The 52,321-nt window shown below is 42.8% G+C and carries 45 protein-coding genes (1 of these 45 cut by a window edge); 33 read left to right on the forward strand and 12 right to left on the reverse strand.

Annotation, left to right across the window (positions count from 1 at the left end; genetic code table 11):
• The 3 genes from gorA to INT03_RS08535 all read right to left on the reverse strand — a co-directional run.
• Positions 1–465: the 5' end (the start) of a glutathione-disulfide reductase gene (gene gorA, locus INT03_RS08525; RefSeq protein ID WP_193008601.1), read on the reverse strand. 891 nt of this gene lie to the left of the window's left edge; the window shows 465 of its 1,356 coding nt (coding positions 1–465); its start codon is at positions 463–465; its stop codon lies off the left edge, out of view.
• Positions 466–706: 241 nt separating this feature from the next.
• Positions 707–1,159: a threonine/serine exporter family protein gene (locus INT03_RS08530; RefSeq protein WP_010201359.1), complete on the reverse strand. Its 453-nt coding sequence runs from the start codon at positions 1,157–1,159 to the stop codon at positions 707–709.
• Between the two features lies 1 nt (position 1,160).
• Positions 1,161–1,949 carry a threonine/serine ThrE exporter family protein gene (locus INT03_RS08535; protein WP_193008602.1) on the reverse strand — a complete coding sequence of 263 codons (789 nt, stop codon included), beginning with the start codon at positions 1,947–1,949 and terminating at the stop codon, positions 1,161–1,163.
• 124 nt (positions 1,950–2,073) lie between these two features.
• Here INT03_RS08535 and INT03_RS08540 point away from each other — a divergent pair, with 124 nt between their 5' ends.
• Positions 2,074–2,355, forward strand: coding sequence for a DUF503 domain-containing protein (locus INT03_RS08540; protein ID WP_193008603.1), 282 nt, complete (start codon positions 2,074–2,076; stop codon positions 2,353–2,355).
• Between the two features lie 234 nt (positions 2,356–2,589).
• Here the strand turns inward: INT03_RS08540 and INT03_RS08545 are convergent, their stop codons facing one another.
• Both INT03_RS08545 and uvrA read right to left on the reverse strand, forming a co-directional pair.
• Entirely contained in the window at positions 2,590–4,752 is a 2,163-nt protein-coding gene (locus tag INT03_RS08545) for an SEC-C metal-binding domain-containing protein (protein ID WP_193008604.1), read from the reverse strand.
• A 150-nt stretch (positions 4,753–4,902) separates the two neighbouring features.
• Positions 4,903–7,809 (reverse strand): excinuclease ABC subunit UvrA, encoded by a 2,907-nt coding sequence (uvrA, locus tag INT03_RS08550; protein WP_193008605.1) that lies wholly within the window; start codon positions 7,807–7,809, stop codon positions 4,903–4,905.
• Positions 7,810–8,484: 675 nt separating this feature from the next.
• On the opposite strand from uvrA, the gene INT03_RS08555 reads away from it, so the two are divergent.
• The 15 genes from INT03_RS08555 (at position 8,485) to INT03_RS08625 (ending at position 24,400) form a co-directional block, all read left to right on the forward strand.
• Complete coding sequence (locus INT03_RS08555; RefSeq protein ID WP_193008606.1) at positions 8,485–9,849, forward strand: MFS transporter; 1,365 nt, start codon at positions 8,485–8,487, stop codon at positions 9,847–9,849.
• 319 nt (positions 9,850–10,168) lie between these two features.
• Positions 10,169–10,627, forward strand: a complete 459-nt coding sequence (locus tag INT03_RS08560; RefSeq protein ID WP_193008607.1) for a hypothetical protein — start codon at positions 10,169–10,171, stop codon at positions 10,625–10,627.
• Between the two features lie 157 nt (positions 10,628–10,784).
• Complete coding sequence (locus INT03_RS08565) at positions 10,785–11,339, forward strand: DUF3833 domain-containing protein (protein ID WP_296293792.1); 555 nt, start codon at positions 10,785–10,787, stop codon at positions 11,337–11,339.
• A 264-nt stretch (positions 11,340–11,603) separates the two neighbouring features.
• A complete protein-coding gene (gene ssb, locus INT03_RS08570; protein ID WP_045453328.1) occupies positions 11,604–12,227 on the forward strand; it encodes a single-stranded DNA-binding protein in 624 nt (207 codons plus the stop codon).
• Positions 12,228–12,924: 697 nt separating this feature from the next.
• The gene (locus tag INT03_RS08575) at positions 12,925–13,536 is read left to right on the forward strand and encodes a hypothetical protein (RefSeq protein ID WP_193008608.1); all 612 of its coding nucleotides are present in this window, start codon (positions 12,925–12,927) and stop codon (positions 13,534–13,536) included.
• Between the two features lie 115 nt (positions 13,537–13,651).
• Complete coding sequence (locus INT03_RS08580) at positions 13,652–14,170, forward strand: BLUF domain-containing protein (RefSeq protein ID WP_296293791.1); 519 nt, start codon at positions 13,652–13,654, stop codon at positions 14,168–14,170.
• 62 nt (positions 14,171–14,232) lie between these two features.
• Positions 14,233–14,670, forward strand: coding sequence for a BLUF domain-containing protein (locus tag INT03_RS08585; protein ID WP_193008609.1), 438 nt, complete (start codon positions 14,233–14,235; stop codon positions 14,668–14,670).
• A gap of 430 nt (positions 14,671–15,100) precedes the next feature.
• Entirely contained in the window at positions 15,101–15,424 is a 324-nt protein-coding gene (locus INT03_RS08590; protein WP_045453321.1) for an H-NS family nucleoid-associated regulatory protein, read from the forward strand.
• A 329-nt stretch (positions 15,425–15,753) separates the two neighbouring features.
• Positions 15,754–16,581 (forward strand): type II secretion system protein N, encoded by an 828-nt coding sequence (gene gspN, locus INT03_RS08595; RefSeq protein WP_193008610.1) that lies wholly within the window; start codon positions 15,754–15,756, stop codon positions 16,579–16,581.
• Positions 16,582–17,478, forward strand: a complete 897-nt coding sequence (locus INT03_RS08600; RefSeq protein WP_193008611.1) for a type II secretion system protein N — start codon at positions 16,582–16,584, stop codon at positions 17,476–17,478.
• A gap of 201 nt (positions 17,479–17,679) precedes the next feature.
• Positions 17,680–19,926, forward strand: coding sequence for a type II secretion system secretin GspD (gene gspD / locus INT03_RS08605; protein ID WP_193008612.1), 2,247 nt, complete (start codon positions 17,680–17,682; stop codon positions 19,924–19,926).
• 237 nt (positions 19,927–20,163) lie between these two features.
• Entirely contained in the window at positions 20,164–20,364 is a 201-nt protein-coding gene (locus tag INT03_RS08610; protein ID WP_193008613.1) for a hypothetical protein, read from the forward strand.
• Positions 20,365–20,551: 187 nt separating this feature from the next.
• On the forward strand, positions 20,552–21,541 hold the full coding sequence (locus INT03_RS08615; protein ID WP_226950184.1) for a TatD family hydrolase: 990 nt from the start codon (positions 20,552–20,554) through the stop codon (positions 21,539–21,541).
• Between the two features lie 165 nt (positions 21,542–21,706).
• Positions 21,707–22,558 (forward strand): ThiF family adenylyltransferase, encoded by an 852-nt coding sequence (locus tag INT03_RS08620; protein WP_226950193.1) that lies wholly within the window; start codon positions 21,707–21,709, stop codon positions 22,556–22,558.
• A gap of 21 nt (positions 22,559–22,579) precedes the next feature.
• A complete protein-coding gene (locus tag INT03_RS08625; RefSeq protein ID WP_226950183.1) occupies positions 22,580–24,400 on the forward strand; it encodes a GAF domain-containing hybrid sensor histidine kinase/response regulator in 1,821 nt (606 codons plus the stop codon).
• 306 nt (positions 24,401–24,706) lie between these two features.
• Here INT03_RS08625 and efp read toward each other — a convergent pair whose 3' ends face one another.
• A complete protein-coding gene (gene efp / locus INT03_RS08630; RefSeq protein WP_045444336.1) occupies positions 24,707–25,282 on the reverse strand; it encodes an elongation factor P in 576 nt (191 codons plus the stop codon).
• Between the two features lie 167 nt (positions 25,283–25,449).
• On the opposite strand from efp, the gene epmB reads away from it, so the two are divergent.
• From epmB to INT03_RS08670, 8 genes are all read left to right on the forward strand, one after another.
• Positions 25,450–26,457 (forward strand): EF-P beta-lysylation protein EpmB, encoded by a 1,008-nt coding sequence (gene epmB / locus INT03_RS08635; RefSeq protein ID WP_193008616.1) that lies wholly within the window; start codon positions 25,450–25,452, stop codon positions 26,455–26,457.
• A gap of 220 nt (positions 26,458–26,677) precedes the next feature.
• Positions 26,678–28,453, forward strand: coding sequence for a hypothetical protein (locus INT03_RS08640; RefSeq protein WP_193008617.1), 1,776 nt, complete (start codon positions 26,678–26,680; stop codon positions 28,451–28,453).
• A gap of 354 nt (positions 28,454–28,807) precedes the next feature.
• A complete protein-coding gene (locus INT03_RS08645) occupies positions 28,808–30,895 on the forward strand; it encodes an EAL domain-containing protein (protein ID WP_193008618.1) in 2,088 nt (695 codons plus the stop codon).
• Positions 30,896–31,184: 289 nt separating this feature from the next.
• Positions 31,185–31,649, forward strand: a complete 465-nt coding sequence (locus tag INT03_RS08650) for a c-type cytochrome (RefSeq protein ID WP_193008619.1) — start codon at positions 31,185–31,187, stop codon at positions 31,647–31,649.
• A 218-nt stretch (positions 31,650–31,867) separates the two neighbouring features.
• Positions 31,868–32,896 (forward strand): AAA family ATPase, encoded by a 1,029-nt coding sequence (locus INT03_RS08655; RefSeq protein WP_055124649.1) that lies wholly within the window; start codon positions 31,868–31,870, stop codon positions 32,894–32,896.
• Positions 32,897–33,044: 148 nt separating this feature from the next.
• Positions 33,045–34,094, forward strand: coding sequence for a hypothetical protein (locus INT03_RS08660; protein ID WP_193008620.1), 1,050 nt, complete (start codon positions 33,045–33,047; stop codon positions 34,092–34,094).
• Positions 34,091–36,367 carry a transglutaminaseTgpA domain-containing protein gene (locus INT03_RS08665; RefSeq protein ID WP_193008621.1) on the forward strand — a complete coding sequence of 759 codons (2,277 nt, stop codon included), beginning with the start codon at positions 34,091–34,093 and terminating at the stop codon, positions 36,365–36,367. The genes INT03_RS08660 and INT03_RS08665 overlap by 4 nt, the downstream gene beginning before the upstream one ends.
• Positions 36,368–36,434: 67 nt before the next feature.
• Positions 36,435–36,722, forward strand: coding sequence for a DUF4031 domain-containing protein (locus INT03_RS08670; RefSeq protein WP_193008622.1), 288 nt, complete (start codon positions 36,435–36,437; stop codon positions 36,720–36,722).
• A 203-nt stretch (positions 36,723–36,925) separates the two neighbouring features.
• On the opposite strand, the gene INT03_RS08675 is transcribed toward INT03_RS08670, so the two are convergent.
• Positions 36,926–37,444, reverse strand: coding sequence for a DUF302 domain-containing protein (locus tag INT03_RS08675; protein ID WP_193008623.1), 519 nt, complete (start codon positions 37,442–37,444; stop codon positions 36,926–36,928).
• 173 nt (positions 37,445–37,617) lie between these two features.
• On the reverse strand, positions 37,618–38,511 hold the full coding sequence (locus INT03_RS08680; protein ID WP_193008624.1) for a LysR family transcriptional regulator: 894 nt from the start codon (positions 38,509–38,511) through the stop codon (positions 37,618–37,620).
• A gap of 191 nt (positions 38,512–38,702) precedes the next feature.
• Here INT03_RS08680 and INT03_RS08685 point away from each other — a divergent pair, with 191 nt between their 5' ends.
• Complete coding sequence (locus INT03_RS08685; RefSeq protein WP_055124643.1) at positions 38,703–39,827, forward strand: S-(hydroxymethyl)glutathione dehydrogenase/class III alcohol dehydrogenase; 1,125 nt, start codon at positions 38,703–38,705, stop codon at positions 39,825–39,827.
• A gap of 74 nt (positions 39,828–39,901) precedes the next feature.
• Here the strand turns inward: INT03_RS08685 and INT03_RS08690 are convergent, their stop codons facing one another.
• Both INT03_RS08690 and INT03_RS08695 read right to left on the reverse strand, forming a co-directional pair.
• Positions 39,902–40,630, reverse strand: coding sequence for a haloacid dehalogenase type II (locus INT03_RS08690; protein WP_193008625.1), 729 nt, complete (start codon positions 40,628–40,630; stop codon positions 39,902–39,904).
• Between the two features lie 229 nt (positions 40,631–40,859).
• Positions 40,860–41,528 carry a DsbA family oxidoreductase gene (locus tag INT03_RS08695; protein ID WP_193008626.1) on the reverse strand — a complete coding sequence of 223 codons (669 nt, stop codon included), beginning with the start codon at positions 41,526–41,528 and terminating at the stop codon, positions 40,860–40,862.
• 326 nt (positions 41,529–41,854) lie between these two features.
• Here INT03_RS08695 and nfsB point away from each other — a divergent pair, with 326 nt between their 5' ends.
• The 8 genes from nfsB to INT03_RS08735 all read left to right on the forward strand — a co-directional run bounded on the left by nfsB (position 41,855) and on the right by INT03_RS08735 (position 50,416).
• On the forward strand, positions 41,855–42,511 hold the full coding sequence (gene nfsB, locus INT03_RS08700) for an oxygen-insensitive NAD(P)H nitroreductase (protein WP_193008627.1): 657 nt from the start codon (positions 41,855–41,857) through the stop codon (positions 42,509–42,511).
• Positions 42,512–42,811: 300 nt separating this feature from the next.
• Positions 42,812–43,459 carry a 2Fe-2S iron-sulfur cluster-binding protein gene (locus INT03_RS08705; RefSeq protein ID WP_193008628.1) on the forward strand — a complete coding sequence of 216 codons (648 nt, stop codon included), beginning with the start codon at positions 42,812–42,814 and terminating at the stop codon, positions 43,457–43,459.
• Positions 43,456–44,448, forward strand: coding sequence for an FAD binding domain-containing protein (locus INT03_RS08710; RefSeq protein ID WP_193008629.1), 993 nt, complete (start codon positions 43,456–43,458; stop codon positions 44,446–44,448). Before INT03_RS08705 ends, INT03_RS08710 begins: the two co-directional genes overlap by 4 nt.
• Before the next feature lie 2 nt (positions 44,449–44,450).
• Positions 44,451–46,910 carry a xanthine dehydrogenase family protein molybdopterin-binding subunit gene (locus INT03_RS08715; RefSeq protein WP_193008630.1) on the forward strand — a complete coding sequence of 820 codons (2,460 nt, stop codon included), beginning with the start codon at positions 44,451–44,453 and terminating at the stop codon, positions 46,908–46,910.
• Between the two features lie 126 nt (positions 46,911–47,036).
• Complete coding sequence (locus INT03_RS08720) at positions 47,037–48,425, forward strand: XdhC family protein (protein WP_193008631.1); 1,389 nt, start codon at positions 47,037–47,039, stop codon at positions 48,423–48,425.
• A complete protein-coding gene (locus INT03_RS08725) occupies positions 48,422–49,162 on the forward strand; it encodes an NTP transferase domain-containing protein (protein ID WP_193008632.1) in 741 nt (246 codons plus the stop codon). The genes INT03_RS08720 and INT03_RS08725 overlap by 4 nt, the downstream gene beginning before the upstream one ends.
• A gap of 31 nt (positions 49,163–49,193) precedes the next feature.
• Positions 49,194–49,769 carry a GNAT family N-acetyltransferase gene (locus INT03_RS08730; protein WP_193008633.1) on the forward strand — a complete coding sequence of 192 codons (576 nt, stop codon included), beginning with the start codon at positions 49,194–49,196 and terminating at the stop codon, positions 49,767–49,769.
• A gap of 125 nt (positions 49,770–49,894) precedes the next feature.
• Entirely contained in the window at positions 49,895–50,416 is a 522-nt protein-coding gene (locus INT03_RS08735; protein WP_087814292.1) for an HdeD family acid-resistance protein, read from the forward strand.
• Between the two features lie 470 nt (positions 50,417–50,886).
• Here the strand turns inward: INT03_RS08735 and INT03_RS08740 are convergent, their stop codons facing one another.
• Both INT03_RS08740 and INT03_RS08745 read right to left on the reverse strand, forming a co-directional pair.
• A complete protein-coding gene (locus tag INT03_RS08740; protein ID WP_055124632.1) occupies positions 50,887–51,501 on the reverse strand; it encodes a hypothetical protein in 615 nt (204 codons plus the stop codon).
• Positions 51,502–51,542: 41 nt separating this feature from the next.
• Positions 51,543–52,160, reverse strand: coding sequence for a hypothetical protein (locus INT03_RS08745; RefSeq protein WP_060491697.1), 618 nt, complete (start codon positions 52,158–52,160; stop codon positions 51,543–51,545).
• Positions 52,161–52,321: the final 161 nt, after the last annotated feature.

Raw genomic sequence — 52,321 nt, forward strand, 5'->3', positions numbered from 1 at the left:
GATGCCGTATTCTGCGCCCTTGATATCTGGCTGAATCGGGTGACCGCCTGTGGCAATCAAAATATGGTCAGCGGTAATCAGTTCGCCATTCACTTCTACAGTATTGATATCGACAAATTTGGCAAAGCCTTTGATCACTTCAACGCCATTTTTGGCCAAATTATTATCATAAGAGCGATGAATGTTTTCGATATATTGTTGACGGCTCTGCACCAGTTTTTGAAAGTCAAAACCTTTAACATCCACATCAAAGCCATAGTCTGGCGCATATTTATGAATAGCCTCGGCAATTTGTGCGCCATACCACATTACTTTCTTAGGTACACAGCCCAAATTCACACAAGTGCCGCCCAACTGGTTAGCTTCGATAATGGCGCATTTTTTGCCATAGCTCGCCGCACGGTTGATTGAAGCAATGCCACCGCTACCGCCGCCAATGGCGATATAGTCATAATGTTTTGTCATGGTTAAGTCTCTTTATTCAGGACGTATTGATGCGTATTGGTGCAATTTTGCCGTCTATTATTTTTTAATTCTGTTGTTTTGAACTCTATTGTAATGGGTATCATTATTAATCTTACAAGGTTTTGCTTATGAGGATGTATCAGCTAGCATCAGAATATAAAAGCATTTAGGCAAAAATAGCCTGACATCTAATAATGCTATCTAAACCCATTTAAACCTAACTGGACTCATCTAAACTTACTTAAACAATGGCACGTCGTCTATAAAATAACAGTCCCGGAATGGATAAGCCAAGCACCAATCCTGAGGTGACAAACAACGCTTCAAACAAATACACCATCATTTGGCTAAATAACTCGTCTGAAAAACCAAAATAACCAATCTGTACCATACTGACCATCGCCTTATACGCGGCGATACCGGGCATCATACAAATGACACTAGGCGAGATAAGTGCTTTGGGTGGTAAGGTATATTTCTTAGAAAAATACACGCCCAAAAAGCTGGCAAGCATTGCCCCAAAAAAGCTGGCAACCACGAGATGTACATGCTGATAAACGAGAGCAGTCTTTAATCCGAAGCCAAAAGCAGTCATCAGCAAACAAGGCAAAATATAGCGTTTGGGTACGCTAAACATCAGCGTCCAACCAAGGGTAATAATACATGAAAGCACCACAGTCTCAATGAACCACATCTCAAAACCCCCAATGCTGTATGCGTAGTAAAACCAGCGCCATCACGATACCAACGCAAGCGGACAAGGTCAGCATATAGGTAAACACCGCACGCCCAACACCAATATTGACATAGCCTTTTAAGATATCTGAGAACGAATTAATCAAAGGAAAGCTAGGCACCAGTAGCAAGACGCTAGAGGCAACCGCAATATCGGCATTATTACCAATATCAAAATAATAGGTCGTCGCTCCAATTAAAGAAGCAATAAAAGCGGTCACAATGACGGTGATAAAGGGATTAAAGTGATGCTTGGACAGATAAATACGAGTCAGCATCGCCACCATACCTGCGATAAATGTCACGGCGGTAATAGACCAGCTGCCGCCATTCAGATACGCAAACGCTGCGCAAGACGCACCAACAAATATGCCCACCAGCCATGTTGGGTATACGGTCTTATCCAACTCATCAAAGGCAAGGGTAGTGCGGTCAATCAAATCGGTACTGTCTACGGTGGCTTCGGTTTTATTGATAATTTGCTGGATTTGTACCAATAAATTGACATTGATGCTTTGATTGATCGTGTCTCTGGTGGTGGTGATACAGCGCTCGTCACAGATGGTCGTCAGGGTGATGGCATTAAAGTTCAGCGAACATTCGACGCTGTTCATCCCCAAAGCAAGCCCCAAGCGTTTGGATAAGTCCACGACTACGGCAGACTCAGCGCCATACTGCATAAGGAGTAAGCCGCAGCGTACGCATAGTCGAGTGATGCGTTGCTGCTTGACGTAGCTGATAGAGGTCATGGGTGAGATACGCAAATTGGTTGGCGGTTGATACGCTATTATAAAGGGTATGCATGCTGACGCGCAGCCATTATTGAATATTATATTGGATGCTATTATAAACTTTTTTGGTAAGGAGCATAAAATGCACATCGCTATTTTGACACTGACGTTTTCATTGCCCGGATGCGGCTCATTAAAAGAAAAGCGCCAACGTATGGGCGGCTTGCACGCACGCTTTGGTGATACACCAAGCGTCGCGGTCTGTGAGAGTGGCGAGCGAGATCGGCATGACGCTAGCGAGTGGACGTTTGTGATGGTTGGGCTGTCTAAACGTGAAGTCGAGTCGCAGTGTAGCCAAATTGAGGAGAAGATAGAGAGTACGGTAGATGCACGGGTAATGAATGTTGAGAGGGAGTTTGTTTAATTAGAGCGCTTTTATTACTGGGAGCCAATCCCGCTTTTCGCTCATATCTGGTCGGCCACTAGAGCGGTGACTAATAGCCAGTAGCGTTCCTGTTGTCTCGATATTGCTCCTAGCTAAGTTACCGCAATCTAGTGGTTAACCAAGGATAACCGCTACAATTTGGGGGTAAAATACGTCTCAAGGTGACTAGGGTATAGACATGATGCAGGGAGCTGATGATCAAGGCTGAATCAATTACAAACAACACTTCTTATATTTTTTTCCACTACCGCAAGAGCACTTTTCGTTTCTCCCTGTTTTTTTAGGCATAATTTTCGTTTTAGGATTGAAAGTTGATAGAGGTTTTGCCATGTGGGAAGTGGCTCGCTCCATTTCTTGCGAATACTCCCAAGGGAAGTCGAGCTTCATACCAAATCTAATATTTTTAGTATCAGGGTCAATACAGATAGCATGCCATTTTTTAGACTTTGTATAATATTTTCTTCTTCTAGCGTGATCTTCTAATTTTTCTTTAGCAATATTATAGTCATTGTAGTTGCAGTGAATTGTTAATCCTTCACCATTGCCATGTTCAAATCCAATTGTAAAATCATGATTTTTACCATCTACTAAGCTTTTACTGCAAATTAATTCAATAACTTCATTGATCTGTTGAATTGATTGTTCATTGATTGTTAGTAGTAAGAATCCAAAGTCTACTGTACTTGGATTATTCATTCTTTCAACATCAGAAAGATATTTTCCAACTATAGTGCCCTGATGTTTTGTAAGTATTCCTTTTGGATTCTGTATAGAGTTCAGACCATCTCTTCTAGTTAGCATTGACATATCTAATTCAGCATTAAAATCGTCTCCTATATGCATGTAATCTATACCGTCAACCCATAAATTATGTATCAGATGGTATGCAAGAATGGTCATTTCATGCGTAGCCATAACGCTGTCTGTATAGTTTGTTCTTCTGTTCAGATAACTCAGAAAATATAAGGGCGTATGGAGCATTTCAGCAAAAACATCTAGAAAGAAAACATCCATAATAAAAGGAGCTTTAATGATGTCAGTTTTTCTAGATTTTAAGAATTGCTTAGCTTGAAAAAATAAAGCAGGGTAGTGGTCTGATACAATACATACTGGATATACTTCTTGAAATTCGATATTTGAAATATCTATGCTCTGACCATCTTTATCTTCAAGCTTATAGTTTTTACTTACTAAAAGTTCAGAGCATAAATAGGCTTGGTCATACGCATCTTGAACAGCTTTCTTAAAGTCGTTTTTTATAGCTGAGTCATTACCTTTTCTAGATTCTAGAGTAAGTTTCTTAGATTTAGCTTGCAGTACAATAGCTCTGTTTGCAAATAACACTAAAACATCTATTTCTCCAGCAATTACGCCTTTTTTTTCAAGAATATTGACACCTTGAAAAACTCTATTATTCCCAAAAACACTTTTTAACCTACTTACGGAAAAATCTTCCGTAAAGTTGCCTCGGTTCGTCATTGCAGTACTACGGTAAGACTTATCATCCCAGAACCAAAAGAAGGGAGACTCATATAATGCTTCTAATAAACTATAATTTTGAAAAAGAAGATATCCACTCTCATCTAGCTTTATTATTGGGAAAGCATTTTTTGGGTTGAAATCATCAAGCCTTTTGAATTCATAATTATCAATCGATACAAAAGACTCAATTACCTTTTTTATTAAAGGTTTAGATAAGGGTGTGGATAGCTCGGTTTCTATCTCATCTATTGTGAAAGTATATGCTTCTAAAACTGTCCATTCGTCAGGATTTTTTTGCAAAACCTTAGATAATATACTGTTAACCTTTTTAAGTTGTAAAGAGCTAATAGATTTAATAACAATGAATAATTCATCTAGTGAATAGCCTTTATTTCTTATTATCCAATCTTCATCATTTTTGTATTTTAACTTCGATAAATCTCTGTATTGGAAGTGATAGGCTGACTCGCCTCCATAAAATATAGGTTCTCTTAAGAAAGTACCTTTATTAAGGGGGTTATAGCTTTTATCTGGTTGTTTATCAGCGTCTAATTTAAACATATCTGAAACATCAGGCATCATTGAATGATGGAGTTCTAAAAGCAAAGCTTCTGTTTTCTCTATGTACTCCTGCATTTTAGCAGGAGTTGGTAATTCTACGTTTGACTTAATTGTACATGCAAGACCAATTAGTGTAGATATTTCAATGCGTAATAGTCTATCCATACCATACTGTTCTAAAAAGTCCTCCTTCTGTATTTCCTCGCCAGATCGTACAGTATTATCTCTAAAACAAAAGTATGCAATAGTATGTAAATATCCATCAGACTGGCACAATGATTCCAGATCGTTAAAAACCTCTGCTTCTATTCTCTTTCCTTCTTTACTAAACATTGCTATTCCTTACATTTATCGATTATTGCAAAGCTAACATAGTAGATTACTTCACCGCTACTACTTTTTGTCTAGAATTCTAAGTACTTTCTTCTAACCAAAAAAAAGCCACCCTATAAAGAGTGGCCTTTTATCAATCATTCACTTGTATTAGCTGACTTCTTTCATGCCTTGCTCTAGCATCGGCTTTAAGAATATACCCGTGTATGACTCTTTGACTTCGGCCACTTGTTCAGGCGTACCTTCTGCGATGATCATACCGCCACCTTTACCGCCTTCAGGGCCCAAATCAATTACCCAATCTGCGGTTTTGATGACATCTAAGTTATGTTCGATGACGACGATGGTATTACCTTTATCACGTAGGGTATGTAGGATATTGAGCAGCTTATCGATATCATGGAAATGCAAACCAGTGGTTGGCTCATCCAAGATATAGAGCGTCTGTCCGGTATCACGTTTGGCAAGCTCACGAGCCAGTTTAACACGCTGCGCCTCACCGCCTGATAACGTTGGCGCAGATTGACCCAAACGAATATAACTTAGGCCAACATCCATCAATGCTTGCAGACGACGATAAATCGCTGGAATGGCTGAGAAGAATTCAGTGGCATCTTCTACAGTCATATCTAGGACATCGGCAATATTTTTACCTTTATAGTGAATCTCTAAGGTCTCGCGGTTATAGCGCTTACCTTCACAGGTATCACACGGCACATACATATCAGGTAAGAAATGCATCTCAACTTTGATAAGGCCATCACCTTGGCACATCTCACAGCGTCCGCCTTTTACGTTGAAGCTAAAGCGACCCGGCTTATAACCACGAGCACGCGCTTCTTGTGTCTGGGCAAACATCTCACGCACAGGGGTAAACACACCGGTATAAGTCGCTGGGTTTGAGCGCGGAGTACGACCAATCGGGCTTTGATCGATATCGACCATTTTGTCCAAATGCTCAAGACCACTGATGCTGTCATGCTTATCCGCGATGAGCGTCGAGGCATTATTCAACTGAGTCGCTGCCAATGGCATTAAGGTACGGTTAATCAGGGTAGATTTACCAGAGCCAGAAACGCCCGTAATACAAGTCATAATACCGATTGGTATCGTCAAATCAACATCGTGTAAGTTATTGCCGGATGCACCTTTGAGCTCAATCGTCATCGGAACTTTTTGAGCTTTGGCCTTACCTGTGATTTCAACATCCATCGTCTTGGCTTTATGACGAATGCTTGGAATCTCGATTCTCTTCTTACCAGACATATATTGTCCAGTCAGCGATTCTTTGTTTGCCATGATGTCATCGACCGTACCTTGAGCGATAATATGACCGCCATGTACACCTGCACCGATACCGATATCGATGACGTGATCTGCTTGGCGAATGGCATCTTCATCATGTTCAACGACCAGCACAGTATTCCCTAAATCACGCAAGCGCGTTAGGGTTTTTAGCAGACGATCATTATCGCGCTGATGTAGACCAATCGATGGCTCATCAAGCACATACATCACGCCCATTAGTCCTGCGCCAATTTGGCTGGCAAGGCGAATACGCTGCGCTTCACCGCCTGATAGGGTTTCAGCAGAGCGGGCAAGCGATAGATAATCAAGCCCAACGCTGACGAGGAAGTTTAAGCGCTCATTAATCTCTTTAAAGATTTTTTCCGCGACTTCACCTTTATGACCGCTAATTTTAATAGTCTTATAATATTCAGCCGCATCACCGATAGACAACTTCACGATTTGAGCGATGGTTTGGTCATCAACGCGGACATTGCGTGAAATCTCATTGAGGCGTGCACCATCACAGACGTTACAAGTGGTATCCGCTAAATATTTAGCCAGCTCATCACGGACAAGGTTACTTTGAGTTTTGGCATAACGGCGCTCTAAATAAGGCAGCACCCCTTCAAATGGTACGGTTTTATTGGTTTTACGACCGCGCTCATCGGTAAAGTTAAAGGTCAGCTTCTCTTTACCAGAGCCTTGCATGATGAGGTCTTGCTGCACTTTGGTCAGATCTTGCCACGGCGCATCCATATCAATTTTGAAGTGATTGCAGACGGTAGAGAGCAAACCAAAGTAGTAGGCATGACGTTTATCCCAACCATTAATCGCCCCTTGATTGAGCGATTTTTCATGATGAGTAATCAGTTTTTCAGCCGCGAAGTATTGACGTTTACCAAGACCGTCACAGCTTGGGCATGCGCCGTATGGATTATTAAAACTGAACATACGCGGTTCAAGCTCAGGTACGGCACGATCACAGACAGGGCATGAGTGCTTGGCTGACATGACTTGATTGTCATCGCCGCCTTCTTTTGGATTGCCATCCATAAAGTGTAGCGTCACCAGCCCTTGACCCAAACGCAGAGCGGTTTCTAAGCTTTCAGCGACGCGATTGCCTAAGTCATCACGAACTTTAAAGCGGTCAACCACCACTTCGATGGTATGTTTTTTCTTTTTATCGAGTGTCGGTAGCTCATCGGTGTCGTAGACATCACCATCGACGCGCACACGTACAAAGCCTTGACCAATTAATTGCTCAAGCAACACCGTATGCTCACCTTTACGCTCACGAATCACTGGAGCTAAGATCATGATTTTGGTGTCATCTGGTAACGCCATAACCTGATCAACCATTTCGGTCACTGACTGCGCCACCATTGGTTCACCATGCTCTGGGCAAAAGGGCGTACCAATGCGCGCATAGAGCAGACGCAAATAGTCATAAATCTCAGTAATCGTCCCGACGGTAGAGCGCGGGTTATGGTTGGTTGATTTTTGCTCGATAGCAATCGCTGGCGACAAGCCTTCGATACTATCGACGTCAGGTTTCTCCATTTGTGAGAGGAATTGACGTGCATAGGCCGATAAGCTTTCGACATAACGACGTTGCCCTTCGGCATACAGCGTATCGAATGCCAATGACGATTTACCAGAGCCTGATAAACCCGTAATTACTACGAACTTGTCGCGTGGAATGTCTAAATCGATATTTTTTAGATTATGAGTGCGTGCGCCGCGAACCTTAATATACTCGTGTGCCATCGGTGTTAGGTTTCCTATTTGCTAAAAGGGGATTGAAAATATCTCAAATTAAAAGCTAAATACAGATCAATAGAATGGTTGGTTAAAAACGTGAATATTTCGTAAGTTTATAATATGGTTATAAATAATATTTTTATAAAGTGTTCATACGTTGATGAAGTGAGAGCTATAGATGCCTAATTTACTGTTTTAATTTTTATTGCTGAGCGGTATGCTACTTGGCGTTCATTTTGCTGTTTTCTTATTCTACAGCCTTTGAGGCGATTGGTTTTCGTATGACTAAGCAAATCTAAATCAAATCAATGTTAAGTAGTAGTCACCTTTTGTCATGGTTTTGACCAAAATGTCATTTTATAGAGGAGTTTGTCATCTAAGCGATCGCTCTAGCTGACGAGTAATAATGTTTATGACGCCTTACTTTATTGTCATGGCGGCTGCATTATTCAAGGTGTGATTGCGCATCCGATGTAGTTGGTAACAAAATAATCGCGTAATATGAATGGCTTGGGTTGAAGAGGTATGGGAGGCTGCACCAATAAGACAAAAGTCTCGGCACGCAAACGGCGAATGTCTTATACTAGTGGGCTTAATTTGTAGCTAAAGTCTTGATAGCATCACAATAGTATAAGCAGCGCAGTAGTGATAAATCAGCAATGACGAACCAGTGAGGCAAGTATGAATAGCGTAGAAAAACGGGCAATCCTCGGGGTCGGTGGTATATTTGCTTTGCGGATGATTGGTCTGTTTATGATTGTGCCTGTGTTTTCTGTATATGGTGACAATTATACGCACGCGACGCCGTTTTTGATTGGTTTGGCGGTCGGTATTTATGGACTGGGACAGGCGATTTTTCAGATACCCATGAGTCTTGCTGCGGACAAGTTCCCGCGTAAGCCGATTATCTTTTTAGGGCTGATCTTATTTGCTCTCGGCGGTATCATTGCGGCAAATGCGACTGATATTTACGAGGTCATTATTGGTCGAGCACTGGCAGGTAGTGGCGCGGTTTCTGCGGTATTGATGGCGTTATTGGCTGATGTAACGCGCGAAGAAATGCGTACCAAAGCGATGGCGACGATGGGCTTGACTATTGCGACTTCTATCATGCTCGCTTTTGCCTTTGGTCCGTTATTGGTTGGCTCGCTGGGTATCTCTGGTTTATTTTGGTTGACCTCAGGCTTTGCTGTTTTGGCGATGCTGTTATTATTGTTTGTGCCGACACCGCTACGCGTACTTAAACACAATTTAGACAATAAATCGATTGGTCAACAATTAGCGACCGTCCTCAAAATCGGCGATTTAAACCGCTTACATATTGGTATCTTTGCTCTGCATCTGACCATGACGGCGATATTTGTGATATTGCCGCATCAGCTTAATGAAGTGATGGGTTTATCGGTACGTCAGCAAGGCTTGGTTTATTTGCCGCTGTTATTTATTGGTTTTGCCGTCGCCATTCCTTTTATTATCATCGCTGAAAAGAAACGCAAAATGCGCCAAGTATTCTTAGGCGCGATTGCGTTGATGACCGCTGCTTTAGCGATATTGGCTATTGGCAGTCAGGTTGGCGTTGGTATTATATTAGGTCTGTTATTGTACTTTATGGGCTTTAACTTGCTTGAGGCAACGATTCCCTCATGGATATCTAAGCGCGCCCCAGTCGCCAATAAAGCCACTGCGATGGGGCTAAATTCATCCAGCCAGTTCTTTGGGGCGTTTGTCGGTGGAGCAATGGGCGGGTTGTTATTGAATCAACCTAACCTATTGGCGTGGGGAATTTTGGCCGTCATTATGGGCGTGGCGCTACTCATTATTATCCCCATTTCTCAGCCGCCTTATCTATCGAGTACTACTGTGACCATCCCTAAAAACATTAATATCCAAGACTGGTCACGGCAAATGCTGGCGGTAGATGGCGTGGATGAGCTGGTCGTGATGGCGAAAGAGCAAGTTGCCTATCTCAAGCTAGACAAGACACAATTGACAGATGACTCGCGGATGCAGCTATCGAGTTTGGCACAGAGTCCACTAGATATTTAACAGGTTTTACGTGCAACATTCATAGTCCTGTAGAGACAAAGAGACAGCTGATATGTTTACACTCGATAGGTTATCAGATGCTCAATTAGCACGTATTACGAGAAGTCCTCAATTTATCAAAGATTTTAGCAACCTGATATCATCTACAAGCCCTATTAATAAAGACATGAGTGCTTGGTCAGTTGAGTTTATTGATCGCATAAAATAAAGCCATGAACAATTTAATAAAAAAGACCAATAAGAGAATATTTAGTATATTAAATACTATTCTATCGGAATATAAACTCATCAATTTCATATGAATATAAGGCAATAAGATATGGCAATGGGTCTAGTTTTAGGTTTATTGGTTGCATTGATTGGTTTTATCTTATCAAAAAAGGAGCCTAGCGCTGATGATAAAACTTTAAAAACAATGATAGAGTGGTCATCTCTTGCTAATGTTGCTAATAGTACTAAAGCTGAAAAAATGTCTGATAGATTGCTTATCCAAGCCGAAGCTCTTTTACAGCAATCAGATATTTTACCTGCAGGCTCATTGAGAAATCTAATGATTTCAAAGCCAGGATTATCTAAATTACTTTTCATTGGGTTATTAAAGGAAGCTACATTTAGCTTTGGTCCGGAAGATCTCATTATTTTACATAAATCTTATGAAAGATCTGAGGCAAGAATACATATTGCGCAGTGTGTTGAATTACTCTTGAAGCATAGAGGCATGTCTGCTTTGGAAGAAATAGCACAAGAAGCCTGTTCCAAAAGACTGTCACTTTACTAACAAAATTAATGTAGGTTAGGGCTCTCTGCGAGAGCCCGCGAAGAGCGCAGTTATGAGGTAAGTGAACATTGAACATCCATCTCGGCTTAAAAGGAATTAATATGAGTAAGTTTACGATGTTGTCTGGTGGTGTCAGAAAAATATTGCGCCTCGAGCAGTGGCTAAATTTTCGATAGGTCTTGGTCTATCAGCCACGTTACTACTCTCAGGCTGTGCCACACAAAATATCCAAGCCTATCAGAACAGCACGCCCACGCTCGATATGCATGAGTTCTTCTCAGGTCAAATCGATGGTTGGGGCATGTTTCAAGGTCGCAATGGCGAGGTCAAAAAACGCTTTTACGTCGATATTGATGCTACTCACGAAGGCGATAATGTCATCGTTTTAGATGAGAAGTTCGCATGGGCAGATGGGTCAAAATCACAGCGTATATGGCGATTGACCAAACAAGCTGATGGTAGCTGGAAAGGCACAGCAGGCGATGTCATTGGCGAGGCAACAGGGGAAGTGGTTGGCAATACCTTGCATTGGAATTACTTGTTAGAGCTACCCGTTGAGGATAAAACCTACAAAGTGAATTTTGATGACTGGATGTATCTGGTTGATAAAAACGTCATGCTCAATCGCTCAGTCATGAAAAAATTTGGCGTAGAGCTGGGTAGCGTCACCTTGAGTATGCATCGCAATAACGAGAGCAATGATTCTAAATAAGTTTATAAAGGACAGAGTGAGTTGATAAGTCAGTAACTGGTAATAGTATTAATTCGCTTAATAAAATGGCAAAATAGCAATATCATGGTTTTTTAAACCCAAAAATTATAATATATATCTAGACGACATAGATTGTCGTCTTTAATAGATAGCTTGTAGATATTCCAATAAAAATTGATTACAGTAAAATCATTAATGAATGCGCTTAGCTGCACAGTCATTAAAGCGATTCATAAAATTATTCATAAGTAAAAGGACGGTATCATGCGCGGAGTTAATAAAGTTATCATCATCGGTAACCTTGGAGCAGACCCTGAGGCACGTCAATTTAATAACGGCGGTAGTGTGACCAATATCTCGGTTGCAACGTCAGAGCAGTGGACCGACAAGCAAAGCGGCGAAAAAAGAGAAGCGACGGAATGGCATCGTATTTCTCTATTTAATCGTTTGGGTGAAATTGCCGCGCAGTATTTGCGTAAAGGCAGTAAAGTTTATATCGAAGGCAGTTTGCGTACCCGTAAATATCAAGATCCCAATGGTCAAGACCGTTATATTACTGAGATTCGTGCTGAGCAAATGCAAATGCTAGATGGTGCGACTGGTGGTCAAAGTGATAATAGCTTTGGCGGTCAAAATCAGGGTCAAGGTGGTGGCTATGGCAATCAAGGTGGTCAAAGCAATCAAAACAACTTTGGTCAGCAAGCAAACAATCAGCCAGCACAGCAAGGCGGTTACAACCAGTCAGCTGCTCAAGGTGGTCAAAACAGCTTTAACAATCAAGGCGCACCTGCTCAGCAGAATCAATTCAATCAACCTGCGCAAAAGCCTGCACAGTCAAAGCCAACAGCAATGCCAGATGGCCCTGTCGATGATGATATTCCGTTTTAACTTATACCTTAGAGTTATCTGTTAAGAATAATCTATAGAAGACCCTGCAATTGCAGGGTTTTTTTATGGCTAGTGATAAATGACTTAAAAAAATAAATTTTCTATAGTGCGCATAAAGGTCGTATGAGAGTGAGCGCGTTTAGAAAGATAGACTTTTTCAATTGCGATATTATCTCGCTAAAAAAGTAAAACGTTTGTTGGTTTTTATAGTTGCGCCCTGATAGTTAGTCGAAAAAAAGAAAATTAATTATTGGTTTGTAAACGATTTAGTAAGAAGATAAAGCGGATAAACAGTAGCCTGCTTCATTGAGTTTATCGATTTTTTTATTCTCATTATCTTATCAAATTTTATATTGAAATTTATAAAAACTACCTTTCATATCCTATATAGACCGTCTGTTCTATTGGATTTAATTAGTGCTAACGGTTCATTAAATGGATTGATATAATTCACTCGAATCAATAATTCAAACAATATTAAATGTGGGGCTTTGATTTAAAGTAATTTTTATTAACCAATAAAAAGTCAAAATTTGACTGTTCAATAGTTGAAATAATAAAAATTCATCTGGTCGACCGCTTAGGACAGGGTTGGTTCAATGTAAAAGGTTAAAGCTGTCACGCTTTTATAATCAATTGACTATAAAAGTGCCCACCTTACTGCTAGTGATGAGTACAAAGAATGAAAGATGGTGATGTGTTTCAAAAAACTGATTTGGGCAGAGAAGAGATTAAATCTCAGAGTCTCGGCATATTGCCGCGTGAAGCAAGAACATTGCTCATTATGATCGATGGCAAACGCACGTATCAAAGCTATCTTGATACGCTTGACCGTAGCAAAATGTTTGCCGATTTTGGCGGTGTTGCACCACTATTTGAGTTGCTGTTAGGGCTTGAGTGTGTAGAGATAGTGGGCGCTGATAATGCTGCCTCTCAAATATCCACTGCGCCGCAAGCACCGACGGCTGATCAGTCTCAAGCATCGTTGTCTGAAAGAAATATTGAGACAGAGTTTGATCGCACCTTTAATGATAAAAGTCTCAATAAAATGGCAGCATTAGGCAAGAAATCAATCAGTAGTATTTTCAAGGCTAGGTTGTCTGGTGCGAGCTACGAAACGATAAAGTCAGAGTTGGCTAACTATATTGAAAAAAACGCACCACCAGTAGAAGCTTGGGGTTACTTGTTGAGTTTAGAACAATGCGCGGATAGCTCGCAATTATTGAGCTTGGTCAAAGAAATACAGAGCACCAGTAGCAGTAATTTATCACGCGGCATGAATGATTTTATCAAAAAAATTCAACGTTAATATATACACGACTTATGTTATAAAAAAAATGACTTATACCACAAATACTCGGTTATAAAAGACAGTAGCTGGGTGGTGATAGGTGAAAAATTTAGCAAACTAATTGGAGTGTTTTGTGGAATCAGCTGAGCTTTCAGAATTAAATCGCCTAAAAATGCATCATGGCGAGCATATTATTCTACGTTTAACTTATATTAGCCGTTATAACACCGACAATCCTAAAGGTGAAGTAACGCGCATCCTGACACAAGCTCAGCAAAACAATGAGCGCAATGGTATTACGGGTGCTTTGGTGTTCAATCACAATTATTTTTTGCAAAGTATTGAAGGGGCGAGACCCGTCATCAATGAATTGCTCAGAAAACTGGTTAAAGATAATCGGCATCATGGCTTACAAGTCATCGAATGCCGTGAAGTAGAGCTGCGCCATTGGAGCAAATGGTCAATGAAGTATTTGATTCCGAGCGATGAAAACAAAGGACTTGCGCTCAAATTTTCGACAGGTACTCAGTTTAATCCTTATTTGATGAACACCAATCAAATCATGATGTTGATTGAGACGTTATCAGACCTTCAAGAGCAAGAAGCAGTGAGCGCCGCCCAAAAGAAGAAACCATGGTTTTCTATTGGCTAATTGACTGACGTTTATAAAAGCTAAGAACCATCACACCCATGACATTTTACAAGAGATAAGATATGACATCAGCAATGGAAGATGCACACATTTTGATGAGCATGACATACGCTAGCCGTGCCAACCCAGATGTATCGGCCAACGACTTCAACGAAATCTTGCAGCAAGCACAAGTAAATAATGCCGCCAATGGCATCACTGGTATGCTGACGTTTAATAAAGATTATTTTTTGCAAACCATTGAAGGGCCAAGAGCAGAGATCAATCGTCTGTTATATAGTTTAATTACTGATCCGCGTCATCATGACTTACAGGTTATTGAAACACGTGAGTTAAAGCATCGAGCATGGTCTAAATGGTCCATGAATTATGCTTCACCGACTGAAAAAAATGCGGCGATTTATTTAAAATATTCGACAACGATTGATTTTAATCCCTATTTATTGAGCGCCGAAGCAGCCTATAATTTGATGAATGAGCTTAGCGATCAGCATGATTAATCAATGGCATTTTTGACTAATCGGTAGGTATATATGGAAACAATCGGTTGCTATTTTTAATGGATTTATGTTTGCTGAGTTATTCGTTTAACCGTTTTTAGGACATTGTTTATAGAGACTGATTTTATCTTAAAATTAATAACTGTTTATGAATAACTATTAAATAAATAGTGGTTTTTCATTTACCCGATTTTACTATTCACTGACTTTTGTTATAGTAGATATAATAATCTACTGTTGTGATAGCAAGGTTTTTTGTTTATATTATCTACGCCATTAGCTATTGTGGCTAACAATATTTTATTTGGTTGAAAAAATATCGATTTGTGACATTCATCGTTGTATTTAATGATGAATACGTCATTCTTAGTTCTTAATAGTGAATAATATCTATTAAGGTTATATTTTTTATCTTACAGTTGGATTTATTATGAGCAAAAATACCGCCATTGATTTAGAAAACCTGAACGTTGATGAGCTACGTGCCATCACTGAAAATGCTCAGCAGCTTATTGCCAAAAAACAACATCAGCGTTTGTATGACGCTTATATGCAGTTTGAGAAAATTGCAGAAGACAGCAATGCCTCTATCGAAGAGATTCTAAAAGCTGGTGAAACGCTAGAGAAAAAACGCAGCATCAAGTATCGCAATACTGACAATAACGAAGAAACGTGGACTGGCCGTGGTCGCAAGCCAACGTGGTTGGTTGAAGCGCTAGCAGCAGGTCGTAGTATCGAAGATTTTGCAATCTAATAGTGTGGTGGCTAACAAGATGATGTCGGTTTAGATTTAGCAAGGTGCAATTTTTACCAAAGACTATTTAACATAAGCGTTTGTTTGAATAAGTCCTGTTTTAAAAAAGCGCCATGTTATATCTACTCTGATCATCGGGCTTGTTTCTCATGATTTGTGTGCAATGATAGCGTTTGATCATGATAGTCCTTTCGTCTTAGAAGCTGATAAAAGCCAGTATCTTTATTGCCATTATGTTGGTAAAAAGATACTGGCTTTTTTTCTGTCATCTGTATGCCATTGTTTGTTATGATAATGACGTTTTTGACTTATATAAGAGTTATGCACCCGTGCCCCAAGTATCCGCGTCGTCTCATAAGCGCCCTCGTAAGCTGTGGTGGCTGGTTGGGTTTGTATTATTTGCATTATTTGCTGTATTGCAAATGCCAGCGGCGTGGCTGCTTGAAAAGTATGCTCCCGAAATGCCTTATGTACAGCATGTGTCGGGTAATTTATGGCAAGGCTCCGTTATCTGGCAGATGCCTTTAGCAGCGACACCGCTCACAGGTACGGCAGAATGGTCGTGGCAGCCATGGCATTTGTTATTGGGTAAGATAAGTGCAGAGGTCGATATCAATTCAGCACAAACCCGCCTCAATGGACAAGTAAAAATAGGCACCAACTCATGGCAAGTGGATAATATGAGCGGCAAGATAGCACCTGAGACGTTGGCAAGTTTGGTTGATTGGCAATTGCCCAATACACCGATTCAGGTCAATAACGTTTCGCTCAGCCGTCAGTCTGGCTCAAGTGCCGCCGCAGAAAACGCTTCAACAAAAGATCCATCTGGTTTTACTCAAGCCGATGGTCAGCTGACATGGGTCGGCGGTGAGATAGGCTATCCTAGCGGTGGCAAGGTTTTTTATCTGACCATGCCTGCGATGCGTGCTGAGTTAAGTGCCGAGCAAAAAAACAATAAAAACCTGCTTCATATCAATTTATTAAACAATCAAGATAAGCGCTTGGGTGACTTATATATCGATGGCGATAATATGTTGGATGTCAGTTTGACGCAGCGTTTATTAGAAAGTATGCCTGAGTATAAAGGGCAAGCACCCCAAGATACGCCAGTTGTTAGTGTGCGTCAGCCGCTATTAAATGGGCTGGGGACACGCTAGATGATGAATGTTTCTACAACTTTAAAACCTGTGCTTAACACCCTTAATCGATTCTCAGGTTGGGTATTGTTATTGGCTGTTGCTTGGTTATGTTGGACAGCGGCTCGATTACTATGGTTGTTGCTCGCCGCACCATTGGCACCGATGCTGCCACCAGCGCCTTTGCAAAACACATCGGCATCTGGCAAGGACTATAGTGGATTATTTGCAATTTTTACAGATCCTGATCCTATTGCAGCAGCAGTGCAGCCACCGCCCAATGTCAATCTAAAAGGCGTTCTGTTAGCAATGCCAGAGAGCATGTCCTCGGCACTACTGGATATCAATGGTGAAGTGAAAAACTATCGAATCGGTGATGCGCTAAAAGACAGTGGCTATACCCTTGTGGCTGTCGATTGGAACTCGGTTATCATTGCTGATGCCAGTGACAAGCAAACCGTCATTAGCATGCCAGCCGCGATGCCATTAGACCAAAGTGACATGATCGCAGGTGCCGTCAGTAATCAGCGCTTGCCAGAGAACAGCATGCTGCCTAACGCCCCTCAGCCTACACAAAATACTGAGGAAGAGTCCGCTGCGACAGGCAGTGACAGTAGTCCGCAATCTGCTATCGATGAAGCGGTCACAGAATTGCAAGAAAACCCCGCCAGTTATTTGAGTAGGATGGGGGTTATGGCAGCAGGGGAAAGCTATCAAGTGACGCCTGCAATGCCAGCAAAGCTGCGTAATCGCTTAGGGCTTGAGCCAGGTGATAAAGTGCTAACGGTTAATGGTCAAAGCGTGGGTAGTAATCCTGCCCAAGATGCTAGTGTGCTGCAACAGGTACAGCAATCAGGTGAGGCGCAAATAGAGGTGCAACGCGGCGATCAAGTCATTACCATTCGTCAGCAGTTTTGAGCACAATAAATGAGTGAGAACTCTTATTTTAAGTAAACAAGCTTTAAGTAAACAAGTTTTAGGTAAACAAGTATTTATATAGTGCCACTTAAATAATGCCATTGTTGGCAGAACGTTAAGTGAGCAAAGCAATCATTGAGCACCTTAGCACACAATAAACCCAGTACATACTAAGCGACATCACTGTAGGTAATCATCAATATGGTAAGTTTTCATAATTTTTCAGTCACGCCTCTGTACCATGTTTTGCAGCGCCTGATGCGCCTGTGTCGTCCTCTTTGCCTCGCCGTACCATTATGGGCTGCCAGTACGGGTCTTGCGAGTGCCGAGAGCTGGAAAGTCAACTTACAAGATGCCGATATCAAAGCCTTTATTAATGAGGTTGCAACCATCACTGACCAAAATTTTGTCCTTGATCCACGTATTAATGGCAATGTGACGGTGATTTCTAACAAAGCCTTGTCGCGTGACGAAATATATCAGCTATTTTTGAGTGTGATGCAAGTCAACGGTATTGCAGCGATTGACTCGGGAACGACCATTAAATTGGTGCCAGATAATGTCGCCAAACAATCTGGCGTGGCTGTTGATTTACGCGGTGACAGTGTTGGTGAGGCGTTAGCTACTCGTGTTATTTATTTAACCAATACTCAAGCTGCAGAAGTGCTGGGTGTCATCCGTCCGCTTATGCCTCAATCAGCTCATGCCGCTGCCGTGCCTGGTGTCAATGCCTTGGTATTGTCCGATCGTGCCGATAGTCTTAATCAGCTGACATCGCTTATCCGCGATTTAGATAGCAACGTCAATGACAGTTTGCAAGTGATACCACTACGTCACGTCGATGCTGAACGTATGATGGAATTGATTAGCGCCTTGGTTGCAAGCGCTGGTAGCGGGCAAGCACAAGGTAGTAATAACCAGCTTAAAGTCATCGCTGATACCTCTAGTGATAGATTGTTGGTGAAAGGCAGTCCGGAGATGATTGCTAAAGTCAAAGAGATGGTCAATCAATTGGACACCACGCCTACAAGGCGTTTGAGTGGTCTGCGCGTCTTTCGATTAAAATACGCCAGTGCAGGTCATATTGCAGATATGCTACGCGGATTGCTCGCCAATCAATCTATTAATAGCGCTGGAGCAACGTCCTCGTTAGAGTCGGCATCATTGAACGATTCCAGTAGCACAGGCGCTACTTTGACTAATGAGTCTAGCACTAACACAACGAACAACGCGACGACCTCAGCTACCTCTGGTGCCAATTCGAGTAGTACTGGTACAGGTGTTGGCGGGCGACCTTTTAGTATTATCGCTGATGAAACCCAAAATGCCGTTATCGTCAATGCAGCACCTGAGCTGATGTTTGAGATTGAAGATGCGGTCAATCAGTTGGACAGTCGCCGCGCGCAAGTATTGATTCAAGCGGCTATTGTAGAAGTGTCAGGTGATGATGCGACCCAGCTTGGTGTGCAATGGGCGCTTGGCAATGCCAATAGCGGCTACGGAGTCGTAAACTTCAATAACGTAGGCGCGAGTGCTACAGCACTTGCTGCCGCGGCGTTGGGTGGCGGTGCCGCCAGTATCAGTGCAGCAGCAGGATCGATAGCTGGTGCTTTGATTGGTATTGGTGATAGCAGCAAAGACAGTCAGGGAAACACCCAGTTTTATGGGGCTATCTTGCAAGCGCTTGATTCTTCTACCAGTGCCAATCTGCTGTCTATGCCATCAATTTTGACATTGGACAACGAAAAAGCCAGTATTTTAGTGGGTCAAAACGTGCCTTTTGTGACAGGCTCCTTTACCACCAGTGGCAACGATTCTAGCAACCCCTTTCAAACCATCGATCGTCAAGATATTGGTATCAATCTAAATGTCATTCCTCATATTGGCGACAATGGCACCGTACGCTTGGAGGTCTCACAAGAAGTCTCATCGGTGGTACCGGGCAGTACGGGTAACGCCAGTGGTTTGATCACCAATAAAAGCCTCATCAATACGACGATTCTGGCTGATGATCAGCAGACCATTGCTCTTGGTGGCTTGATGCGTGAAAACAGCACTACGCGCCAACAAAAAGTCCCTGGCTTGGGTAACGTGCCAGTCATTGGTCGACTGTTCCGCTCTGACAATGACACGACGCAAAAAAGTAATTTAATCATATTTTTACAGCCAACCATCCTACGTGATGGCAGGGCAGTCGCCAGTGTCACCGAGCGCAAATTCAACCAAATGCGCGTCCTGCAATTGGTCATTGATAAAAACGGTACCATCAAACAGCTGCCATTGAGCGGTACGGAAGGTTGGAATGGCGATGTTAGCGCAGATTATGAATTGATGCCGCTCAATCCCCTTGTTCCTAAGCGCGATCAGACACCAAAGTCTCAGTCTCAAGGTTTTACCAAAGTAGACAGTCCTAATAATGGTATGACAACTTATCCTTTAAATCGTTAAGAACTCAAAAAAGCGCTTTATTAATGATAGGTTAATAAAGCGCTCGCCTCCTATTCTTATAGCATGTAGAGACACGGTGTAATAAATAAACTACGCCGTACATTAGCTTGCGTATTCATAACACAGATAAACATAGCAGTTTTTATATCGCAGTATACTAATGAGTAATTGAGTAGTAAGTATGAACACTTGCTGATAAATATAGCAGATAATGATATAAAGGTAGGGGTGGAAGTAATGACAAGTCATACAAATGCTAAAAAGTGGTTTTTATTAGCAGTCGCTGCCACCGCCTTATTGGTGATTCCTAGGCGTAGCAGTCGACAAGCTGATACCAGAGCGTTAGATGGTAAAAATGTATCAGATGAGCACTTAGATGAGCACTCATATGAGCACAATGCAAAAGCCAATCATGATAATACTAATAGGGCGTGTTGAAGGTCTCTTTACTTATCAAAATCTCTTTTGTTGATTGGTATTTTTTAACTGTCGAAATCATTTTAAATAAAGTTACCATCCTAAAGTGTTCATTGACGTGGTTATTGCTACAAAATGACAAATAATGTCTATTGAATGACAAATCACGGAATGCCTCGCTGAAAACTATTAATTTTGGAGTCTATCAATGACCCCTATCGCTTCACCTAAGATGATCAAACAGCCCTTACCTACTATTTATCCTCTCATTGACACGCATACTCATTTTGATGCCCCAATATTTGATGATGATAGAGAAATACTGACGCAGCAGGCTCATACTCAGGGAGTACGCCATCTGGTATTAGTCGGCTATCTATATCAGCATTTTGAGCGGATGTATGAGACTGAGCGCCTGTTAAATACGCTGTCATTACCTACGACAGCCAATGTCGATAGACAAAAAGTGTCAAATTTTAGTAGCCATGTTGCGGTTGGTTTGCATCCTTTTTATATTAAACAACATACTGACGATCATTTAATCGCTATGGCAAAAAGGATTGCTGATAAACGCCCATTAGCAATCGGCGAGATTGGTTTAGACACCTTTACTGAGGCGATGAAAGCGCCTGACATATTTGCCAAACAAGTACGATTTTTTAAGGCACAATTGGATATGGCGGTGACTCATCAGCTGCCAGTGATGCTGCATATTCGTAAAGCCCATGCAGAAGCATTGGCCATACTAAAAGCGCATGACTACGATGCACACAAACTTGGCGGTATCGCGCACAGTTTTAGTGGTGGGACGCAAGAGGCCAAAGCATTTGTTAAGTTGGGATTTAAGCTTGGGGTTACCGGTCAAATCACTAATCCCAATGCTAAGAAACTGCGCCGCGCCATTCAAGCAGCGGTTGATAGCTATGGTGTTGAATGTTTGGTAATAGAAACAGATTGCCCTGATATGACGCCTATCATGTGCCAAATATCTGACCATGATTCATTAGTGCCAACTCAAAACTCAGGCAGTGCACGGAGGAGTACAGCCGTACATAATAGAAATGTACCTGCCAACCTGCCATGGGTATTGCTAAGCTTGAGTGAGTTGCTTAATGTACCACCCGCCAGTCTTGCTAAGCAATTGTGGCACAACAGTTGCAGTGCTTTGCAAACAAAATGGGATTATCCGTTATCGTAGTGCCACAGATTTTAGTCACTGACGGTTTATTATATGGCTAGCCATTGATATGATAGTGAATGAGATAGCCGTGAATAAAGAAATTAACGTAATATAAGCGTCACAAAAATAATTTAAAAGAGCATTTAATCTGTTATGAGTGAAACACAACCATTTGAGCAAACAATGACAGAGTCCATTGGCACCGAAGACGTTACAAAGACAGAAGAGCTTAGCGAAGACAATGTGCAATATGAGCGCCGTTTTCAAGGTACGCGCACTCTTTATGGTACGACAGCTGTCACTACTTTTGCCGATGCGCATGTATACGTTATTGGTGTTGGAGGTGTTGGTTCTTGGGCAGCTGAGGCTTTGGCAAGAACGGCAGTGGGCACTATTACGTTGATCGATTTGGACGTATTGGTTGCATCCAATGTCAATCGCCAGTTGCCTGCACTAGACAGCACCTTTGGTGAGAGTAAAATTGCAGCGATGGCCACCCGTATTCGTGAAATTAATCCCAAAGTAACGCTAAACTTGATCGATGATTTTTTAACTGTAGAAAATGTCGCCACTTTATTGCCAAGTCGCGATGAAGCAAAAGCCGCTGTTGCTCAAGGCAGACCTATGGTTATTTTGGACTGCGTAGATGATATGAATGCCAAGCTTGCCATCGCGCTACATTGTCGTTTTAATAAATTAAAACTGGTTTGTGCAGGCGGCGCAGGTGGCAAGATAGACCCTAGTCAGATTAGGGTGAGTGACTTGCGTGACAGTTACCAAGATCCTTTACTTGCCAAATTACGCAATAAGCTGCGCCACGAAAAAGGCATTAATAGTACACTAAAAGAAAAGTTCGGGATCAAATGTGTCTACTCTACAGAGCCACCACGTGTAGATAAGAGTTGTCAGACAGGCGGTTTGCAGTGTGGTGGTTACGGCTCAGCAGTAGTGGTCACATCGGTGGTTGCGATGATTATGGTGAGTGAAGCATTACAATTATTAATAAAACAGGCGGGCATCAAGCCGAGCGTCTGATCTTATTTAATGGAGTCTATCTTGCCTATATTGAACGCACCTAAACACAGCTACCCAGTAGCGGCAGATGAAGTAGAACGCATCAATAAGCTTAGGAAGTACCAGGTGCTCAACGACAATGATGAGCCTGCATTTAAGCGTCTAATTGATCTGGCAAAGCTATTTTTTGATGTACCAGTTGTGACCATTACTTTCATGGACGAAGAAACACAGTATCTAAAATCTGTCCAAGGACTGGGCGGTGTTTGCCGCACGACGCGTGAAGTGGCTATTTGCAATTATACCGTGCTCTCTAACGACGTCTTTGTAGTACCGGACTTAACTAAAGACAGTCGTTTTAGCCACAACACGCTAGTGACAGAATCGCCGTACCTACAGTTTTATGCTGGTGCGCCAATTATCTTGCATGAGGACAATAAAAGCTATCGTTTGGGCTCGCTGTGTGTGATGGATATGAAGCCCAATCATGACTTTGATGGGCAAAAGGCAAAGGTGTTGGCTCAATTTGCGATGATGGCGGCAGATGCCTTGCAGCTACAGGATAAGCAGCGTGATGCCAAACATGCCAATGAGATGAAATCAGACTTTTTGGCCAATATGAGTCATGAAATCCGTACACCGATGAATGGCATTATTGGTATGGTGGAGATGCTCGGTGAGACCAAACTTAGCAGTGAACAACAAGAATACGTGGACAATATCAAAGTTTCCAACGAGCATTTGATGGCGATCATTAACGGGATTTTAGATTTATCGAAAGTAGAATCTGGGAAAATGACCATTGATTCTATTCCTGTTAACTTATCTGCATTATGTAATGAGGTGGTCAGCCTCTTTGCTGTCAAAGCACGTCAGCGAGGGCTCATTTTAGACTACCATTATACCGAGTCGTTATCGCCCTATGTGCAAGGCGATCCGGTACGCCTCAAACAAATTTTAGCAAACCTTGTTAATAATGCGATTAAATTCACTCGTGAGGGTGGGCGAGTCACTATTGATGTCAAACATGTACCCAATTGTCATTATGATGGTTTTGACGACGACAGCGCTGACCAATATCGCGCTCAAGGTATTTCGGCAAGTGATCTCAGCAAAATAACGGCTCAAGAAGCTATCAGTAATACCATCTATCATGAAGTCATGACCCTATGCATTGAAGTCACAGATACGGGTGTCGGCATCAAAGCTGAGTCATTGGATGCGATTTTTGATGCTTATGACCAAGCAAACAAATTCACCCATCGTCTTTATGGTGGCACAGGTCTAGGACTCTCGGTTTGTAAGTCTTTGGTTGATTTGATGGGTGGCTATATCGATGTGGATAGCGAAGTGGGTGTGGGCACTACGTTCAGTGTTTTATTGCCGCTACCGACTATTGATGAAAACCAGTATGAGATGTGGCAAGATTCAAATGACTTTACGATAATTGAGCCGACCCATGAGCGTGCTGGTCATATATTGTTGGTTGAAGACGATACCGTCAATGCCATCATCGCTAAAAAAGCCCTGAATAATAGTGGTCATACGGTCACGCATGTCACTGATGGGCAGCAGGCTATTGAAATTTTTGCGCTCTCACCTGAGCGTTATGATGTTATTTTAATGGACCATCACATGCCTATTTTAGATGGCGTGCAGGCCACTATTAAATTGCATGAACTCTATGATCCTCAATCATTACCACCTATTATCGCGTTGACCGCCAATGCAATGGATGGTGAGCGTGAAAAGTATTTAAAAGTTGGGATGCAAGATTACTGTACCAAGCCTTTTAAACAAGAGCAGTTGAATGCATTGGTACAATATTGGCTGATACAGAAACACTCATCAGCAGAAGAGTAGTGTTTTGGTAGATATTTATAGAAGGTTATACGTCATCGCTGTCATCAATAGCGACAGTTCATCCACTATAAAAAACCACAGCGTTAACCTTGCTTGACATACTCCATATGAATTTTTACTCGGTTGCTTTGGAATACTTTTCAATCAAATTAACTACAGAGACAGTATTAAAGGCAATATTCATAAATAAAAAAAGCTGAACCGCTTTATCAGTGGTTCAGCTTTTTTGTGGAATAACAGCTAGAGGCTAACTGTTAAGTTCTATTATGTAAGTTCTATTATATCGAGCGCTATAACTTTTACATACTATTGGCTAACGCGAGTTTGATAGTCACCTGTGCGAGTATCAACACGTACGACTTCTTCTTGTTGTACAAACAATGGCACACGGACGACAGCACCTGTCTCTAACTTGGCAGGTTTGCCGCCACCACCTGAAGTATCACCACGCACACCAGGATCTGTTTCAGTGATTTGCAACTCAACAAAGTTAGGCGGTGTTACTGAAAGAGGAGTACCGTTGAATAAAGTGATGGTACATAGTGCATTGCTGTTTTCTTTTAGCCACTTTATTGAATCGCCCATCGCTGTTTTGTCCGCTTGAATCTGCTCAAAACTTTCAGGGTGCATGAAATGCCAAAACTCACCATCGTTATATAGATAGTTCATTTCAGTGTCCATGACATCAGCAGCTTCTAAGCTATCGCCTGACTTAAAGGTTTGTTCCAATACTTTACCACTACGAAGGTTGCGCAATTTAACACGGTTAAAGGCTTGACCTTTACCTGGTTTGACAAACTCGTTTTCAAGAATGGCACAAGGGTTGCCATCGAGCATGACTTTTAGACCAGCTTTAAATTCATTAGTAGAAAAACTTGCCACAAGAAACTCCTAGGGGTTATAAATAGGGTGGTAGATAAGTGAATGAATAGCTTGCTGCGTTAAAATCGCTTATTACGCTAAGTGTTTAAAGGATAGGTCGTATGCTTTGATAGGCTACGCACTAAGCGCGTATAATAGCGACTTTTGGGCACAGGTATTAGGTTGTCATGATAAACCATTTAATCACACAAAAAAACTGGCAAACGCAATTATCCGAGGCCATTACGTCTATCGATGAGCTGTTAAGCATCCTAAAGCTAGAATCATTGCGGGCAGAGGTTTATGTGCCTAGGCATTTTGAGCTGCGCGTACCACGTGGATTTGTGGCAAAAATGAGTATCGGCGATAGCAATGATCCTTTACTGAGACAGGTATTGCCTGATCAGCGCGAGCAAATCAAGGTAACGGGCTATGTGGCGGATCCCTTGAGTGAGAATACGCAGAACCCAGTCAAGGGTATGCTGCATAAGTACCAATCCAGAGTATTATTGACCGTGACAGGTGCTTGTGCCATTCATTGTCGTTACTGTTTCCGTCAGCATTTTGACTATAGTGCCAATATGCCGACGGCTGATGCCAAAGAAAATATCATTGATTACATTACCGCACACCCTGAGATTAATGAGGTGATTTTGAGTGGCGGTGATCCACTGAATGTGACAAATAGACGCCTGTTTGCTTGGCTAGATACTTTAGAGTCACTCCCGCAATTGATCACTATTCGCTTACATACGCGCTTGCCGCTGGTCATCGCAGCGCGTTTGGACAATGCGTTATTGACCAGACTGTCTCAAAGTCGCTGTCATATTGTGATGGTCATCCACTGTAATCATGCCAATGAAATCGATGCCTTAACAGCAGAGCATCTGCAACGTGCTCGAGCGGCTGGCATCACTTTATTGAATCAAGCGGTGCTATTAAAAGGCATCAATGATAGCGTTGCTGTTCAAATGCAATTAAGTCAGCGTTTGTTTTCATGTGGGGTACTGCCTTATTATCTGCATGTATTAGACAAAGTTGCTGGTGCCGCACATTTCGATAATGATGAGCGCTTCGCAATTGAGCTGTATTGGTCATTGTTGGCAGCACTCCCTGGTTATTTGGTACCCAAGCTGGTGAGAGAGCTACCAAATAAACCTTTCAAAGTACCGATTGATATTTACAATGATCGTTAATATAGGCACTATGGTATATTGAAAAATTAGTGAACAAAGCGTGGTTTTTAGAAGATAGGCGTGCGGTTAGATGATGCTATAGAAATTAATCGTTACTAAAAATGGGTGCTGTCGATTTTGATGGTTGCTGCTGATTTGTATCTTTTATCTTGTATTGTTGCATACGGCATGGTTGAATATTTGCCTCCTGCCAAGTTACTCAAGGTTACTAGGAATACTGATGATAACTTTATCGACGTTTCAAGAGCACCTATCTTCTACAGAGGCATTGCCACTAGCTTCTAAGCGATCCGCTAATGGCCAAGAAGGTTATTTGCTAAAATTGTTGGCAGCGTTACCTTCGCAAACGCAAGCACAGCAAGCTGAACAATTAGCAAAAATACTTACGGTACTACGTGTGGCCAATATCGATGAGTCGCAACGTCTTACCCTTATGGCGACGGTGATAGACGCCTCAGATCAGTTAATTGCCACTTTGCGACAGTCTTATATTTATGAGACAGGTGCGCTTAGCGACATTCAAATGGGTTATGTGGCTCAAATAAAGTCGCTATATTATTCAATGATTATGGTCTATGACAGAGTGATACGTCATAAAACCTCATTGCTCAATAATCAGCGAAAATACGCTGCAAGTAATGGCTGGCAGCGCTATTTTAATGGTGATAAGTCTTCATCAACGACACTCGCCATTGCTATTTACCAGACGCTGCTGATGTACCAGAAGCTATTGGGCGAAGAAGCACTGTGCTATCAAAAACCCTCATCTTACTTATGGCATAAAATCAATCAGCTGTATTACCTTGCTTATCAGTACCATGCGGCTGAGATTAATATGAGTGTTACGGCAGGCACCCAGCGTGCCAAGACGGTTCATCAGCTGTATTGCCAAATTTGTTTATACAGTCTATTAAATGTACGTGCCATGCGTCGTCCCAATATTCTGCTCGTCCAACGTTTGTTACCTGAATGGGCTAAGCATATCGTTGCGACGATTGAGCCAACCACCGAGACCCGCGTGTTCGTTGATTTACAAAGTGACAATCCGCCAACTTACCTGACGGCCAGCTCTACAATCAACCCATACGACGATCGCTATCACTGTTTATTTATAGAAATTGCCCCGCTGGTTGAGTATCTTAAACGACGCAAACAGGCTTTAGTTAAGGAAGGGGGTGACGGCGTTGAGAGTCACTTGCTTAATAAAATAGCGATGACGCTCAATTACCGCTATTTACAGCCGCCGCTCACCCTAGCGACTAAACATAGTGCGAAAGAAGACGCTGTTTTGATTACAGGTTTTAATAATATTCATTACCGGGTGAGCCATTCGCATAGCTTTACCAGTTTAATCGCTATAAAAGAGTTACCAGATGAGCAGCGTCCTCGTTATGATACCGTGAATAAAAAACAAGACAGCAGCCACGTATTAGCCAGTGAAACCTTTGATCATAATGATGATTTATCACTATTTCGCACCCTGCGACTATCACTAACAGTAGATACTTTAAATAAAGACCGCTTTCATGAAGATGTCTTTCATAAAAACAGTGTTCATAAAGACAGTCTTAACATAGTGGCTGATGAGAATGCATCTGCGACGACTGCACCGCCAGCATTACATATGATGAGCCTTTTTTTAGTCTGTCGATCTGATACAATCACGCCGCCTGATTGGTCGATGGGTGTGGCGCGCTGGCTTGATTTTGATAGCAAAAACCCAGAGATCGAGTGGCAAGTACTCGGACATCAGCTAGTGGCTTGTGGCTTGCGTTTAGAAGGTAGAGAAACGCGTAGTCGCCATTTTGTGCCAGCATTTATCCTTGGTAGAGATGAGCGACTACAAACCACTGGTACTTTGATTGTACCGACTTCTTACTTTCAGACCGATGATAGAGTCATTATGCGTATTAATAGCAAACAAACCCCTTTACGTTTGGGGCAGAGGTTGCTGATTACGGATGAGTTCAGCCAGTATGAGGTGGTGCAGCTGTAGTTTGTTTGAGCGTCTATTGAAAAGTTGTCAAATAGTAATGTCAATAAATGCTGGTTTAAAGGTTACTTCATTGAATTTTTTTATTCGATAATAGCAGTGAATAAATGTACTGAATAATGATGATAAGTTAGTCTGCAATCAGTCAAGTTATTGTCTATAATGATTGATACAGTTATGTTCGTTTATACGATGTTTTTGCTTCGCCAAGATGTCGCCTTGATTCGAAAGACGATGCCAATCTACTAAAAACCGCTAAGCCTATCCCTGATAGTATTTTCCTTGCTAGGTTAATGCTTGGAAAAGGTGTAGGGTATCAAACATAAAAATAAGATCACAAGATCCAAAAGGCTTCTTATGCGTACTCAGTCCATCTTAAACCTCTTAGTCATTGATGACGATCAGCTCTACGCTGAGCGCCTTGTGCACTTACTAGGTTGTTATTATGACACCATCAATTTAGGGTTTTTGGACGATAAAGAGGAGCTGTTAAAGTCACTTCGACAACCGTGGGATGTCTTGGTGTTTGGCAATGCTTATGATATGAGTTTCACCGATGTGGTGGGCGTCGTCCAAGAGCAAAGTATTGATTTGCCTATGATCTGCCTATTCAATGAAGAGATGGTAGCGTCCACCAATAATGATGAGGGGTTACCTGATATTATTAGCGGCACGATGGTCAAATCGCTCAAAGTAGACCAAGAGATGGCAGTAGTGATGTCTATCTGTCTACAGCATGATAATTTACGCAGTCGCCGTGAGCTTAGAACGTTGCGACATGTTCTCTCTGAAGCAGAGCAACGCGCCAACGTATTGATTAAAAACTCTAAAAGTGCGGTCGCTTATATTGATCAGGGTATCCATATTTTTGCCAATGACCCTTATCTTCAGCTTTTTGGTTTTGAGTCGATTAATGATGCCATAGGCGTGCCTGTTGTTGACCTGATTGCAGGCGGTGATAACGTTAAGGGTTTCAAACAGTTCTTACGTCAATTTGATAAAGGCAGCCGCCAAGAAGTCGAGTTCAATTTTGAAAGTAAGCGGATGGATGGTAGTACTTTTGAGGCAAAGCTACAATTGGCAGCCGCGACCTTAGATGGCGAGCCAGTGACGCAGGTTATTATCCAACAAAACCATAATAATAGTGCGGAAGTCGCTAAGCGTTTGGCAGCTGCTGAATGCAAAGACAGCCTGACAGGAATCAACAACCGCCGCGGCTTTGAAGAACAAATGGCAATCGTGTACCAGCAAGCACGTCAAGGTGTACTGACGGCTGGGCTTTTGTATATTCAGCTCGATAATGTCGGTAAAATAAGAAGCAGTCTAGGTTTGCAAGGGGTAGATGCGACCGTCAAGCAAGTCGCCTATGCGTTAGATGAGCTGATATCAGACGGGCATGTGAGTCGTTTTAGTGATACTGCCTTTACCATACTGGTCGAGGACAAGAGCACCACAGAGCTTGAAGAACTGGCTAAGCATATTGGTTCACGTATCAGTGATATGCTGATTGAAGTAGATAAGCGTACGACCAGTACGACTGTCAGTATTGGGATTGTCAAAATCGAAACCAATACAGCAGAGCCAAGTATCGTGCTCGAACGTGCGATGGATGCCATCAATCAGATTATGATAGAGACCTCTAATCATGGCGGCACTTATCATTTATATGATCCAAGCGAGCATGCCAATAGTGATGATCATGCGCTTGCCGAATCTTTAGTTGATGCCATTGCCAATAGCCGTTTTGAGTTATCTTTCCAGCCAATATATGATATTAACAATGACCGAAGCGACTTTTTTGAAGTATATCTGCGGTTGCCATTGGCGGATGCGGACAATACGATATTGACACCTGATCAATTCATGGCAGTCGCCAAGACGCATAAATTGCTCGAAAAAATAGATCGTTGGGTGCTCATCAATGCCTGTAAAAAGGTCAATGAGGTACGTAAAACACATCCTGAAGCCAGATTGCTAGTGCAATTGACTAGTGCCTCATTGATAGACAAAAAACTGCCTAGTGTTGCCAGTCAGCTTATAAAGGCGGTGGGTGGTGCAGCTGGTGTGCTCACCTTGCAGTTCAACGAAAAAGACGTCTCAGACCATCTTACAGTGGCAAAAACACAGTTTGCCGCCCTTAGCCAAGTCAGCTGTCAGATGGGCATCAATAACTTCGGCTCTTCTGCCAAATCCATAGAGATTGTCAGTTTTGTACAGCCAGATATGGTGCGTTTAGCACGTAGCTATGTGGATGGCATTGACTCAGCAGACAATTTAGAAACTGTCAAATCACTTATTATGCGTACGAATGAAGTCAATGTGGACGTATTGATGCCTTATATTGAAGATGCGGCGACCATGTCCGTTGCTTGGAGCGTGGGCGCGCGCTATTTACAAGGCTATTATTTAGAAGAACCCAGCAGTACGATAAAGGTTGCGACCTAACGTCATTTAGGATCCGTTTGATATGCAACTATCAACAGTGCCTATTTATGGAATACTCGACACGGCTTAATAGCTCATAAATTTTTTATCGCCATAAATTACAAAAGCCTTACTCAAACTGTCCTATAAGCGTTGTTTATTGGCTTAATATGCCCCAATAAATAACGTTATGTTTTTACAAGCAGCTATTTAGACGTGAAGAGGGTTCCACTTTGTATGTGTTTGACCCTACCTTATCATTTTTATTGTTCACCTATAGCTGACATTCCTTAACCAAAGATTGCCGAAAATGCCCATCATTAATAAATATCAAATAAGCAGTATATTTGCTGCTGTTTTATTGCTCAGCGCTTGCGGAGAAAGTACGCCACCGGATCATCGTGCTGCTGTAACATTGCCGATCTATACGGAAGGTAATGCTGATAACGGCGCGATCATTTATCAAGACGCTTGTGGTCAATGTCATCAGCTGAATGCGGGGCTCAACAAAAAAGGTCCGCAGCTGATGAATATATACGGTGCGCCCGCCGCTGAGCTAGAAGATTACACCTATAGTGACGGGCTAAAAACATCAGGTTGGGTATGGGATGCGCAAACGCTCGACCCTTATATTGCAGATGCAGAAAAAGCCATGCTAGACTCAAAAATGCTATCAAACCCGATGCCCGATGCGCAAGAACGCGCAGATGTCATCGCTTATCTGTCAACGCTTCGTGCCGCCGTGCCGATAATTGAAGATGACTCAAAGCAATAGCCAGTTTATGGTGTGTCCTCAAGCTAAACGAAAGCGACTAAATGGGCTAAAGATGGTTAAATTTTGCCAAATCATGTCAAAAAATTGGTTAATATCTTAATATTATCAGCGCTATTTTCCTTGTTTGGCTGCCATTTATCTCATTTTTGTCACCACTTTCAAAATAAGAACACGCCCTAGAAACACTAATCCCATAAGAAATGAGCCAATAATTGACTATGACCCACGCAGCTATCGATAGAGCCATTACAACACCACATCCATCAGCAGCAGAGGTGATTCATAAGTCGACCTTTAGCGCTGCTGACTATCGTCACAATCAGCAAAAAATTGCCCAACTTATGGCGCAGTTAAATCATATTGTGTTAGATAAGCCGCAAGTGGTTAAGCTTGCGCTGAGTGGTATTTTGGCAGGTGGACATTTGTTACTGCAAGATCTGCCGGGTATGGGCAAGACGACGTTGGCGCAAGGCTTGGCGCAATTATTAGGCTTGAGCTTTAGTCGTGTACAGTTCACCAATGATATGCTGCCAGCAGATATTTTGGGGATGAGCATTTATGATCAAAAGAAACAGCAATTTGAGTTTCGAGCAGGTCCTATTTTTACTCAGCTGCTACTCGCTGATGAGATTAATCGCTCTAGCCCTAAGACGCAAAGCGCGTTGCTAGAAGCGATGGAAGAACGGCAAGTCACTCAAGATGGGCAAACCTATCCTTTGCCGCAGCCGTTTTTTGTCATTGCAACCCAAAATCCTTTGCAGCAAGCAGGTGTCTATCCGCTTCCTGAATCGCAGCTAGATAGATTCTTACTATGCTTATCACTTGGTTATCCGTCGCCTACCGCAGAGCGTGAGCTATTAAAAGGTCAGGATCGCCGCGAGCTACTAAAAAATTTAGATGCGTTGCTTGATACCGAGGCGGTCTTATTAGCACAGCAAGGTGTTAAACACGTTTATGTCGCGGATGTGGTCTTAGATTATCTGCAGCGATTGGTCGCAAAAACACGAGCAAGCTCCGAGTATCATGGCTTATCACCGCGTGGAGTATTGTCGCTACAGCGTGCCGCGCAGGCTTATGCGTACGTATCGGGGCATATGGAAGTGACACCTGAGGATATCCAAGCGGTGTTTGCCGCGGTCACAGATCATCGTCTCGGTCAGCGTTTTGTACCCGCACATGTGACTGGTGGGCAAGCGAAACAGACCATCGCACAACGTATATTGGCAGAAGTGGCTGTTGTCATTTAAATGATGGTTATTTCAATAGTTGTTATTTCAATCACTGTTATCTGAGTATTTATTTTTCAGCTGCTTGTTGTTTCATAGCGTATTTGTTTTTAAAGCTATCACCAATTATGAATGAGAGTATCAATTTTATGGTAAGGATAGGGTAGTCATGCGCTTTTTGCCAAAAGCCTTAACCGTACCAGCCACTTCCGCATTAAGCCGTTGGTTTGCCTCGCGTGCGCCCAAAAGTGATAGTGCCACCCTCAATTTGCGTAACGTCTATATCTTTTTTAGCCGTGAAGGGACGCTATATGCAGTGTTATTAATTATTACCTTTATTGCTGGCATTAACTATGGCAATAACTTGGTATTAGGTTTATGTTTTTATTTGGTCAGCGTCTGGCTTATCAGCTTTCATGTAACCTTTGCGCACATTTCAGGTCTGCAAGTACGTTTGCTTGAAGTGACTATGGCAGAAGCGGGCGCGCCTGTTTGGGTGACTTTACAGTTGCGCAGTGAGAGCCGCCAACCGAGACGACAGTTGTTATTTAGCTTCGAGCAGGCTGATGACAAGCCTAATAATAAAACAGATAAAAAAGCCCATAAAAAAATCAAACATGGCGCTGATAATAAACAGTCGATACTTGTGACACGACTGCAAGGCGAGCAAGTGATTCGCTTGCCAGTACCGACGCAGAATCGTGGGCAGTTTGAATTACCACGCTTAAAAATTAAAACGGTTTATCCTTTGGGCATTATGCGGGCGTGGTCCTATGTGTATTTTGCCCGTACTGCTTGGGTCTATCCAAAACCTGCAGTGTTTGATTGGCAGGCGCAATATGCTGTTGCCAGTCAGGAGGATTTGCCAACAGGCGGGCAATATCGGCAAGGTCAAGATGATTTTGAGCGGCTAGATAACTACATTGAAGGCGAGTCGCTGGCACGGGTATCGTGGGGACATGTAGCACGTGGTCAAGGCATGTTGACCAAGCACTTTGCTGATCCAGTCGGTCATGAGCAAACGTTAGATTATGCGGATATGCCAGCAGCACATCATGAGCAAAAACTGGCACAACTGGCGTATGGGGCGATGAAATTAGGTGAGCTGGGCGTGACATTTCATATGCGCTTACCCAATGATACCCATTCTACTGCACCAATGGGTGAAGGCGATGGCTTTGCACAAACTTGCTTGTTAAGATTGGCGAAAGTGCCATGACCAATTTTAAAAATCACTCTTCAAATGAGACAGAGATAAACTCCGTAAGTTTTGAGCAGTTGGCACTGGGTCAAAACGTCACTGATCGTGCTATACGGGATAGCGCTGCAAAATGGACTCGTAAGCTATTCGCCTTGCCTGCTTATTATTGGGTACTAATTGCTCAAATTACCGTTATTTTACCTCATGCGGCGCATCTGCCGTTTTGGTTGATAGGTTTTGCGGTGGTCAGCATTGCCGCACAGCTACCGTCTATAAAAGCTAAGTTCAAAAAAATAGCGCATTTAAAACGCGTCTATCAAGGCATGCAAATGCTCGGCTTTTTATTGGGGCTGGCAGGTCTATGGCTGACTTACAATACAGCGTTTGGACTGGATATGGGCGTGGCATTTTTAGTGCTCTGTCTCATCAGCAAGCTGTGGGAGATGTATAAGCGGCGTGATGCTTATGTGGTCCTAAACTTGTCACTGTTTGTCCTTGCTGCGCTGTTTTTGATGGATCAAGGTCTTGTTACGACTTTAGAAGTGATTGTGGGTGCGGTTATCATATTATTGGCATTTATTGCGCTTAATGATGACGGCAACACTCGCGGTGATGGTCGCTTGCGTACTTTGGGTGTGCTGGGTATCGGGGCATTACCATTATTAGTCGTGCTATTTTTGTTCTTCCCGCGCTTGCCACCACTATGGTCAGTACAGCTCTCAGGTCAGCAAGCAACCACTGGCGTTTCCGACAGTATGTCGCCCGGTGATTTTGCCAATTTGGGACAATCGACTGAGCTGGCGTTTCGGGTAGAGTTTGCAGATAATCGCCCGCCGCAACAGCAATTGTATTGGCGCGGTTTGGTGTTTAGCGACTTTGACGGTATTACATGGCGTCCTAGCCCTCAGCAACGACAATGGCGACCTGCACCGCAAATGCCATATTGGATTGAGAATGCCTTTGCAACTGTCCCTGATGAAGTAAAGGTTGCGCCTACCAGCTATGAAATTATCCTAGAGCCGACGCAGAAAAACTGGCTATTTGGACTTGATTATCCTTTTTCCCAGCGCCAAGATGTCAGTATTACTTCAAACTTTACCTTATTAAAAGATCAGCCCGTCACTCAGCAGTTACGTTATGAAGTATTGCAATTTGCACCGATGCGTATTGATCCTGTTCTTTCGGATGAGTTGCGACGTCTGAATCTTGCCTTGCCAGCCGACGGAAATCCGCAAGCAAGAGCACTGGCCCAGCAGTTATTTGCGCAATCAGGATCAGATCCAGTGCGCTATATGGCGGCTATTGAACGCTGGATTAATCAAACAGAATTTCGTTATACGTTATCACCGCCACGGCTGAGTAATAACCGTATTGACGAGTTTTTATTTGAGACCAAAGCTGGGTTTTGTGAGCATTATTCTTCCAGTTTTACCTTTATGCTGCGCGCCGCTGGCATACCCGCGCGCGTCGTCGCCGGCTATCAAGGTGGTGAGCTGAGTCGCGGTGGTAATGTGTGGGAGGTGCGGCAAAAGGATGCGCACGCTTGGACGGAAGTTTGGCTTGAGGGTCAAGGCTGGGTACGTGTCGATCCGACGGCTTTTGTCGCGCCTGAGCGTGTCGAGCAAGGGATGGATGCGCTGACGCAGGCACAAGGAGCGGCAATGTTCGGCGATGGCGCTAGCGCACAAATCAGCTATCAGCAGTATCAAATGCTACAAACCTTACGCCGTCTGTCCGACCAAGCCAGCTACTATTGGCAAAAAGATGTCGTTGGTTACGATCAGGACAAGCAAGCTGACTCGCTACTCAAATGGTTTAACATCCGTTCAATCACGCAGCAAATTATTTGGCTAGCGGCAAGTGCTATTACCGTCATGGTGATTTTGGTCTTTGTCATTTGGCAACGTCGCCGTAAGCGTTGGCATCCAGCAGACCAGCCGCTTGCACAGTTATCAAAACGTATTGGCAAAGCGGATAAATCACTTGCTCGTGATGAAAGTGAAGGTCAGTTGGCTTGGCTTGAGCGTGTGGCAATAGCGGTTAATGACCGAGAAAATGATTCAAAGGCTGATATTAACGCTGATATCAATGCTAAAAGCAATAATAAGAGCAGTAAAGCTAGTAAGCTCACAGATAGCGGTCATTCAGATATTGTCCAAGCAAAAATCATGCAGATGAGGCAGGACTATCGTCAGCTCCGTTATGGGCGTCTAAGCACACTTGGAACCAATCATAGCGAATACCAAGCCGTACTCAAACAGCTAAAGAAAGATGCGAGTGAATTGTTCTAGTGGCTGTTTTGTGAAAGCGTTGCTTAGCACATGATAAAAAATTAAGGATAATAGAGGAGGCGGTTCTATGGCGATATATGTGGATTTTATGCAGATAGAATTTAAAGGCTATAAGTGGTGCCATATGCTGGCAGATACCCTGCAAGAGCTGCATGATTTTGCCGCACTGATTGAAGTGGATAAGCGTTTATTCCATCGAAACGCCAGCTATCCGCACTATGACGTCACGGTACAAATGCGAGAAACGGCGATTCAATATGGCGCTATTCCTGCTGGTCGAAAAAAGATTATCGAATGTGCAAAGAAGTTAAAAGTAGAGTTGCATGAGCAAATAGCACGGTCTGAGGATTACTAATACGTTAATCTTTTAAAGGCATAGAAAAGGTGGGTTATGCTTTTGCATCCCACCTTTTTATATCTTTAGGTTTTCACCCAACGCTTATACCCTCTCAAAAAATTAGAGTAGCAAGGAAAACGAGTGCAAGTACGACATCTAGTAGACTAGGCGAGCGGAACAAGCAAAACTGACGTCGTTAATCGTATTTTTTGGGTTTGGTATTACTTTGCAACTGCTGCTTTACTGACACCATCAAGGGCTTTTGCAATATTCGCCAATTGGGTATCACAACCTTTGATATTGTGACGACTCTTTAGGTATTCGGGATTGTTGTACGACAACCAAACTTTTTTATCAGCATCTTCACTGATGAGGATTTTTTGTGGTAAGTCGATAGCGACGCTTTGCTCGCAATTCATCAATGGCGTACCCGCTTTTGGATTACCAAACATAATCACTTGCGTCGGTCTTAATGTTAAATTGACACCTTGGGCGTTCTTTTGATGATCGACGCGTGCAAATACTTTCATACCTTTGCTTTCAATAATTGCCGCCAGTTTATCTGCAGTATCTTGCACGGAATGATTGCTTTGCAGCGTAACCAAGCCTTTTTCGGCATCGATAGCAGTCATCGTTGCTGGCATTGATGGTGCTTTGTCTGGCGTGTTTAAAATATTTTCAACACTGGCGCAAGAGGATACTGCCAATGCTAGGGCAGCGATAGAGAGAATCTTAAGCATGAAAAGTCCTTTTATTGTCATTGTTTATTCAGCACATGATGGCTGGCAAGATCGAATATTTAGTGTGAACCATAATATTCCTTGTGCTTAGTAGCATTGTGCGTAATAAACCGCGCATAGTAAAGCCTCGCATTGCAACACACCTTAAAAAATGCCTAAGCCAAAACGCATAGCTAAACCAAATGCTCTGCTAGATAATCGACGAGCAGTCTAATCTTTGGCGATAAATGACGGTTGTGCGGGTAGACAGCCCAGATACTTTCTTCAGGCTCTCGATAGTTATTCAATAAGCTGACCAGCTCACCTGATGCTAAGTATTTTTGCACATAATAATCAGGTAGCTGGACGATACCCAGACCTTTTAACGCAGCATCGACTAGACTGTGACCGCTGTTATATTGGACACTGCCAGACACGCGCAGGTTTTTTTCTTTATCAGCATTTTTTCCAGAATCTATTTTGCCATCTTCTATAAAGTGCCAATAGTCACGCGTGCCAAGTAAGCAGTTATGCTGACTCAGATCGCTCAAAGAATGTGGTATGCCGTATTTTTCGAGATAAGCGGGCGCAGCACAAACGAAGTTGGTACGACGGCTGAGCTTTTTTGCCATCATCGTCGAATCGCTTAATTTGCCGATACGAATCGCCAAATCATAACCGCCATCAATGAGGTCGATTTTTTGATTGCTCAAAAACGCCGTCACTTCGATATCGCGATATTGCACCATGAAATCATTGACTAATGGCAATAATTGCTGCTCGCCATAAGTGACAGGAGCGGTCAGCTTAATCCTACCTTGCGGCTTTGATTGTAAATTGCTTACTGCTTGCTCAGCGGCATCCAAGCCATCGAGCACACCGCGGCAGTGCTGATAAAACACGCGACCTTCTTCAGTCAGTGATACCTTACGCGTCGTGCGATACAGCAGTTTAATATTCAGTCGCTTCTCTAAAGCGCTTATCTGCCGACTGACTTGCGCGGTAGAAATGCCCAATTCTTTTGCCGCGCGCGTAAAGCTTTCGTAATCTGCTACATAAACAAATTCGCTAATACCATCCCAGCGCATGATTATTACCACTGTGTAAAAGATATTTGCAAATATAGCATATTGTTATCGCTATAGAAAAAACTATAATAGCCAATATAAAGCTTTACAGACTGCTACAACTGCCGCTTGCCTCCATTCAACAAGCAAGATAAGCTGAATAGAGGTCTGCGCTTAATAACCCATAAAATGAATTAAAAAGAGAGATGACGATGTCAGATAAATTTATTAAATCAAAAGCCGCCATTGCTTGGGGCCCAAATGAGCCACTATCTATCGAAGAAGTGGATGTCATGCTGCCCCGTAAAGGCGAAGTATTGGTAAAAATCGTGGCAAGCGGCGTCTGTCACACTGACGCTTTTACTTTATCTGGTGAAGACCCAGAAGGCGTGTTCCCAGCGATTTTGGGTCATGAAGGTGGCGGTATCGTTGAGCAAATCGGCGAAGGCGTCACCAGTGTGCAAGTCGGCGATCATGTCATTCCTTTATACACAGCAGAATGTGGCGTCTGTAAAATGTGTACCTCAGGCAAAACCAACTTGTGCTCAGCGGTACGCGAGACCCAAGGTAAAGGCTTAATGCCAGACGGCACTACGCGCTTTTATAAAGATGGTGAGCCAATTTATCATTATATGGGCTGCTCAACCTTCTCTGAATATACCGTGTTGCCTGAGATTTCTTTGGCGAAAGTAAATAAAGAAGCCCCACTAGAAGAAGTCTGCTTATTGGGTTGCGGTGTCACCACGGGTATGGGTGCAGTGATGAATACTGCAAAAGTTGAAGAGGGTGCAACCGTTGCTATCTTTGGTCTCGGCGGTATTGGTCTATCAGCGGTCATCGGTGCGGCAATGGCAAAAGCCAGTCGTATCATTGCTATTGATATCAATGAGAGCAAATTTGAGCTGGCTAAAAAGCTTGGCGCAACCGACTGCATCAATCCAAAAGATTATGACAAGCCAATTCAAGAAGTCATCGTTGAATTGACCGATGGCGGCGTCGATTATTCATTTGAGTGTATCGGTAACGTCGATGTCATGCGTTCAGCGCTTGAGTGCTGCCATAAAGGCTGGGGCGAGTCGGTCATCATCGGTGTTGCTGGTGCTGGACAAGAAATCTCTACTCGCCCATTCCAGTTAGTGACTGGTCGCGTCTGGCGCGGTTCAGCGTTTGGCGGTGTTAAAGGTCGTAGCGAGTTGCCAGGTTATGTTGAGCGTTATTTGGCTGGTGAGATTCCACTGCAAGATTTTATTACCCATACCATGCCATTAGAAGATATCAACGAAGCGTTTGATTTGATGCATAAAGGTGAGAGTATTCGTACGGTTATTCATTTTTAAAAATCATTATTAATAATAGTGATTATAGATTTAGCCTTATAAAATAGCAGTATGCTAAACCAAAAATGCCGTCCTTATATAGGGCGGCATTTTTTTGGTATTGGTAATTGTTTTTTAGTGGAAAAAATTATCTGTTCGGCAAGCGTGGTTAGATCTGCTGCCATAAAGTCAGGTACTGGAAGGTTTGGCGCTGATAGTAAAGCATTGTGCGGTCGCGTGAGAAACGCCCCTTGGCAGCCAGCCGCTTGAGCGCCAATCGTATCCCAAAGATGACAAGCGACTAGGCATAAATCTGACAACTCAACAGACAGCTCCTTAGCGACCATTTGGTAGGTTTCAGGCGCAGGCTTGAACTTTGCAACCTGCTCAACACTAAAGTGCTGTTCAAAGAAATGGCTGATATCTGCTTTTTCAAGTGGCGTAGGAGACGCGCCACTTGCTGAGTTGGTCAATGTAACTAGGCGAAATCCTGCCTCACGTAGTTTTGTTAATGCTGGTATTACATCAGGATGAGCAGGCATTTTGCTCATACGCTCTTTTAATTCGTCGACATCGCTATCTATCAGCCTGACGTTATGAATATCAGAGGTCATCTGTAAGGCACTGACGCCAAGCTCACCAAAAGGCGTATAAAGTCCTGACAACGTCATGGTTTGTGAATATAGCACCAATTGGGCAAACCATTCTCTTAGCATCTGCCTGTCATCAAACAATCGGGTAAATAATGGCTCAAGCGTGGTAATGTCGAGTAGCGTCTCATTGACATCAAACACGATAATAGGAAGGGATTTATCAGAGGACATAAGGGATCCTTTTAGAAATAGCAAACGAAATCTTGCCAAAAAACCTCGTCAGGAAAACTAGGGCGTGTCTTCATTTTAAAAATGGTGATGAAAATGAGATAAATTGCCGTCAAACGAGGAAAATAGTGCAGATAATATCGGGATATTAACCAGCTGTTTGACGATGTTTGGCAAGATTTAACCATTTTTAGCCCATTTAGATGACTATCGAATGAACTGAAGATGCGCCCTAGTCTGGCATGTTAGACAGCTGCTGCAAGATATTCTTGAAATTTTCCACGCCTTGTGCACCACTAACCAGATGACGCTTATTAAAAATTACCGCTGGGACGCTTTGAATGCCTTGTTGTTGCCAATGTTGCTCTTCTGCGCGCACCTCTTTAGCGAACCTTTGGTCTGCTAACACGGCTAATGCCTCATCACGATCTAGTCCAATCTCTGCGGCGATATCAGCAAGCACTGCATTGTCAGAAATATTGCGACCATTGGTAAAATGAGCGATGAATAACGCCTGCTTTAATTCATGCATGCGACCTTGCTGATCTGCCCAGTGCAGCAATTGATGCAAGTTGAACGTGTTGTGCATACGTGTGTCATCGTTAAAGTTAAACGTAAAGCCAACCTCATTACCCGCTTCCATTAATCGAGCACGGCTAGCATCAGATTCTTGCTTGCTCGAACCGTATTTTTCCATAATATGTTCACGCATATTCTGTCCTGCGCTTGGCATATTGGGATTAAGCTCAAACGGATGCCAGTGAATCTCGTGTTCGGTGTTGGTTTGCTTGAGGGCTTCTGCCAGCTGGCGGTAACCAATGACGCACCAAGGACAAACAACGTCTGAGACGATATCGATGCGTAGTGGCTGCTCTGAGGGTAACTGCTTTGAATGTTCCATATCTATCTGCCTAATTCAGTATTTATTTTTTATATAAGCTGTCTGTGGTCGACCGCCTTATAAATCAATGCTAATTATCTATACTAATTAACTAATGCTAAGAGAATGAGGGAACGATTACAATATCGTCTAAGTTACTGTTTAATGAGTGTCCGTCTAATAAGTAGCTGCTTAAATAACTGTTCAAATGGCGGCTCAAATAACTCAGCGATGCACTGAATTATCAGCAACTTAATAACAAAATAGGTAACTACTTAACCAATCTGTAACGGTCAACAAACGGGTTTTTGCTTAAAGTGGCGGTACTAAAAATCTTGGAGTAATAAATGAAAAACATCACTGAAGCTATGAACTGGCGTTACAGCACCAAAGAGTTTGATGCCGATAAAAAAATATCAGCAGCAGACTTTCAAAGTTTAAAGGATATCCTACGACTTAGCCCATCAAGTACTAATATTCAGCCTTGGCATTTTGTGATCGCTGATGATGAGGCTGGCAAGGCACGTATCGCAAAAGGTACGCAAGGGATGTTTGATTTCAACACGGCAAAGGTGAAAGATGCCTCACACGTCATCATTTTCTGTAGTCGTATCTATGCTAATGATGAGTTTTTGCATGAAGTACTGGACAAAGAAGACGCTGATGGTCGCTTCGCAGAACCAAAATTCAAAGAGCAAATGCATCAAGTGCGCAAGATGTTTTTGGACATTCGTCGTTATGAGCAAAAAGACGAGCCGCATTGGCTGGTCGAGCAAGTGTATCTAAATATGGGCGCATTATTGCTGGGTGCTGCTACTTTAGGCATTGATGCTGTACCGATGGAAGGTGCTGATCTAAAGGCACTCGATGAAGAGTTTGATCTCCGTAGCAAAGACTACACAGCCGTTGCCGTTATCTCACTTGGTTATCGTAGTGAAGATGATTTTAATGCCGATTTGCCAAAATCTCGATTGAGTGAAGCGAGCATTATTACTAAAGCGTAATGCCCGACTGGTATTTTTAACTGACTATATTGAACTCAAATAGCGTTATAAACGGCATGTTTATAGCGCTATTTTTTTTGCTAATAAAATGAGTTTTTGAGTTTCATTTATAAAATTGATAGTGAATAAGCGAGATAAAATAGTGAGAAGTAAAGTTTTCATAGATTAAAAACTACACTGTAATAACTACAAAGTGAAAACAAATCGACATTTCTAATAAGTCATAATAAATCGATTGGCGCGACTTTTAAGAAGCGTTTAACCCTATTTTTTATGATTATCTGCCAGCGAGAAGCCAGCATGTCTACCTTGAACTTAACCATTAATAAGCAAGATTATCAGCTCGACAATCTTGATTCACGCACGACCTTACTCGATGTCTGTCGCCAGCACCTCAAAATTACGGGGCCTAAAAAAGGCTGTGACCATGGTCAATGCGGCGCTTGTACCATACTTATCAATGGGCGTCGGGTCAATGCCTGTTTGACCTTGGCAGTTATGCACGATGGTGATGAGATTACCACGATTGAGGGTATTGGCATGCCCGAATCTTTGTCAGCGTTACAACAAGCCTTTGAAGATAATGATGCGTTTCAATGTGGTTATTGTACCCCTGGGCAAATTTGTTCAGCAACAGCGTTGATCGATGAGATTAAACAAAACTGGCCCAGTCATGTCACTACAGATTTGCAAAATCCTGATGGATTACTGGTGCAAGAAATCGCTGAGCGTATGAGTGGCAATATTTGCCGCTGTTCTGCTTATCCCAATATTATTAAAGCCATCTCACAAGTTTTAGAAAATGAAATGAATGACTCATCTAAAACTGACGCAGTACAAAAATCAGAGGTGACGGGTATTTGGTCGCCACCACCTAGTGAAGCGAGATTAGGAAGCCAAACGACGAACCATAACACTATAAGTAATACGTCAGGAGGTCGCTCATGAAACGCTTTGAATATAGCCGTGCTACCGCGCCAGAGCAGGCAGCCCAATCTGCTAGTGTAAAAGACGCCTCATTTATCGCAGGGGGTACCAACCTTTTAGACTTGATGAAGTTAGAGATTGAAACGCCAGTTAAGCTGGTGGATATCACTCGCTTAGCATTAGCTCAAATTGAGAAGACTACAGATGGTGGCCTACGCATCGGTACGCTGGTGACCAATAGCGACTTGGCTGCGCATCCTGAGGTTATTGCCAATTACCCAGTGTTATCACGGGCGATTTTGGCAGGTGCGACGGGACAGTTGCGCAATAGAGCGACGACGGGCGGTAATCTACTACAGCGTACTCGTTGTTATTATTTTTATCAGACAGACAGCGCCTGCAATAAACGCAACCCAGGTTCTGGTTGCCCAGCGATAAATGGTGAAAATCGTACGTTGGCAATTTTGGGTACTAGCGAGTCCTGTATTGCCCAGCATCCATCTGATATGGCCGTCGCGATGCGCTTATTAGATGCCACTGTTGAGACGTTAAAAACGGATGGTTCAATGCGTAAAATCGCGATTAAAGACTTTTATTGTTTGCCAAAAGACACGCCACATATCGAAAACGTTTTAGAATCTGGTGAGCTTATCACTCATGTTGTGTTGCCAGCGCCTGTCAGCGGTATGCAGACTTATGACAAAGTGCGTGATCGCGCGTCCTATGCTTTTGCCTTAGTCTCCTGTGCCGCGATCGTAGACGTGACTGATAATGGGCGTTTGGACACAGTGCGCCTAGCATTCGGCGGTATTGGCACTGAGCCATGGCGCAACGAAGCCGTTGAGGCATTGTTGATAGGTACTGATGGCAATAAAAATGTCATTAAACAAGCAGCGGACTTATTGTTAAAAGAGGCTAAAGGTAGTGGTCAAAACGATTTTAAAATACCGCTGACTCGTCGTCTACTCAAACAAGTTATTCAACGCGCATTAGCGGGCAAGGGAGCATAATCATGTCATTATTGGAATCAGTATTTTCGTCAGAACCGACCAAAAAAATGATGATGAATGCGCCTGTCGAATCACTTTTTGATAAAACAGCGAGCAAGTTGGTGGGTAAGCCCATCAACCGTGTTGAAGGGTCATTGAAAGTCAGCGGTCAAGCACCTTATACGGCAGAGATTCATTTAGACAATCAAGCCTATGGTGTTTTGGTGAGCGCAACGATTGCTAAAGGGTGCGTTAAGCAAATTGATAGCAGCTCTTTAGAGGGTATTCCTAACATTATTAAAGTGGTGAACGATCCTGAGCACTTTTTACGCAATGCCCAACAAGGCGGCGCAAAAAAAGCCCCTAAGCAAGGCGTTAGTGAAATTTTTTATCATGGTCAGCCGATCGCGGTTGTCATTGCTGAGACGTTTGAGGCGGCGACCGAAGGTGCAAAAGCGCTCAAAGTGACTTATGAAGATGAGACTAATCAGGCGGCATTGAACTTTACGACAGAGCTACCAAATGCTCATGATGTTAATGAAAAAAAAGGTTCGGATAAAAATTCAGAAAAGGGTAATCCAGAACAAAGTCTTGCTGATGCTGCGGTAACCCTTGACCGCTTTTATCATACGCCAAGTCAAAACAGCGCAGCGATGGAGCCTCATGCAACGCTTGCTCACTGGGAGGGCGATAAACTGATTATGTACTCCTCTAATCAGATGCTGTCCTCGTGCAAAAAGCAAATCGTTGATGCATTGGATTTGGATCCAGAAAATGTACAATTAATTGCTCGTTATGTCGGTGGCGGTTTTGGTAGCAAGCTTGGGATTTCTCCAGAATCGATAGCCGCTGCACTCGCCGCAAAGGACTTGGGTCGTCCCGTGTTAATTACCATGACGCGCCCGCAAGTGATGGAGGCAACGATTAGACGCTCAAACACGCGTCAACGCATCGCAATTGGCTGTAGTGAAGATGGTATTATCGATACCATGATTCATGAGACGGTCTCTAGTAATTTGCCAGGAGAAGCCTTTTTTGAGCCAGCAGCGCTCTCTACGCATTATCTGTATCGCGGTGACAATCGCCGAGTCAATTACCAACAAGTAGACATGAACCAAGTATTGTCAGGCTCGATGCGTGCCCCCGGCGAAGCAGTCGGACAAATTGCCCTTGAGTGTGCGATGGATGAATTGGCAGAGCAACTCAACCTAGACCCTGTCGAGCTGCGCCGTCGTAATGAGCCTGAGCAAGATCCTAGTAAAGGTGTCCCGTTTTCCACGCGTAAGCTCATCGCTTGTATCGATCAAGCAGCTGAACAGTTTGGCTGGAATCAACGCAATGCTAAGCCTGCCAGTCGCTTAGAAGGTGATTGGTGGATGGGTATGGGTATGGCAGCGGCAGCTCGCGGCAACAGCTTAGCGCCATCAGAAGCACGGGCAACCCTGCAAATAGATAACTCAAAAGCACTAGGCGTGAAGGCGGTAATCGAGACAGATATGACCGATATCGGTACAGGTTCTTATACCGTATTTACTCAGGTTGCTGCAGATTTATTAGGGCTACCAATAGATCATATTGAAATGAAGCTTGGTGATACCAGTTTGCCACCTGCGGTAGGCTCAGGGGGCAGTATGGGCGCTGCCAGTTCAGGTAGTAGTATTTATCTTGCTTGTCAGCAGCTACGTGAAATGATCGCAGAAAAAGTCGGTCTATACCCTGACACCATTCAGCTGGATAACGGTCAAATTAAGCAGGTAGGTGAGCATGATGCTAATTTTGTAGAAACAATGGTAGAAACCGTTATAGAAGCAGGAAAAGAAAAAGTAGCAGGTTTGGGCGATAACATCGTAGATAAAGTGGCTGATTTAAAAGCTAAATTAGGTGAAATAACGGGAACCTCACTAACTGAATCGAAAGAATATGACTTCAGTAATTTCCAGACTCATTCATTAGCCGATATCGTCGCTCAATATGATGACCAAAAACTCAGTGCCAAAGGTCAAATTGCACCGGGTAAAAACGCCAAAAGTCATCGCCAAGCGTCATTTGGTGCCAATTTTGCCGAGGTCGCTGTACACCGAGTCACTGGTGAAATACGCGTTAAACGTATGACTGGTGCCTTTGCAGCAGGGCGTATCCTCAATCACAAAACCGCGACCTCGCAGTGCTATGGCGGCATGGTATTTGGTATTGGTTCGGCATTGATGGAGCAGGTGATTCACGATAAGCGTGACGGTCGGCTATGTAATCATAATCTTGCAGAATACCATGTCCCAGTCAATGCGGATGTCCCTCAGCTTGATGTTATCTTGGTAGAAGAGGACGATCCGTATACCAATCCAATGCACATAAAAGGTATTGGGGAAACGGCGATTGCTGGTGCTGCCGCTGCTATTGCTAATGCCGTTTACAACGCCGTGGGTGTACGAGTTTATGACTTTCCTATTACCCTCGACAAATTACTTTATGAACTACCAGAGTAGGTTTTTAGTCAAATAGATGGACAATATAAACCCGCTAATTGTAGTCGTTAGCGGGTTTTATAAGTGGACTAGGATGGATATAGACCGTATATAGATATAAATGATAGATAGTATATAAGAGACATTATGAATCAAATTGCTGATATTCTTAAGCTGGCACGTGAGGCTCAGCAACAACAGGTTGACGCGGTACTAGCAACCGTCGTGCGTACAGAAGGGTCAGCCTATCGCCGCGCAGGCGCAATGATGCTTATCTGTGAAGATGGTCGTTCGGTCGGAATGATTAGCGGTGGCTGCTTGGAGCCGCATATTATCAAACGTGCTTTTTGGCTCACACGTGATGGTGCAAACGTGCAAGTTTACCAAACGGGTGACGACATCGAATATGCTGAAAATGGTAATGTGCGAGCGAGCGTATCAGAAGAGGGTTTTGACTTTGATAGAGGCAGTGATAATAAGGGCACAGATAATAAATACGATGAACAAGATATTGATTTGGACGAGTTAAATTTTGGATTAGGCTGTAATGGGCGCGTACACGTGTTGTTTGAAAGGCTGGCAACGGCAATGTCTTTGTTAAATGTCATTAGTCAGGTTCGTCAGTCTCAGCACCCAGTAACGGTAGCAACTTTAATTCGCTCTACAATCTATTTTAATAACCAAAATAATCCAAACTCTCAACTTCAAATTGGTTTGCGTCTTAACCTAGATAATTATATCAAGTTAGGAAAACTCACCGCTATCGACGCTAATAATTCAGATAAAATGGTATCTAATGCTTCAAGCACAGTTATCAATGCAGTTGAAAGTTTATCCGAATATAAACTTCTCCATAAAAATGCTGAGTACGTTATCGTAAAAGATGACAATGATGATTTAGCCACAGAATGGCTGATTCAGCGCCTACAACCACAGATACGTTTGCTGATTTGTGGTGCTGGCAATGATGTGATGCCGCTAGTTACGATGGCAAAGCTGCAAGATTGGCATGTGACAGTGGTAGACAGTCGAGCGCAATATGCCACGCAGCGGCGTTTTCCCGAGGCAGATAGAGTGATGGTACTGGCGTTAAATGATAGTGACACTTTACTAAAACTAAGTAAAAATGCTGCCGTTTCTTTGATGTCGCATAGTCTCAGCCAAGACCGTGCTCGACTTGGCGTATTATTAGAGCATGCTAATCACTATAAATATCTTGGACAACTAGGGCCACGCTACCGTACCGAGCGCTTAATCGAAGAAATTATTACAAGGCTTACAAATCCTGCCAGTTTAAACCTAGGTATCAATAAGCTGCATTATCCGATTGGCTATAAGCTGGGCGGAGATGGACCTGAAGCCTTAGCACTGGGTATCATGGCACAAGTCAATGCGGTCGTCCATAATCAAAACCTATCAGCAGAAAACTCAGACACTCATCTGTCAAAAACTAACTTTACAACGCTATTTTCTACGCATATTGATTCTATAGAGACGACTGCTACAAGTGCTCGTGCATCGATAAGTTTATCATGAGCAGCGACGCATCTATTTTAGCATCTACGCAACTAAAGCCAATAAATCTATCAAAGCCACCAAACCATGTGGTCATTATTTTGGCCAGTGGACTGAGCCTGCGTTTAGGTCAAGCAAAACAGTTACTGTGTAAAGATGGCGAACCCTTAATTTGCTTCATGACAAAACTCGCACTTTCTACAAAACCGCAAGCAATTATTATAGTCATTCCTGATAATCAACCATTAATAGCCAGTGCGATGAATGAATTGGCTTTTCAGTACTCTAGGATTCAAATGGTCGTAAATTCTACGCCTGAAATAGGTATGGCGTATAGTTTGAATTTGGCTATTGAGGCAGTCACGCAGTTAACAAGTTCATTAATCGAGCGCGTCGTCATTATGGGTGTTGATCAAGTTTTACTCGATGAGCAGCATTTGGCAAAACTGCTGGCAGATAAGCGGTCTGTAGTGGCAAGTAGTTATAGTAGTTGGCAGTATTCAAATAATATGAATTTAAATGAAACGTCTGCTGTCACTGCATTAAAGCAAAATATTATCGGACTACCTTTAACGATTGATTATGATTTACTCAGAGAGTGGCAAGCATTGCTGGTAGGCGATAAAGGGCTGCGTTATTTAATTAGAGGTTTGCCGCCCAGTCAGAGAAGTACCGTTGTTAATCATCAACTGAGCTATGATATCGATACTCCTGAGCAACTTGCTCATGCCAAGCAAAAAGGCTGGCTGGATAAATAGTATTAATAGTGTCAATCCATAAGTGATAAAAATGATAAATGTGATAGAAACAGAACGTCTTTATCTCAGGCAATGGCAAGCAAGTGACTTTGCTGTTTTTGCTGAAATAAATGCTGATCCTGAAGTAATGAAATATTTCCCCAAGTTATTAAGCCCTAAAGTAAGTGACATCATCGCTAGTAAATGCCAGCAGCTTATTGCTAATCAAGGCTGGGGGCTTTGGGCCGTCAGTTTAAAAGATAGATCAAAAGAGAATGGGGCTTTTATCGGTTTTGTTGGCTTGAATGATACTCACGCAGATATGTCTTTTGCCCCTGCTGTCGAGATTGCATGGCGACTACATAAAGATTATTGGGGACAGGGCTATGCGACAGAGGCAGCACGTGCGGCGCTGAATTTCGCTTTTACTCAGCTGTCGCTCGATGAGGTTGTGTCATTCACAGCGGTTATCAATGAGCGCTCGCAATTGGTTATGGAGCGCCTTGGTATGATGAATACCCGTGCCAACTTCTATCATCCAGCCCTTGACCCTAACCATCGGCTGGCTGAGCATGTACTGTATAACATTACGCGGCCACAGTGGAACAATCAGTTAGCAGGCTTGTGACCACAAATCAATGCCCACACTCTGATATTAACAGGACTACTCGAAGATATTACTACCGTTATACAACACAAGGTAAGGTTTGCGATATAATTTATTTTCTATTAAATGTAAAATAAGGTCGTCTTATGAATCGTACATTATGGTTAGTCATTGGCATCATTAGTATTCTTGGCGGTATCTTTGCATTTTTTAATCCTCTTAGCGCCACTTTGGCCGCTGAGCAGTTAGCAGGTTTTATCTTTCTTTTGGTGGGTGTTTTACAGTTTATTGCCCTATTTCGAGCACATAGTACCACTGGAAAAGTGCTGGCGGCCATCGGCGGGGTACTTGGTGTATTGATTGGCATTGAGTTATTACAAGATCCGTTACAAGGCATATTAACCTTGACCATGGTAATTGCTATTTTATTTATGGCAACAGGTATAGTCAGAGTTGTTGTTGCTTTCGGTCTCCGTCGGACAGTGGCTTTTGTCCCAATATTACTCTCAGGGCTGCTCTCGATTATATTGGCTATCATGATATTTACCAGTTATCCGCAGTCAGCGACGTATATTCTTGGCATACTGTTAGCCGTCGAGTTGATATCTAACGGCATATCATTAATTATGTATTCACGTATACAATCAATTGTGGTACGCAATATATAATTTTAGTTCTAGGGCGTATCCTCAATTCAATTGATCATATCTAAACGGGCTAAAAATGGCTAAATTTTGCCAAACATCGTTAAATAGCTGGTTAATATCCCGATATTATCTGCGATATTTTCCTCGTTTGACTGCAATTTAACTCATTGTTATCACCATTTTTGAAATGAGGACCCGCCCTAGCAACAAACAAAAAAGACGCTATTTACAGCGTCTTTTTTTTATTTCATAATTTATTTGAATATCACATCTTAATAATGCGTAAAGCCTAAGTGCAATTTGTAGTACTTTATCCTTGTATACAAATCGTATTAAATCGGCTATAGCAGAAGATGAAAGAAAAAAAGATATTGAAAATAAAGCAGATGTGAGAGATTGAAAGAAGTGCGCTTGGTTTGATATAAGCGCACGGGTCAGTATGGCAGCGTGTCATAATGATATTTAATAGTATATCAAGTGGTTTGGTTGAATTAGCTAAGAAATCTTAAGCCCGACGTTTTCAATGCCCATACCATCTCAACAAAGGCGCGGCTATTAGTCAAAGGCTCGCCATCGATGATGAGGGCGTAACCTGAACCATCAATCCATAAAAACACAAAGCTGGTCTCAGGAATCAGTAAGTCAACTTGTTGAAAAAACGAGATGGCTTGGCTTTCGACCGCCCAGCCGCGTTGTTTTTGGCGAATCATGAAACCTGAAAAGTCAGCAGCTGCAACACTTAGCATGTCCGCTTCTTCTTGGCTGTAACCGATTCGTGCTAGGCAAAACCCTTCATCAGAGCCAATAGCGGCACGGCGTTTACCGGATAAGCTGGCAACCACATACGGTAAAAACTGGTCCAATGGCAGATTGGGTGCGGGTAACAACAAAGACAGCTTTTCAATCCAGCCGTGTTCTATAAAGCTCTGTAGCCATTCGTCAGAATAACGTTCAAGCCAATCAGCGGCGAGCAACGTCTGCCCATAGGACATTAAGTCTTGTAATGACAGCTGTTCATCAGTGGGCTCACTTTGTGAAAATGCCTCAAAAATACCGGCTGGAGTGAGGGTTAGATACGTTTTATCAGCATTTAAGTAAGAGGACATAGCGGCTACCATTGTGATGAAAGGGTTAAATCGGCGATAAATTAGGTCTTGATGGTCTGATCAAGATGCTGTTGACAGTTGTTCCAGCGCTCATCGAACTGCCAGTCGCTTTTACCCAAGCGAAACCATACTAACGAGAAGGCAAGTCGATCATTGCGAGCGATACAGTGAGCAAAGAATTCGTTTTCGATCTGCTCAATCGTGCCCCAATCCTTATCTTCACGCGCCTGCATGAGCTCAGCGGTGATGTCTTTGGATATTTCTTTGGCATCATCGCTACTGATAAGCAACCGCTGTTTTTGCTCATTGAGAGACGGCGATATCAGGACACTCCAGCGAGTCGCCAGCATACTATTGCGTTGAATATATCGCTTCTTACTAATACAATCGCGAAACCCTTGCTGGACATGAGGGTACAAGCGATCTTTAATACGCGTAAACAGGTTGTTTACATCGTAAGGAATGTCATACCAACAGCCATAAAAAAAGTCTGCGACGGCACCTTGCAGCGGCTCTTTTTCGGTTAAAAGTAATGCGGCATTGATACGTTGTTCATGAAAATGACGGTTATTGGGTGCCAAAAACACTTTACGCGAATATAAACGAAATACTCGGCGCGCCTCCATCTCATTTTCTTTGATAAGGTCTAAATCAGACATAATAGTGTCCTTTAAGTCATAGTGTCTATTATATGGCTAACAGCTTATGGCTAATATCGTATGGTCAAAATGATATAGCCACTATTGAGCGACAATAGGCTATGACTTCACTAAGCGAAACGGTGCAACGTGCCAATTAATAATTAATAATTAATAATTAA

It is taken from the genome of Psychrobacter sp. PG1 (assembly GCF_014897815.1).
Taxonomy (GTDB): domain Bacteria; phylum Pseudomonadota; class Gammaproteobacteria; order Pseudomonadales; family Moraxellaceae; genus Psychrobacter.

Coding starts and splice junctions, on each gene's coding strand:
- INT03_RS08530 (WP_010201359.1), bottom strand. CDS start 1,159: ATGTGGTTCATTGAGACTGTGGTGCTTTCATGTATTATTACCCTTGGT.
- INT03_RS08535 (WP_193008602.1), bottom strand. CDS start 1,949: ATGACCTCTATCAGCTACGTCAAGCAGCAACGCATCACTCGACTATGC.
- INT03_RS08540 (WP_193008603.1), top strand. CDS start 2,074: ATGCACATCGCTATTTTGACACTGACGTTTTCATTGCCCGGATGCGGC.
- INT03_RS08545 (WP_193008604.1), bottom strand. CDS start 4,752: ATGTTTAGTAAAGAAGGAAAGAGAATAGAAGCAGAGGTTTTTAACGAT.
- uvrA (WP_193008605.1), bottom strand. CDS start 7,809: ATGGCACACGAGTATATTAAGGTTCGCGGCGCACGCACTCATAATCTA.
- INT03_RS08555 (WP_193008606.1), top strand. CDS start 8,485: ATGAATAGCGTAGAAAAACGGGCAATCCTCGGGGTCGGTGGTATATTT.
- INT03_RS08560 (WP_193008607.1), top strand. CDS start 10,169: ATGGCAATGGGTCTAGTTTTAGGTTTATTGGTTGCATTGATTGGTTTT.
- ssb (WP_045453328.1), top strand. CDS start 11,604: ATGCGCGGAGTTAATAAAGTTATCATCATCGGTAACCTTGGAGCAGAC.
- INT03_RS08585 (WP_193008609.1), top strand. CDS start 14,233: ATGACATCAGCAATGGAAGATGCACACATTTTGATGAGCATGACATAC.
- INT03_RS08590 (WP_045453321.1), top strand. CDS start 15,101: ATGAGCAAAAATACCGCCATTGATTTAGAAAACCTGAACGTTGATGAG.
- INT03_RS08600 (WP_193008611.1), top strand. CDS start 16,582: ATGATGAATGTTTCTACAACTTTAAAACCTGTGCTTAACACCCTTAAT.
- gspD (WP_193008612.1), top strand. CDS start 17,680: ATGGTAAGTTTTCATAATTTTTCAGTCACGCCTCTGTACCATGTTTTG.
- INT03_RS08610 (WP_193008613.1), top strand. CDS start 20,164: ATGACAAGTCATACAAATGCTAAAAAGTGGTTTTTATTAGCAGTCGCT.
- INT03_RS08615 (WP_226950184.1), top strand. CDS start 20,552: ATGACCCCTATCGCTTCACCTAAGATGATCAAACAGCCCTTACCTACT.
- INT03_RS08620 (WP_226950193.1), top strand. CDS start 21,707: ATGACAGAGTCCATTGGCACCGAAGACGTTACAAAGACAGAAGAGCTT.
- epmB (WP_193008616.1), top strand. CDS start 25,450: ATGATAAACCATTTAATCACACAAAAAAACTGGCAAACGCAATTATCC.
- INT03_RS08640 (WP_193008617.1), top strand. CDS start 26,678: ATGATAACTTTATCGACGTTTCAAGAGCACCTATCTTCTACAGAGGCA.
- INT03_RS08645 (WP_193008618.1), top strand. CDS start 28,808: ATGCGTACTCAGTCCATCTTAAACCTCTTAGTCATTGATGACGATCAG.
- INT03_RS08650 (WP_193008619.1), top strand. CDS start 31,185: ATGCCCATCATTAATAAATATCAAATAAGCAGTATATTTGCTGCTGTT.
- INT03_RS08655 (WP_055124649.1), top strand. CDS start 31,868: ATGACCCACGCAGCTATCGATAGAGCCATTACAACACCACATCCATCA.
- INT03_RS08660 (WP_193008620.1), top strand. CDS start 33,045: ATGCGCTTTTTGCCAAAAGCCTTAACCGTACCAGCCACTTCCGCATTA.
- INT03_RS08665 (WP_193008621.1), top strand. CDS start 34,091: ATGACCAATTTTAAAAATCACTCTTCAAATGAGACAGAGATAAACTCC.
- INT03_RS08670 (WP_193008622.1), top strand. CDS start 36,435: ATGGCGATATATGTGGATTTTATGCAGATAGAATTTAAAGGCTATAAG.
- INT03_RS08675 (WP_193008623.1), bottom strand. CDS start 37,444: ATGCTTAAGATTCTCTCTATCGCTGCCCTAGCATTGGCAGTATCCTCT.
- INT03_RS08680 (WP_193008624.1), bottom strand. CDS start 38,511: ATGCGCTGGGATGGTATTAGCGAATTTGTTTATGTAGCAGATTACGAA.
- INT03_RS08685 (WP_055124643.1), top strand. CDS start 38,703: ATGTCAGATAAATTTATTAAATCAAAAGCCGCCATTGCTTGGGGCCCA.
- INT03_RS08690 (WP_193008625.1), bottom strand. CDS start 40,630: ATGTCCTCTGATAAATCCCTTCCTATTATCGTGTTTGATGTCAATGAG.
- INT03_RS08695 (WP_193008626.1), bottom strand. CDS start 41,528: ATGGAACATTCAAAGCAGTTACCCTCAGAGCAGCCACTACGCATCGAT.
- nfsB (WP_193008627.1), top strand. CDS start 41,855: ATGAAAAACATCACTGAAGCTATGAACTGGCGTTACAGCACCAAAGAG.
- INT03_RS08705 (WP_193008628.1), top strand. CDS start 42,812: ATGTCTACCTTGAACTTAACCATTAATAAGCAAGATTATCAGCTCGAC.
- INT03_RS08710 (WP_193008629.1), top strand. CDS start 43,456: ATGAAACGCTTTGAATATAGCCGTGCTACCGCGCCAGAGCAGGCAGCC.
- INT03_RS08715 (WP_193008630.1), top strand. CDS start 44,451: ATGTCATTATTGGAATCAGTATTTTCGTCAGAACCGACCAAAAAAATG.
- INT03_RS08720 (WP_193008631.1), top strand. CDS start 47,037: ATGAATCAAATTGCTGATATTCTTAAGCTGGCACGTGAGGCTCAGCAA.
- INT03_RS08725 (WP_193008632.1), top strand. CDS start 48,422: ATGAGCAGCGACGCATCTATTTTAGCATCTACGCAACTAAAGCCAATA.
- INT03_RS08730 (WP_193008633.1), top strand. CDS start 49,194: ATGATAAATGTGATAGAAACAGAACGTCTTTATCTCAGGCAATGGCAA.
- INT03_RS08735 (WP_087814292.1), top strand. CDS start 49,895: ATGAATCGTACATTATGGTTAGTCATTGGCATCATTAGTATTCTTGGC.
- INT03_RS08740 (WP_055124632.1), bottom strand. CDS start 51,501: ATGTCCTCTTACTTAAATGCTGATAAAACGTATCTAACCCTCACTCCA.
- INT03_RS08745 (WP_060491697.1), bottom strand. CDS start 52,160: ATGTCTGATTTAGACCTTATCAAAGAAAATGAGATGGAGGCGCGCCGA.